The organism is Kineosporia babensis (genome assembly GCF_021129305.1).
GTDB lineage: Bacteria > Actinomycetota > Actinomycetes > Actinomycetales > Kineosporiaceae > Kineosporia > Kineosporia babensis.
On record NZ_JAJOMB010000021.1, the window covers coordinates 56,904 to 113,793 of the forward strand.

General features: G+C 69.8%; 54 protein-coding genes and 1 tRNA gene (2 of these 55 only partly in view). 20 read left to right on the plus strand and 35 right to left on the minus strand.

Going from position 1 to position 56,890, the window contains the following annotated elements; translation table 11 throughout:
- Nucleotides 1-932 carry the 5' portion of a CDP-alcohol phosphatidyltransferase family protein gene (locus LR394_RS30745; protein WP_231448094.1) on the minus strand. The gene continues 877 nt to the left of window position 1, outside the view, so the window shows 932 of its 1,809 coding nt (coding positions 1-932); its start codon is at nucleotides 930-932; its stop codon lies off the left edge, out of view.
- Nucleotides 933-1,331: 399 nt separating this feature from the next.
- Between LR394_RS30745 and LR394_RS30750 the strand changes: the two genes are divergently transcribed.
- Together LR394_RS30750 and LR394_RS30755 are read left to right on the plus strand one after the other, a co-directional pair.
- Entirely contained in the window at nucleotides 1,332-2,759 is a 1,428-nt protein-coding gene (locus tag LR394_RS30750) for a CDP-glycerol glycerophosphotransferase family protein (protein ID WP_231448095.1), read from the plus strand.
- 6 nt (nucleotides 2,760-2,765) lie between these two features.
- A complete protein-coding gene (locus LR394_RS30755; protein ID WP_269330045.1) occupies nucleotides 2,766-3,560 on the plus strand; it encodes a glycerophosphodiester phosphodiesterase in 795 nt (264 codons plus the stop codon).
- On the opposite strand, the gene LR394_RS30760 is transcribed toward LR394_RS30755, so the two are convergent.
- Nucleotides 3,531-3,767, minus strand: a complete 237-nt coding sequence (locus LR394_RS30760) for a hypothetical protein (RefSeq protein ID WP_231448096.1) — start codon at nucleotides 3,765-3,767, stop codon at nucleotides 3,531-3,533. The genes LR394_RS30755 and LR394_RS30760 overlap by 30 nt on opposite strands.
- 41 nt (nucleotides 3,768-3,808) lie before the next feature.
- Nucleotides 3,809-4,693: a mycothiol conjugate amidase Mca gene (gene mca / locus LR394_RS30765; protein WP_231448097.1), complete on the minus strand. Its 885-nt coding sequence runs from the start codon at nucleotides 4,691-4,693 to the stop codon at nucleotides 3,809-3,811.
- Between the two features lie 153 nt (nucleotides 4,694-4,846).
- On the opposite strand from mca, the gene LR394_RS30770 reads away from it, so the two are divergent.
- From LR394_RS30770 to LR394_RS30780, 3 genes are all read left to right on the plus strand, one after another.
- Nucleotides 4,847-5,236, plus strand: coding sequence for a DUF4307 domain-containing protein (locus LR394_RS30770; protein WP_231448098.1), 390 nt, complete (start codon nucleotides 4,847-4,849; stop codon nucleotides 5,234-5,236).
- Nucleotides 5,237-5,406: 170 nt separating this feature from the next.
- Nucleotides 5,407-5,898, plus strand: a complete 492-nt coding sequence (gene greA / locus LR394_RS30775) for a transcription elongation factor GreA (RefSeq protein ID WP_231448099.1) — start codon at nucleotides 5,407-5,409, stop codon at nucleotides 5,896-5,898.
- Nucleotides 5,899-6,014: 116 nt separating this feature from the next.
- Entirely contained in the window at nucleotides 6,015-7,826 is a 1,812-nt protein-coding gene (locus tag LR394_RS30780; protein ID WP_231448100.1) for an N-acetylglutaminylglutamine amidotransferase, read from the plus strand.
- A gap of 9 nt (nucleotides 7,827-7,835) precedes the next feature.
- On the opposite strand, the gene LR394_RS30785 is transcribed toward LR394_RS30780, so the two are convergent.
- From LR394_RS30785 to LR394_RS30795, 3 genes are all read right to left on the minus strand, one after another.
- Nucleotides 7,836-9,062, minus strand: coding sequence for an AI-2E family transporter (locus LR394_RS30785; protein WP_231448101.1), 1,227 nt, complete (start codon nucleotides 9,060-9,062; stop codon nucleotides 7,836-7,838).
- Between the two features lie 71 nt (nucleotides 9,063-9,133).
- Nucleotides 9,134-10,462, minus strand: a complete 1,329-nt coding sequence (locus tag LR394_RS30790) for a glutamate mutase L (protein WP_231448102.1) — start codon at nucleotides 10,460-10,462, stop codon at nucleotides 9,134-9,136.
- A gap of 832 nt (nucleotides 10,463-11,294) precedes the next feature.
- On the minus strand, nucleotides 11,295-12,539 hold the full coding sequence (locus tag LR394_RS30795; protein ID WP_231448103.1) for a cystathionine gamma-synthase: 1,245 nt from the start codon (nucleotides 12,537-12,539) through the stop codon (nucleotides 11,295-11,297).
- Nucleotides 12,540-12,675: 136 nt separating this feature from the next.
- Between LR394_RS30795 and msrA the strand changes: the two genes are divergently transcribed.
- From msrA to LR394_RS30820, 5 genes are all read left to right on the plus strand, one after another.
- A complete protein-coding gene (gene msrA / locus LR394_RS30800) occupies nucleotides 12,676-13,365 on the plus strand; it encodes a peptide-methionine (S)-S-oxide reductase MsrA (RefSeq protein ID WP_407937157.1) in 690 nt (229 codons plus the stop codon).
- Between the two features lie 115 nt (nucleotides 13,366-13,480).
- Entirely contained in the window at nucleotides 13,481-13,711 is a 231-nt protein-coding gene (locus LR394_RS30805) for a DUF433 domain-containing protein (protein ID WP_231448105.1), read from the plus strand.
- On the plus strand, nucleotides 13,708-14,094 hold the full coding sequence (locus tag LR394_RS30810; protein WP_231448106.1) for a DUF5615 family PIN-like protein: 387 nt from the start codon (nucleotides 13,708-13,710) through the stop codon (nucleotides 14,092-14,094). Before LR394_RS30805 ends, LR394_RS30810 begins: the two co-directional genes overlap by 4 nt.
- Before the next feature lie 259 nt (nucleotides 14,095-14,353).
- Nucleotides 14,354-14,521 carry a type II toxin-antitoxin system HicA family toxin gene (locus tag LR394_RS30815; protein ID WP_231448107.1) on the plus strand — a complete coding sequence of 56 codons (168 nt, stop codon included), beginning with the start codon at nucleotides 14,354-14,356 and terminating at the stop codon, nucleotides 14,519-14,521.
- 11 nt (nucleotides 14,522-14,532) lie between these two features.
- Nucleotides 14,533-14,760 carry a type II toxin-antitoxin system HicB family antitoxin gene (locus tag LR394_RS30820; protein WP_231448108.1) on the plus strand — a complete coding sequence of 76 codons (228 nt, stop codon included), beginning with the start codon at nucleotides 14,533-14,535 and terminating at the stop codon, nucleotides 14,758-14,760.
- Between the two features lie 157 nt (nucleotides 14,761-14,917).
- Here LR394_RS30820 and LR394_RS30825 read toward each other — a convergent pair whose 3' ends face one another.
- Nucleotides 14,918-15,286, minus strand: a complete 369-nt coding sequence (locus tag LR394_RS30825) for a type II toxin-antitoxin system death-on-curing family toxin (protein ID WP_231448109.1) — start codon at nucleotides 15,284-15,286, stop codon at nucleotides 14,918-14,920.
- Nucleotides 15,283-15,480: a FitA-like ribbon-helix-helix domain-containing protein gene (locus LR394_RS30830; RefSeq protein ID WP_407937159.1), complete on the minus strand. Its 198-nt coding sequence runs from the start codon at nucleotides 15,478-15,480 to the stop codon at nucleotides 15,283-15,285. The genes LR394_RS30825 and LR394_RS30830 overlap by 4 nt, the downstream gene beginning before the upstream one ends.
- Before the next feature lie 196 nt (nucleotides 15,481-15,676).
- Between LR394_RS30830 and LR394_RS30835 the strand changes: the two genes are divergently transcribed.
- Complete coding sequence (locus LR394_RS30835; protein ID WP_231448111.1) at nucleotides 15,677-15,967, plus strand: hypothetical protein; 291 nt, start codon at nucleotides 15,677-15,679, stop codon at nucleotides 15,965-15,967.
- Between the two features lie 51 nt (nucleotides 15,968-16,018).
- Here LR394_RS30835 and LR394_RS30840 read toward each other — a convergent pair whose 3' ends face one another.
- From LR394_RS30840 to LR394_RS30850, 3 genes are all read right to left on the minus strand, one after another.
- On the minus strand, nucleotides 16,019-16,840 hold the full coding sequence (locus LR394_RS30840) for an undecaprenyl-diphosphate phosphatase (protein WP_231448112.1): 822 nt from the start codon (nucleotides 16,838-16,840) through the stop codon (nucleotides 16,019-16,021).
- Nucleotides 16,841-17,155: 315 nt separating this feature from the next.
- The gene (locus LR394_RS30845) at nucleotides 17,156-17,881 is read right to left on the minus strand and encodes a Clp protease N-terminal domain-containing protein (protein ID WP_231448113.1); all 726 of its coding nucleotides are present in this window, start codon (nucleotides 17,879-17,881) and stop codon (nucleotides 17,156-17,158) included.
- A gap of 49 nt (nucleotides 17,882-17,930) precedes the next feature.
- The gene (locus LR394_RS30850; protein ID WP_231448114.1) at nucleotides 17,931-19,046 is read right to left on the minus strand and encodes a DMT family transporter; all 1,116 of its coding nucleotides are present in this window, start codon (nucleotides 19,044-19,046) and stop codon (nucleotides 17,931-17,933) included.
- 71 nt (nucleotides 19,047-19,117) lie between these two features.
- Between LR394_RS30850 and LR394_RS30855 the strand changes: the two genes are divergently transcribed.
- Nucleotides 19,118-19,606 carry an Lrp/AsnC family transcriptional regulator gene (locus LR394_RS30855; protein WP_231448115.1) on the plus strand — a complete coding sequence of 163 codons (489 nt, stop codon included), beginning with the start codon at nucleotides 19,118-19,120 and terminating at the stop codon, nucleotides 19,604-19,606.
- A gap of 6 nt (nucleotides 19,607-19,612) precedes the next feature.
- On the opposite strand, the gene LR394_RS30860 is transcribed toward LR394_RS30855, so the two are convergent.
- The 3 genes from LR394_RS30860 to LR394_RS30870 all read right to left on the minus strand — a co-directional run bounded on the left by LR394_RS30860 (nucleotide 19,613) and on the right by LR394_RS30870 (nucleotide 21,238).
- The gene (locus LR394_RS30860; protein ID WP_231448116.1) at nucleotides 19,613-20,029 is read right to left on the minus strand and encodes a VOC family protein; all 417 of its coding nucleotides are present in this window, start codon (nucleotides 20,027-20,029) and stop codon (nucleotides 19,613-19,615) included.
- A 63-nt stretch (nucleotides 20,030-20,092) separates the two neighbouring features.
- Nucleotides 20,093-20,941 carry an AraC family transcriptional regulator gene (locus LR394_RS30865; protein ID WP_231448117.1) on the minus strand — a complete coding sequence of 283 codons (849 nt, stop codon included), beginning with the start codon at nucleotides 20,939-20,941 and terminating at the stop codon, nucleotides 20,093-20,095.
- 153 nt (nucleotides 20,942-21,094) lie between these two features.
- Nucleotides 21,095-21,238 carry a hypothetical protein gene (locus tag LR394_RS30870; RefSeq protein WP_231448118.1) on the minus strand — a complete coding sequence of 48 codons (144 nt, stop codon included), beginning with the start codon at nucleotides 21,236-21,238 and terminating at the stop codon, nucleotides 21,095-21,097.
- 59 nt (nucleotides 21,239-21,297) lie between these two features.
- Here LR394_RS30870 and yczR point away from each other — a divergent pair, with 59 nt between their 5' ends.
- The 6 genes from yczR to LR394_RS30900 all read left to right on the plus strand — a co-directional run bounded on the left by yczR (nucleotide 21,298) and on the right by LR394_RS30900 (nucleotide 28,484).
- A complete protein-coding gene (gene yczR, locus LR394_RS30875; protein ID WP_456238333.1) occupies nucleotides 21,298-22,821 on the plus strand; it encodes a MocR-like transcription factor YczR in 1,524 nt (507 codons plus the stop codon).
- A gap of 506 nt (nucleotides 22,822-23,327) precedes the next feature.
- Nucleotides 23,328-23,987, plus strand: coding sequence for a GNAT family N-acetyltransferase (locus tag LR394_RS30880; protein ID WP_231448120.1), 660 nt, complete (start codon nucleotides 23,328-23,330; stop codon nucleotides 23,985-23,987).
- 22 nt (nucleotides 23,988-24,009) lie between these two features.
- The gene (locus tag LR394_RS30885; protein ID WP_231448121.1) at nucleotides 24,010-24,282 is read left to right on the plus strand and encodes a DUF2277 domain-containing protein; all 273 of its coding nucleotides are present in this window, start codon (nucleotides 24,010-24,012) and stop codon (nucleotides 24,280-24,282) included.
- A gap of 227 nt (nucleotides 24,283-24,509) precedes the next feature.
- On the plus strand, nucleotides 24,510-25,958 hold the full coding sequence (locus LR394_RS30890) for a magnesium chelatase (RefSeq protein ID WP_231448122.1): 1,449 nt from the start codon (nucleotides 24,510-24,512) through the stop codon (nucleotides 25,956-25,958).
- Entirely contained in the window at nucleotides 25,955-27,979 is a 2,025-nt protein-coding gene (locus LR394_RS30895) for a vWA domain-containing protein (RefSeq protein WP_231448123.1), read from the plus strand. The genes LR394_RS30890 and LR394_RS30895 overlap by 4 nt, the downstream gene beginning before the upstream one ends.
- A 106-nt stretch (nucleotides 27,980-28,085) precedes the next feature.
- Nucleotides 28,086-28,484: a response regulator transcription factor gene (locus LR394_RS30900; protein ID WP_231448124.1), complete on the plus strand. Its 399-nt coding sequence runs from the start codon at nucleotides 28,086-28,088 to the stop codon at nucleotides 28,482-28,484.
- A 57-nt stretch (nucleotides 28,485-28,541) separates the two neighbouring features.
- On the opposite strand, the gene LR394_RS30905 is transcribed toward LR394_RS30900, so the two are convergent.
- From LR394_RS30905 to LR394_RS30950, 10 genes are all read right to left on the minus strand, one after another.
- A complete protein-coding gene (locus tag LR394_RS30905; protein ID WP_231448125.1) occupies nucleotides 28,542-30,023 on the minus strand; it encodes an ATP-binding response regulator in 1,482 nt (493 codons plus the stop codon).
- A gap of 41 nt (nucleotides 30,024-30,064) precedes the next feature.
- On the minus strand, nucleotides 30,065-30,580 hold the full coding sequence (locus LR394_RS30910; RefSeq protein WP_231448126.1) for a response regulator: 516 nt from the start codon (nucleotides 30,578-30,580) through the stop codon (nucleotides 30,065-30,067).
- The gene (locus tag LR394_RS30915; protein WP_231448127.1) at nucleotides 30,577-32,256 is read right to left on the minus strand and encodes a sensor histidine kinase; all 1,680 of its coding nucleotides are present in this window, start codon (nucleotides 32,254-32,256) and stop codon (nucleotides 30,577-30,579) included. The genes LR394_RS30910 and LR394_RS30915 overlap by 4 nt, the downstream gene beginning before the upstream one ends.
- A gap of 38 nt (nucleotides 32,257-32,294) precedes the next feature.
- Nucleotides 32,295-32,687, minus strand: coding sequence for a response regulator transcription factor (locus LR394_RS30920; RefSeq protein WP_231448128.1), 393 nt, complete (start codon nucleotides 32,685-32,687; stop codon nucleotides 32,295-32,297).
- Between the two features lie 220 nt (nucleotides 32,688-32,907).
- A complete protein-coding gene (locus tag LR394_RS30925) occupies nucleotides 32,908-34,281 on the minus strand; it encodes a cystathionine beta-synthase (RefSeq protein WP_231448129.1) in 1,374 nt (457 codons plus the stop codon).
- 51 nt (nucleotides 34,282-34,332) lie between these two features.
- Nucleotides 34,333-35,412, minus strand: coding sequence for an SGNH/GDSL hydrolase family protein (locus LR394_RS30930; protein WP_231448130.1), 1,080 nt, complete (start codon nucleotides 35,410-35,412; stop codon nucleotides 34,333-34,335).
- A gap of 267 nt (nucleotides 35,413-35,679) precedes the next feature.
- Nucleotides 35,680-36,006: a hypothetical protein gene (locus LR394_RS30935; protein WP_231448131.1), complete on the minus strand. Its 327-nt coding sequence runs from the start codon at nucleotides 36,004-36,006 to the stop codon at nucleotides 35,680-35,682.
- Between the two features lie 74 nt (nucleotides 36,007-36,080).
- A complete protein-coding gene (locus LR394_RS30940) occupies nucleotides 36,081-37,415 on the minus strand; it encodes a glutamine synthetase family protein (RefSeq protein ID WP_231448132.1) in 1,335 nt (444 codons plus the stop codon).
- A 30-nt stretch (nucleotides 37,416-37,445) separates the two neighbouring features.
- A complete protein-coding gene (gene cysC / locus LR394_RS30945) occupies nucleotides 37,446-38,711 on the minus strand; it encodes an adenylyl-sulfate kinase (RefSeq protein ID WP_231448133.1) in 1,266 nt (421 codons plus the stop codon).
- Between the two features lie 279 nt (nucleotides 38,712-38,990).
- Nucleotides 38,991-39,791: a Bax inhibitor-1/YccA family protein gene (locus LR394_RS30950; protein ID WP_231448134.1), complete on the minus strand. Its 801-nt coding sequence runs from the start codon at nucleotides 39,789-39,791 to the stop codon at nucleotides 38,991-38,993.
- Nucleotides 39,792-40,275: 484 nt separating this feature from the next.
- Here LR394_RS30950 and LR394_RS30955 point away from each other — a divergent pair, with 484 nt between their 5' ends.
- Entirely contained in the window at nucleotides 40,276-42,798 is a 2,523-nt protein-coding gene (locus LR394_RS30955) for an EAL domain-containing protein (protein WP_231448135.1), read from the plus strand.
- 21 nt (nucleotides 42,799-42,819) lie between these two features.
- Here LR394_RS30955 and LR394_RS30960 read toward each other — a convergent pair whose 3' ends face one another.
- Together LR394_RS30960 and LR394_RS30965 are read right to left on the minus strand one after the other, a co-directional pair.
- Nucleotides 42,820-44,580, minus strand: a complete 1,761-nt coding sequence (locus LR394_RS30960) for a ParB N-terminal domain-containing protein (RefSeq protein WP_231448136.1) — start codon at nucleotides 44,578-44,580, stop codon at nucleotides 42,820-42,822.
- Between the two features lie 74 nt (nucleotides 44,581-44,654).
- Nucleotides 44,655-44,730 (minus strand) — tRNA-Leu (locus LR394_RS30965).
- Nucleotides 44,731-44,817: 87 nt separating this feature from the next.
- Between LR394_RS30965 and fdhD the strand changes: the two genes are divergently transcribed.
- The gene (fdhD, locus tag LR394_RS30970; RefSeq protein WP_231448137.1) at nucleotides 44,818-45,681 is read left to right on the plus strand and encodes a formate dehydrogenase accessory sulfurtransferase FdhD; all 864 of its coding nucleotides are present in this window, start codon (nucleotides 44,818-44,820) and stop codon (nucleotides 45,679-45,681) included.
- Here fdhD and LR394_RS30975 read toward each other — a convergent pair.
- From LR394_RS30975 to mfd, 9 genes are all read right to left on the minus strand, one after another.
- Entirely contained in the window at nucleotides 45,678-46,610 is a 933-nt protein-coding gene (locus LR394_RS30975; protein WP_231448138.1) for a Ppx/GppA phosphatase family protein, read from the minus strand. The two genes, fdhD and LR394_RS30975, sit on opposite strands and share 4 nt — an antisense overlap.
- A complete protein-coding gene (locus tag LR394_RS30980) occupies nucleotides 46,607-47,137 on the minus strand; it encodes a DUF501 domain-containing protein (RefSeq protein ID WP_231448139.1) in 531 nt (176 codons plus the stop codon). Before LR394_RS30980 ends, LR394_RS30975 begins: the two co-directional genes overlap by 4 nt.
- A complete protein-coding gene (locus LR394_RS42220; RefSeq protein ID WP_269330050.1) occupies nucleotides 47,134-47,997 on the minus strand; it encodes an FtsB family cell division protein in 864 nt (287 codons plus the stop codon). The genes LR394_RS30980 and LR394_RS42220 overlap by 4 nt, the downstream gene beginning before the upstream one ends.
- The gene (gene eno, locus LR394_RS30990; protein ID WP_231448140.1) at nucleotides 47,994-49,277 is read right to left on the minus strand and encodes a phosphopyruvate hydratase; all 1,284 of its coding nucleotides are present in this window, start codon (nucleotides 49,275-49,277) and stop codon (nucleotides 47,994-47,996) included. Before eno ends, LR394_RS42220 begins: the two co-directional genes overlap by 4 nt.
- Nucleotides 49,278-49,438: 161 nt before the next feature.
- A complete protein-coding gene (locus tag LR394_RS30995) occupies nucleotides 49,439-51,100 on the minus strand; it encodes a DUF885 domain-containing protein (RefSeq protein ID WP_231448141.1) in 1,662 nt (553 codons plus the stop codon).
- Between the two features lie 50 nt (nucleotides 51,101-51,150).
- Entirely contained in the window at nucleotides 51,151-51,984 is an 834-nt protein-coding gene (locus LR394_RS31000) for a phosphoribosylaminoimidazolesuccinocarboxamide synthase (protein WP_231448142.1), read from the minus strand.
- A 45-nt stretch (nucleotides 51,985-52,029) separates the two neighbouring features.
- On the minus strand, nucleotides 52,030-53,358 hold the full coding sequence (locus LR394_RS43320; protein WP_231448143.1) for a MazG family protein: 1,329 nt from the start codon (nucleotides 53,356-53,358) through the stop codon (nucleotides 52,030-52,032).
- On the minus strand, nucleotides 53,358-54,020 hold the full coding sequence (locus tag LR394_RS31010; protein WP_231448144.1) for a SurA N-terminal domain-containing protein: 663 nt from the start codon (nucleotides 54,018-54,020) through the stop codon (nucleotides 53,358-53,360). The genes LR394_RS43320 and LR394_RS31010 overlap by 1 nt, the downstream gene beginning before the upstream one ends.
- Nucleotides 54,021-54,623: 603 nt before the next feature.
- On the minus strand, nucleotides 54,624-56,890 hold the 3' portion of the coding sequence (gene mfd / locus LR394_RS31015; RefSeq protein WP_269330051.1) for a transcription-repair coupling factor. The gene runs 1,327 nt beyond the window's last position; the window shows 2,267 of its 3,594 coding nt (coding positions 1,328-3,594); its start codon lies off the right edge, out of view; the stop codon is at nucleotides 54,624-54,626.

Sequence of the window (56,890 nt, forward strand, 5' to 3'; positions counted from 1 at the left end):
CGGGAGAACCGGCGGCGGTAGCGGGCCAGTTCGCCGTCGACGCAGTCGATCACCACGCACAGCTGCAGCAGCACGGCGCCGATCACCGCGGGCAGCCGGTCGCCGGTGGCGATCAGCGCGGCGGCGGCCAGGCCGATCACGAACGAGATGGCGGTGACCTGGTTGGGGGTCAGGCCCAGGCGCTCGGCCACTCCGGTCAGCCGCCAGGAGAGCTTGCGCAGCACGAAGGTGGAGAAGAAACCGTCGCCGCCGCGGGCCGCCTCCCGTAGCCGGACCCGGCGCTCGGGCAGCTCGATCAGCGCCAGCTCGGCGGTCGCGGACTCGCCCGGACCGCTGGGCCGGGCCCAGACGTAACCACCGATCGGCACCGGCTTGACCGTCACTCCGGCGGCGGGCAGCCGGCGGACGAGTTCCAGCAGCAGGCTCTCGGGCGCGCCGGGGTCGAGTTCGTGCACCACACCGGCCGCGGCCGGACGGTCGGCGGCGTCGATCCGGAGCACCTCGAGGAAGGTGTCGTCCGGACCGGCCAGCGCGGCCGTGCGCAGTCGGGGGTCGTCCAGCACGGCACCCAGAACTGTGCCGTTCGTCACCAGATCGACCGGGATCAGCGCCAGGGCCCGGCGTGGCACCGAGTTGGAACCGATGCCGTGCGAACCGTCCTCGACCGGCGCCGGCTGCCCCGGATCGGGCTGCCCGGCCACCGCCCGGGCCAGTGCCGAGGTGCCGCCGAGGCTGCTCACCGTGACGATGTGCTCGTCGGCGACGACGATGCCCTGCTCGGCCAGGACCACCCGAAGGGCCTCCGGCCGCGGGGCCGCCTCGCCGTGAAGGTCGAGGAAGACCACGTCCAGGCCGGATTCGCTGATCAGCGTCCCGGCCACCTCGAGGCCGGCCGCGCCGGTCCGGGCCGCCGCGGGTTCGCGATCACGCATGGTGACGGCACTGCCGGTACGGTGCCGCACCGCTTCCGCCGATCGACCCTGCCCATTCACCCTCTGGAGTCCGTTCTCTCGGTCTCGAGTCGACCGACATTAGCACTGTGTTCACGTACCGGTCGCCTGTCCGCTGAGTCACGTTCCCCGCACAGATGGTTTCCAAACCTGACACACGGTCAGATCGCCCCTGCTCCACCCGGTGGATGGTCACGCACGGCCACCATCAGGCGGGGACTGGGCCTGTAACAATCTGAACGAGCAAGAACGATCAGGCAAACGCCCAGAACTTCCGGATGATGTCCGGCTTGCCCGGCCCGCATATGCTTCCGGCCGGTCCTTCACTTCGTCCGACCGATTCCGAAAGGCTCCAGACCCCCGATGGCGCTGCCGAAGTCCGTGTCCAACTTTCTCCGCTCGCCCAACCCGGCCACGTTCGGGGCGCTGACGAACACCATCAGCAACAAGCGGCGATCGATGCGTCGCGGCGGCAAGACCCGGGGGCCGCGGCTGAACCGGGTGCCCGAGGGCCCGGCGCCGGCCGCCGAGGTGGTGGTCTACTTCGCCGAGGACCGGCGCAAGATGTACCAGCTGGACCAGTGGCTGCCGGTGTTCGAGGAGCTGCACCGCCGGCACCCGGTGGTGCTGGTGCTGCGCTCCAAGGCCTCGTTCAACAACCTGAGCGAGCGCACCCCGCTGCCCACCGTCTACACCCGCCGGCTGGCCGACGTGCTGGAGCTGTACGACGAGCTGGACCCGAAGGTGGCGATCTACGTCAACAACGGCGTGGCCAACTTCCAGTCGCTCGCCGTCGCCTCGATCCTGCACGTGCACGTCAACCACGGTGAGAGCGACAAGGTCAGCATGGTCTCGAACCAGGCCAAGGCCTACGACCGGGTGTTCGTGGCAGGTGAGGCGGCCGAGCGCCGGCACGCCGCCGCGCTGATCAACTTCGATCAGGACCGGCTGGTCCGCACCGGGCGGCCGCAGCTGGACCTGAAGTTCGAGCCGGTGCTGCCGCCCTCCGAGCGGCGCACGGTGATCTACGCCCCCACCTGGGAGGGCGAGAACGACTTCAACAACTACACCTCGGTCGACCTGTACGGCGTGCCGATCGTGCAGCAACTGCTGGCCACCGAGGGCGTGCGGGTGGTCTACCGGCCGCACCCGCGGGTCGCCAGCAGCACCACGATCGAGGTGGTGGGCGCGCACCGGGAGATCCTCGGCCTGATCGAGCAGGCCGCCGAGGCGGATCCGCAGGCCGGTCACGCGACCGCGATGGAGGGCTCGATCCTGGCGCTCTTCCAGGAGTGCGACGCCATGGTCACCGACGTCTCCAGCGTCGGCCTGGACTTCCTGTACCTGCGCAACGATGCCCCGCTGTTCATCACCGACCGGCGCGACAACCCGGCCCAGCTGGCCGTGGACGCCCCGATCAGCGGCGCGTCCGACGTCATTGACTCGAACACCATCGGTGGGTTCGGCAGCGTGCTGTCCGCCCGCCTGGCCGACGACTCGCGGATGGCCGAGCGGATCGCGATGCGCCGCTTCTACTTCGGCGACATCGCGCCGGGCGAGAGCACGCAGCGCTTCCTGGACGCGGTCAGCGAGGTCGCGGCGACCCGGGACAAGATGATCGCCAAGCTCCCGCACCGCCAGACGCACGCCTCGGCGGCCGCGGCGGCGAGTGGGGACGCGGTCGGGGACGTGTCGCCCCAGGAGGCGGCGGCCTCCGATTTCGGTCAGGAAGGCGCAGAACCAGTGGACGCGTCGCTCGCCTCGGCTCCCGCGGTGGAGCAGTTGGGGGACGTGGCCGCCGGCCGCTGAATCAGCATGTCCGAGCAGAACTCATCCGCAGCTCAGCGTGGCCCGTTCGGCCCCGGGCTGACGATCGCCTCGCACCGGGGTTTCGGCAAGAACGTGGCGGGCTGGCCGGAGAATTCGCTGCCGGCCTTCCGCGAGGCGGTGCGCCACGGGGTGCCCTGGCTCGAGGTGGACGTGCGGCGCACCCGCGACGGCGGGCTGTTCGTCCACCACTGGCCGAGCGTGAGCCCGGACGACGGCCGGTTCGTGTCGGACCTGAGCACGGACGAGGCGCACAAGGCCGGGCTGCTGGCGCTGCCGGACCTGCTGGAGGTGGTCCCGGCCGGCGTCGGGCTGATCTTCGACGTGAAGACGGCTCTGGAGGACGCGCTGCTGCCGCCCTCCCAGGACACCACCGCCCTGCTGCTGCCGACTCTGGAAGCCGAGCGCACGCGTCCGTTGCTCGTGACCTCGTTCGACCCGGCCTCGTTGCTGTTCGTGGGCCGGGAGATGCCGGGGGTGGCGCGCGGGCTGATCACCTGGATCTCGTTCCCGATCCGCAAGGCCGTACCGGCGGCCGCCCGGCTGGGGGTGGAGGTGCTGTCGGCGCACTGGAAGTCGTTCGGCCCCAACGGCACCGACTCCGCCCCGCACCACCGCCCGGCCGGTTACGCGATCGACATCGCGCACCGGGCCGGACTGCAGGTGCTGGCCTGGTCACCGGCGCTGGAACCGGCCGCGGAACTGGCCGCGGCCGGGGTGGACGCCCTGGTGGTGGACGACGTCCCGGGGGCGCTAGCTCTGGCCCGGCGCCTGAACGCCTGAGTCCTTCGGCTGCTCCCGCTCGAGCTGGTCGGCGTTGAACTTCACCGTGCGCATGTGCTTGGTCATGCTGCGGATCAGCAGCACGGTGACCACCGCGAGCAGGAACACCGTCATGAACCCGAGGAAACCGGGCGAGACGATGTCCGGGTCGGGCACCCGCACCGCATCCGGCTTGTTCGAGGCGAGGCTCACCACGGCGGAGATCACTGCATCACACCCAGTTCGTCAGACTCTGGCCGCGGTCGGCTTCAGACCCGGGCCCGGTCGCGGATGCCGGCGAACAGGTCGTCCTCCGGCAGTTCCGACTGCACCAGACTACGCGCCAGCTCGAAGTCGTCGGTCGGCCACACCTGGGCCTGCATGTCGTTCGGGATCGCGAAGAACCAGCCGTCCGGGTCGATCTGGGTGGCGTGCGAGCGCAGCGCCTCGTCCCGGCGGTCCATCCAGCCGACGATGTTGACCCGGGTGGTGATCTCCCGCTCGGGCGGGCGGGTGCCGTCCTCGCGGGCCTTCAGCCACTCCCCGATCGGCGACTCCTTGCCGGCCGCGAGCAGGGCTTCGTGGAACGCGGTCATCCGGCCGCGGGAGAAGCCCACGTCGTAGTACAGCTTCAGCGGGGTCCAGGGCTCGCCGCTGTCCGGGTAGCGGGTGGGGTCGCCGGCCGACTCGAACGCCTCGACCGAGACCTTGTGGGTCATGATGTGGTCGGGGTGCGGGTAGCCACCCAGCTCGTTGTACGTGGTCATCACGTGCGGGCGGAACTCGCGCACCAGGCGCACCAGCGGCGCCGAGGCGATCTCGAGCGGCTGGGCCGCAAAGCAGCCCTCGGGCAGCGGCGGCAGCGGGTCGCCCTCGGGCAGGCCGGAGTCGACGAAGCCGAGCCAGTGGTGCTTCACCCCGAGCGCCGCGGCGGCGTTGGCCATCTCCTTGCGGCGGAGTTCGGGCAGGTCACGCTCCACCTCGGGGTCGCCCTGCAGCTTGGGGTTCAGCACGTCGCCGCGCTCGCCACCGGTGCAGCTGACGACCAGGACGTCCACGCCCTCGTCCACGTAACGGGCGAGCGTGGCGGCGCCCTTGCTGGACTCGTCGTCGGGATGCGCGTGCACCGCCATGAGCCTGAGCTGCTCGGCCATGCCGGGGTCCTCCTGAGATCAGAATTCGGGCGGGAGACCGGGCTCAGGCGCCCCAGTGGCAGGCCCATCCCGGTCTGAGTGGACAATCATGTCGGACGCCCGGGCATTCCCGGACCACCGCCCGATGCCATCTGACAGCCAGAGGACCTGCGCGTGAGCGACACCCATCTGCACGAGCGCTACGGCAAGCCGCGCACGGTGAACCGCCGGCTGGTGATCGCCGTCCTGGTGGTGCTGGCGGCCGTGGTGCTGGCGTTCACCTACTGGGTGACCGTGATCGACCGGGACAAGGTCACCTGGCAGGACCACAGCTTCGACGTGCGCTCGGCCTCCGAGGTGGTGGTCACCTTCGACCTGCAGCTGCACGCCGGGGCCGAGCGCGCGGTCTGCACCGTGCACGCCCTGAACTCGCTGAACACCGAGGTGGGCCGGCAGGACGTGGAGGTCGAGGGCGACGCCGACGGCCGGGTCCGGATGACCGTGACGATTCCCACCAGCGAAGAGGCCACCACCGGCCTGGTGAGTGGCTGCCTCGCCGCCTGACCGGCAACGTTACCGGTGGGGTGGATGAGCCGGGCGGAACCGTTCACCGGTGCCCGGCGTTGCACCCTGCACCTGCAATCCGGGCTTTCTTGTTAAGCTCAAGGTTTCGTCCCGGACGCCGTTGCCGCATAAAAGAGCGGCCTCAATGCGACCAGAAATGGAGATGCCCCGTGAGCGAGACCGGTGCTGCCGTCGCATGGCTGACCCAAGACGCCTATGACCGGTTGAAGAAAGAGTTCGAGTACCTCTCGGGCGAGGGCCGGGTCGACATCGCCAAGAAGATCGAGGCCGCCCGCGCCGAGGGCGACCTGAAGGAGAACGGCGGCTACCACGCGGCCAAGGACGAGCAGGGCAAGCAGGAGGCCCGCATCCGTCAGCTGCGTCAGCTGCTGGAGACCGCGCAGGTCGGCGAGGCGCTGGCCGACGACGGCACGGTCGCCTCGGGCAGCGTGGTCACCATCGACCTGGCCGGCGAGGAGATGACCTTCCTGCTCGGCAGCCGCGAGGTGGCCGGCGACACGGAGCTCGAGGTCTACAGCGAGAAGAGCCCGCTCGGCGCGGCGATCGCAGGCCACAAGGTGGGCGACACCACGGCGTACACCGCCCCCAACGGCCGCGAGCTCAAGGTGAAGATTCTCGAGGCGAAGCCTTTCTCGGGCTGATATTTCGTCGCTCGGCCGGTCGCCCTTTCCGGGCGGCCGGCCGTTCGCTTTTGCGGCCTTACCCCGATATCGCCGGATCAAAACCCCCGGATCGGAAAACTGGGATGATCTGAATCATGTGCGGGCTGGCCGGGGAAGTGCGCTTCGACTCGGCGCGCGCCGACATCCGCACGGTCGACGCAATGACTGCGGCCCTGGCCGACCGGGGCCCGGACGATGCCGGTCTGTGGTCGCACGGGCGAGTGGCGCTCGGCCATCGCCGGCTGCGGCTGATCGACCTGTCCGACGCCAGTGCCCAGCCGATGAGCACCCCGGAAGCCGGGCTGACCGGCGTCCTCAATGGGTGCATCTACAACTACCGCGAGCTGCGCACCGAACTGGCCGCCGCCGGGCACCGGTTCTTCTCCGACGGGGACACCGAGGTGGCGCTCCGGGCGTACGCGCACTGGGGCCCGCAGTTCGCCGAGCACCTGATCGGCACGTTCGCCGTAGCCATCACCGAAAGGGACTCCGGGCGCCTGGTTCTCGCCCGCGACCGGCTCGGCGTCAAACCGCTTTACCTGGCCGCATCGCCCGGGGTGCTGCGGTTCGCCAGCACTTTGCCGGCATTGCTGGCGGCCGACGGGGTAGACACTTCGATCGACCCGGTGGCTCTGGCGCACTACCTGAGCTTTCACAGCGTGGTGCCGGCGCCCCGCACCATCCTCGCCGGAGTCCGCAAGCTACCCCCGGCCACCGTGCGTGTGGTCGAGCCGGATGGCCGCAGTACCGATCACGTCTACTGGCGGCCGGATTTCAGCCGTAAGCCCGAACACGCGGCGTGGACCGAGAAGGACTGGCAGGAACAGCTGCTGGCCTCACTGCGGACCGCCGTGAAGCGTAGGTCGATCGCCGATGTCGAGGTGGGCGTGCTGCTTTCCGGCGGGCTGGACTCCAGCCTGGTGGTGGCGCTGCTGGCCAGCGAGCACGGGCCGGGGCTCAAGACGTTCTCGATCGGCTTCGACAGCAGCGACGAGCAACTGGGCGACGAGTTCCGGTACTCGGACCTGGTGGCGCAGATGTACGGCACCGATCACCAGCGCATCCGGGTCGGTGAGGAAGATCTGGTGCAGCCGATCGAGGCCTGCCTGGCGGCCATGCCCGAGCCGATGGTCAGCCACGACTGCGTGGCCTTCTACCTGCTCAGCCAGGTGGTCTCGGCGCACTGTCCAGTGGTGCAGACCGGGCAGGGGGCCGACGAGGTGCTCGGCGGTTATCACTGGTACCAGTCGTTGGCCCAGGTCAGCCGGGGTGCGGCGCTGCCTGCCTACGACCGGGCGTTCCTGGATCGCTCGGCTTCGGAACTGCGCGCGGCGATCTCGCCGGACCTGGAGCTGCCTGACCCGGCCGATCAGTTGCTGCGCGGGCTGGATCCGGCCCGGGCCTGGCTGACCGAGCACTTCAACCGGCCCGGGGCGCAGAGCGCGGTGGACGCGGCGATGCGGATGGACACCACGGTGATGCTGGTGGACGACCCGGTGAAGCGGGTGGATGCGATGACGATGGCGCACGGTCTGGAGGCGCGCATGCCTTTTCTGGACCACGAGTTCGTGGAACTGGCGGCGGCCTGCCCGGTGCCCTTCAAGCTGGCGCGCGGGGGTAAGGGGGTGCTCAAGCAGGCTGCCCGGGGATTGCTGCCGCGGTCGGTGCTTCAGCGGCCTAAGGGGTATTTCCCGGTGCCGGCGCTGTTTCGGTTGCAGGGGAAGCTGGTTGAACGGGTCAGGGACACGCTGGAGTCGCCGGAGGCGCGCCGGCGTGGGGTGTTCCGGCCGGAGTACGTGGCTGGGCTGTTGCGTGACCCGAACGCTGCGCACACTCCGCTGAACGGCAACAAGCTCTGGCAGCTGGCCACCCTGGAGATGTGGCTGCAGGCCCGCGGCATCTCCTGAGTGCTGCCTCTACTCCCCGCGCACCGCTTCCTGAGGCTGTTCTTCCTCCTCGTCGGTGTCGTCCCAGGTCTCCGGATCCTCGTCGTCCCGGGTCTGATCGGCCAGGGGACCTACTTGCTCCTCGCTCGGTTTCTCGTGCTGCTCCTCCGGATCCCGCCCGGCCAGGTACTCGCCGATCACGTTGACCACGGCCACGAACGGCACCGCGAACAGGGCCCCGACAATGCCGGCCAGCAGCACCCCGGCCGCGATCGCCAGGATCACCGCCAGGGGGTGCACCCGCACCGCCCGGCCCAGCAGGAACGGCTGCAGGGCGTGCGCCTCCAACTGCTGCACGCCGACCACGATGGCCAGCATGATCACCGCGTCGACGATCCCGCCCGCGACCAGGGCGACGAGTACGGCGGCGATGCCGGAGAACAGCGCACCCACGATCGGCACGAAGGCGCCCAGGAAGACCAGCATGCCCAGAGGGAAGGCCAGCGGGACGCCGAGAATGGCCGCCCCGATCCAGACCCCCACGCCGTCGACGATCGCCACGATGACGGTGGCCCGGACGTAGGCGGTGAGTGTGGCCCAGGCCCGTACCCCCGACCCGCGCACCTTCTCCCGGCTGCCCGCAGGGAACAGGCTGACCACCCAGGACCACATCCGGTCCCCGCCGGAGAGGAAGAAGTACAGCGCGAAGAGGGTGATGAACATGCCGGTGAGCACGTGCCCGGCGGTGCTGGTGACCTCCAGCGCCCCAGAGACGACATCGCTGCCGCCGTTGCCCCGGATGTTGTCCTGCAGCACGTCGACGTACTGGTCGAGCTGGTCGCTGGTCAGGTTCAGCGGCGAGCGGGCCAGCTGTTCCTGCAGTTCGCTGAGGCCCTCGGCAGCGTCGTCGCGCAGGCCGTCGAACCCGCTGACCGCCTGCTGCCCGATCAGCGCCATCAGGCCGGCCACGAACGCGATCGTGAAGAAGACGGTGAGCAGGGCGGAGGCGGAGTTCGGCAGGCCGATCTTGTTCTCGTCCCGGGCCATCGCCCGCTGAATCGGCTTGAGCAGCGCGGAGAGCATCAGCGCCACCAGCAGGGGTACGAAGATCACCTTGTACTCGGCGAAGATCCGCCAGATCAGGTAGACCGTGCCCGCGATGAGCAGGATCCGCCAGGCCCAGGCGGCGCTCACCCGCAGGCCGTGCGGCAGTTCGGCGGGGCGCACGCGGGTGGGGTCGTCCTGCTCGATGCTCACCCATCCCATACTGCCTGCTGCGCCAAGATCGGCGCGGCGACGTTCGCCCTGTGTCGTTACGGGTTCATCTCCTAGGCACTCAGCCCCGAGGCGGCCAGGCGGTGCGCTGCTTCGGGGCTGATCCGGTCGCGCAGAAGCCCTGCCGCGAAAAGGGTGTAGCCCACGTCGACGCTGATGGTTGCGGCTTCGGGAACGGCCCACCCGCCGCTGTGGTCGGTCCGGAGCTGATTGAGGACGGCGTCTCGGCCCACCTGGTCTGCGTGACGAAGAACTCCCCCGCTGCCCACCAGAACACCAACTTCACGCAACGGACGCGGGGCGGCACCTGGGTAGGTCGGGCGGCCGTGGCGGCGAACGGCGATCAGAACAGCCAACTCGGCCAGACGCTGGTCCAGATGTCTTACCCCCGGCACGGGGCTGCTCGCGTACTCCCTGAGCTGCCCTTCCGCTTCTGCCTCGATCAGCCCCTCCGCAAGCGCCGCCTCAACCACACCCGTAGCCCCGGACCTCACCCCCAGATCTCCTTCGACCGTGCGCGCCGACAGCCAGTCCCCCGCCGCCCGTTTCCTGGGCTCTTCGTCCTCCTGGTCAGACGCCGGCAGAACGGAATACACATCCGTCGTGGCCCCACCGACGTCTACCATCAGCAGCCCTCGGCCGCCCGCGAGCACCTCCACCCCACTGAGCACCGCATCTGGCGTCGGCGCGAGGACCAACTGGCGGAAGGAACGTCCATTGATCTGCGAGCCCTTCTGCGACAGGCCTTTACCCCCGATGACATGCTCCAGGAACGCTTGACGAATCGCCTCCCGCGCGGGGACGGGATCGAGCTTGCCGATCTGAGGCAGCACGTTGCCGGTGACCGTGACCTTGCGCCCCCGCCGACGTAGCTCGTGCGCGGCAGCCTCGGCCGCATCCGCGTTGCAGGCGAGCACTACGGGGACGGGCAGCCGCGCGATACCGATGCGACGGGCGTTGCCGACGACTACGTCTGCGTTGCCGCCATCGGTGCCGCCGGTGAGAACGATCAGGTCAGGACGGGACTCGCGCAGCAACTCGACGCCCTCGGCAGTCAACGCCCCGCTGCTCAGGTGCACCACCCGTCCCCCGGCCGAAAGCGCCACCCGCTGACCAGCTTCCGCCGTTACCAGCCGCTCGTGGCCGACCACCGCCAGACGTAGGCCGCCACCTGCGCTGGAGCAGGCCCGGATCTCGGCGTTTTTGGCTGCCGTGTTGATACTTTCGGCCAGCTCGGCCTGGGTGGCGGCGATGGCGGTCATGACGTCGGGCCGGGTGGTGGGGTGCTGGGTCGCGCCGAGTACCTGACCTTCGGCCGGATCGACGAGCAAGTTCTTGGTGAACGTTGAGCCGACATCCACGCAGAGAACCAGTTCCGGCATCGCGTCCTCCTGAGCGCCCGCTGTCCTTAAACAACCATTCTCGCTGCCGGATCTACCTGCGCCTGTCTACGGCAACCTTTGCTCTCCGCCACCCGGCATCAGCTGCCCGGCGCTCAAATTGCCCTACCCCAGGCGCACTCTCAGCTAGCTCGCCACTCTCGCGGGATCACCTGCACCGAGCCATCTCTCGAGCGCCATCGTCCCGCTTCCCTCGCCCGTGCCCTCGTCCCACTTCCCTCGCCCCGCTTCCCTCGCCCATGCCCTCGCCCTGCCGGATGTCGACTCGATACCCAGCCGCCCCGTCCTCAATCCCCTCCGACCGAAATGCACCCCTCCGCGCCGCACCGAGCAATCGTCGGGAAGACAAAACGACGCCATAGCGTGTTTTGTCTTCCCGATGACGCCACAGCTCGCGTGAGCCCTGGATACAGGGGCGGCCCACTCCGCCCAGCCACTCCACCCGGCCACTCCACCCGGCCACTCCACCTGCCCGCCCCATCCGGCCGCTCCATCCGACCGCTACGCCCAGCCACTCCACCCAGCCCACTCCGCCTGCCCGCTCTATCCGGCCGCTACGCCCAGCCATTCCGCCCAGCCATTCCGCCCGGCCATTCCGCCCGGCCACTCCACCCGGCCACTCCACCCCGCCCGCTCCACCCAGCCCACTCCGCCCGGCCGCTCCACCCAGCCACACCACCCGCCCGCTCCACCCAGCTATTCCGCCCGCCCGCTCCGCCCGGCCACTCCAACCGGGCGGCAAAAGCAGACAGCGTGTGAACCCGCCGCGGTACATCCGCGCCAGATCCACACGCTGTCCAAGAACGTGCCGTTGTCAGCCCAGGGCCTGCTCCAGATCGGCCACCAGGTCCGACGCGTCTTCCAGACCTGCCGAGATCCGCACCAGATCGTCCGGCACCTCGAGCGCCGACCCGGCCACCGACGCGTGAGTCATCTGACCCGGGTGCTCGATCAGCGACTCGACGCCGCCCAGCGACTCGGCCAGCGTGAACACCTGCGTGCGCCGGCAGACCTCGAGCGCGGCCTCCTTGCCCCCGGCGACCTGGAACGACACCATGCCCCCGAAGCGCCGCATCTGCTCGACCGCGGCCTTGTGGCCGGGGTGGTCGTCGAGCGAGGGGTAGAGCACCCGGCTGACCTTCGGGTGCTGCCGCAGCATCTCGACGATCTTCTCGGCATTGTCGCAGTGCCGTTCCATCCGCACCGCAAGGGTTTTCAGGCCGCGCTGGACCAGCCAGGAGTCGAACGGGCCGGAAACCGCGCCCATCGAGTTCTGGTTGAAACCGACTCGCTCGACGGCGCTTTCGCCCAGGTCGGCAATGCCGTCCATCCACGGGGCGAAGGCACTGTGCGAGACCACTGCGGCGCCCCCGACGACATCGGAGTGGCCCCCGGCATACTTGGTGGTGGAGTGCACCACGATGTCGGCACCCAGACTGAGCGGCTGCTGCAGGTAGGGCGTGGCGAACGTGTTGTCGACGACCAGCAGCGCCCCGGCCGCGTGTGCCACCTCGGCCAGACCGGCGATGTCGGCGACCGACAACAGCGGGTTGGTCGGCGTCTCGACCCAGACGAGGCGGGTCTGACCAGGCCGGATGGCCGCCCGCACCGCGTCGATGTCGACCAGCGAGGCCGGCGTGTGCCCGACGCCCCAGGGCTGAGCCACCCGGGCCACCAGACGGTAGGTGCCGCCGTAGGCGTCGTCCGGAATGACCATGTGGTCGCCCGGGCGCAGCAGCGAGCGCAGCACCGCATCCTCGGCCGCCAGCCCGGAGGCGAACGCGAAGCCGCGGGCCGAACCGTCCGGAGCCTCCAGCGCAGCCAGACACTCCTCGAGAGCCGTTCGGGTCGGGTTACCCGAACGCGAGTACTCGTACCCCACCCCGAGGCCCTGACGCAGGCCGCCCACGCCGTCCTGCGCATAGGTGGAGGTCTGGTAGATCGGGGTGACGACGGCCCCGGTGGCCGGGTCCGGCTCGGACCCCACGTGGATGGCCCGGGTCGAGAACCCGGCGGTTGACCAGCGGGGATCCCCAGGCTTGCGGTTCGGCTCGTTCACAGGTCCCAAGCTACTACCGAGCACCGACAGTTCTGGTCCGGCTCGGGCCCGGCGGCGGGAACGGATCGGGGCCACACTTGGTTGTGCAAGGCGGGAGCGGACCGATCGTTCCGCCCTACAGGACGAGGAGGACCGGATGATGTTCGGCAGCAGGCTGAAGAGCACGATGGTCGAGCGGGACAAGGCGCTGCCGGGCCGGGACAGCCGGCCGTTCACCGTGCCGGCCCGCCACGCCGTTCTCGACACCCCGCTCGAGGGCCCCTGGCCCGAGGGCACCCAGGTGGTCTACCTGGCCATGGGCTGCTTCTGGGGCGCTGAGAAGACGTTCTGGCAGACCCCCGGCGTGGTCACCACCGCGGTCGGCTACCAGGGCGGCTACACCCCCAACCCGACGTACGAAGAGACCTGCAGCAGCCTCACCGGCCACACCGAGGCCGTGCTGGTCGCCTACGACCCGGCCAAGCTGAGCCTCGACGAACTGCTGCGCACGTTCTGGGAGTCGCACGACCCGACCCAGGGCTACCGCCAGGGCAACGACCTGGGCACGCAGTACCGCTCGGCGTTCTACTGGACCACCGACGAGCAGCGCGACGCCTACCTGGCCAGTAAGACCGCCTACCAGGCCGCGCTCGACAAGGCCGGCTTCGGCGCCATCACCACGGAGTCGCGCCCGGCCGAGGACGCGGGCACGTTCTGGTACGCCGAGGACTACCACCAGCAGTACTTGAAGAAGAACCCGGCCGGCTACTGCCCCGACCACGGTACCGGCGTCGCCTGCCCGATCGGCGTAGGCGTGCTCTACGGCACCGGAGTCAAGGCCGAGTAAGTCCGGCGAGAGGTGCTGCATCCCCGCCGGGTGCGGCACCTCAGCGTCGCCCGCCGTTGAGGACGATCTGCTAGCAGAACCTGTCGGCCAGGACGATCGAGCGTAGTCTGAGGGCATGATCGTGGGACGCATCACCGTCGACCCCGGACGTATGCGGGGCCTGCCCTGTATACGGGACACCCGTGTGACCGTCACTGCCGTCCTCGGGCAACTGGCTGCCGGCCAAGGATTCGACCAGATCCTTGACGACTATCCCTACCTTGAGCAGGAAGATCTGCTCGCCGCCCTGGAATACGCGACCCTTCTCACCCAGGAGCGAGAGATCCCACTGGCCCGACCCGCATGAACCTGCTGGTTGACGCCAACCTCTCCCCTCGCCTGGCCGAAGGCCTGGTCAAGGAGGGGTTTGAGGCCAGCCATGTCATGGATCACGGCTTGCTGACTGCCTCAGACCACACGATCATGGCCTTCGCCGCCGAAGTGGGCGCCACGATCGTGTCTGCAGACTCGGACTTCGCAACGATGCTTGCCCTGTCCGGCGCCGACACACCATCCCTGGTCCTGTTTCGCTCGGCCGATGCCCTGACTGCCGCCCAGCAGTGCAGCCTGCTGGTGCAGAACCTGAAGGCCGTGGCAACCGAGATCGAGTCCGGCGCCGTCATTTCCATCAGCAAGGACCATCTGAGAGTCCGCAGCCTCCCCATCAGCAAGCGGACCAAGCGAAGCTGACCGGCAGAGAATTGCCCTATGAAGGGCAGGACTACCACCAGCAGTACTTGAAGAAGAACCCAGCCGGCTACTGCCCCGACCACGGCACCGGCGTCGCCTGCCCGATCGGGGTGGGCGTGCTGTATGGGACGGGTGTGAAGGCGGACTAGTCAGCCGACTGGCAACAAGAGGTGCTACGAGCACGGAGTCCGCGTTCCAGGATCGGATTCGGTCATTACCTCCACCTATGGTCGGTTTCATGCCGATCAAGGTGGGGGACATGGTCAAGCTGCTGGAAGCGGACGGCTGGCAACTCAAGCGCACGACCGGCTCGCACCGACACTTCCACCACCCACAGAAACCAGGCCTGGTCACCGTGGCCGGCCGACCGAGCGCCACGTTGAAACCGAAGACCGAAGCGAGCATCCTGAAGCAGGCCGGACTGTGAGAGGAGCACCTGTGAAGGGCTACGTGGTTGTGTTCGAGGGCGACCGGGAGTCAGGTTTCTCCGCCTACAGTCCCGACCTTCCGGGGGTGGTAGCTGCTGGTGACACCAGGGAAGAGACCGAGTCACTAATGCGAGAGGCCATGTCGGAGCATCTGGCGGTGCTGCGCGACATGGGCCTACCAGTTCCAGAGCCCACGCCCGCTGCTGAGGCCACGGTTCTGAACGTGTCGGCGGCCTAGCTCAGCGGCATATGTGTGCGGTGCGCGAGGACTACCGCCAGCAGTACCTGAAGAAGAACCCGGCCGGCCGCTGCCCCGACCACGGGCCAGGTGTCAAGGCTGAGTGACGCGCCCAGCCGTGTCCGCTTCAAAGCGGGCACGGCTGGGGATCAGGCGGCTACGAACTCTTGAGCCGACCGGCGATCACAGCCAGATCATCGAGTTCACCGGCAGCGATGGCCATCACCAGGTCGAAGGCGTCATCGTCGGCCGGCGAGAGCTCCTCACCGTTCTTGGCACAGAAGACGTAGGTCCCCAGCCACGCCAGCCGCTTGTTGCCATCGACCAGTGGATGGTTGGACACCAGCGAGTGCAGGAGCGCTGCCGCCTTGGTCAGCAGGTCCGGATAGGCCTCCTGACCGAACATCCCGGCCCGGGGCCGGTTCACCGCAGCATCCAGCAGACCGAGGTCCCGCACCTGGACCGGGCCACCGACGGCGTACCGGGAGATCAACAGGGCCTGCTCAACGCTCAGGTAGCGGATCATTCGCCGAGACGGCGCAGCAGATCGGCGAACTTCGTGGCACCCGCAGCGGCAAGCTCTTCGGTCTGCGCGTCGTCGTCGGCCCGGAGCAGGTATTCGCTGATGGCGGCCTGGGCCACCTGCTGCATACTCCGGCCCTCGCGCTCGGCCCGGCGCCGAAGGGCCTCGGACTGCGCATCATCAAGACGCAGGGTCATCGCCATGGCCAACATGATACCAATGTGATACCGCCAAGCCCAGGGCTATGGCAGCGGATCGCACCCAATGAAAATCCCGAGCCGGGAAGCGATTTGGGCCGGGTCGTCAAGCCTGCTACCGCCCACCACTTCTCCATTGCGGCCCAAGATGCAGCCCAAGGCACCACATGTCAGCTTTGACCACATGTTGTCGCGCATGCCCCGAGCCCGCGTCGAGTTCACCCGTCTCGGCGCCTGGCTGGTCGGCATCGCCACGCTGGTCATCCTGGTCGGCGGGGTGGTCACGGTCGGCTCGCTGTGGAACACCACGCAGGACGATCTTCCCGGCCGCATCTTCATCATCGTCTGGCTGGTGCTCTTCGTCGCCTTCGGCCTGAACAATCTTCGGGTCTGCTGGCGCCGCAGTTCCACCACCGTCATGCCACCCGGATTCCGGATGGACGTACGCACCCCTCTGGTCACCGTCACCCCGATCGACAAGCCCTAGAAACGCCGGAAGGGCCGCCCGGTTCCGGGCGGCCCTTCCACGAAACACCGATCAGGTTGCGGAGATCACCCCGGCGCTCAGCGCACCGAGCAGCACCAGGCCGAGGATGATCCGGTAGACGACGAAGACGTAGACGCTGTGACGCTCCACGAACTTCATCAGCCAGGCGATGATCACGTAGCCGACCACGAAGGCGACCAGGGTGGCGACCACCATCTGCGGCACCCCCGGGCCGTCCCCGGCGGTCACGTCCGGCAGGGTGAACAGGCCGGAGGCCACCACTGCGGGGATCGCCAGCAGGAACGAGAAACGCACGGCCACCGCGCGCTTGAGGCCGATCGCCAGGCCGGCGGTGATCGTGCCGCCCGAGCGCGAGACGCCCGGGATCAGCGCCATCGCCTGGGCGAAGCCGAGGATGATGCCGTCCTTCATGGTCAGCCGGTCGAAGTCGCGCTCCTGCTTGCCGAACTTCTCGGCCAGGCCCAGGAAGATGCCGAAGACCACCAGCATGGTCGAGACCAGCCAGAGGTTACGGGCGGGCTCCTTGATCATGTCCTCGAAGAGCAGGCCGAGCACACCGATCGGGATGGTGCCGAGGATGACCATCCAGGCCATCTTGTACTCCTGGGTCTGGCGCAGGTGCGGGGCGACGAAGCCCTCGAGCCAGGTGACGAAGAGTTTCCAGATGTCCTTGGCGAAGTAGATCAGCACGGCCGCCTCGGTACCGAGCTGGGTGACGGCGGTGAAAGCCGCGCCCGCGTCCCGGTCGAAGAACACCTCGGACACGATCCTCAGGTGTCCCGACGACGATACGGGGAGGAACTCGGTCAGGCCCTGCACCAGACCGAGGACGATCACCTCTATCCAGCTCACGGTGCTGTGTACCCCTTCGTTCCGGCACACGACGCACCGTTGCGGTACGAGGGCGCCTACGCGAGACCCCCGGCGGCGTCGCCAGGGATTGCTGTCCTGTCGCGCACCGCGTGAGCGCAGAGGGATCCCCGCGGGGACGGTGGCCAGCCGACCATACACGCCCGGACCGATCGTCAGGCAAACTCGCCGAATGCCCCGAAAATGCCCGTGAGACGGCAACCGTCACGCACAACCCCCGATTCGGCACTCCCCTCCCGGAGCCGGATCGCCGCCGGATCGTGACCAGGTTCTAATCTTGGCGCCCGGATCGTGAGATCACTGCCCGGGCTGGAGCTCTTCCAGGGCCTGGGCCACGCCGGTCTCGGCATCGGCGAGCGTGACCCCCAGCGAACCGAGCAGCCCCTGCCCGTTCTCGAACTCCAGCAGGGCCAGCAGGATGTGCTCGGTACCGACGTAGTTGTGGCCGTAGCGAAGCGCAGTGCGCATGGTCAGCTCGAGCACCTTCTTGGCCGCTGCGTCGTACGGCACCAGATCCGGCGCGCCCTCCACCCGGGCCGGCAGGACGGCCTGGGCCGCCTCGGTCAGCCGCTCGACCGTGATGCCCTGGCCTGCCAGCACCTTCAGGGCCAGCGTGTCGGGTACCGCGGCCAGTCCCAGGAGCAGGTGGGCGGGCACCATCACGTCGTTGCCGGCCTTCTGCGCCGCGGTGTGGGCCTGCAGGATCACGGTGCGGGCCCGGGGCGTGAACCGGTTGAAACCTTCGTTCGGGTCCATCGCCGCGGAGTCCCCCTTGGCCACGAACCGTTTCTGGGCGGCCTGCTTGCTCACCCCGATGCTGTTGCCGATGTCGGTCCAGGACGCTCCGGACCGGCGGGCCTGGTCGACGAAGTGCCCGATCAGATGATCGGCCACCTCGCCCAGGTAGTCACCGACCAGAACCGCGTTGGACAACTGCTCCAGCGGGTTGTCGTGGACCTTCTTGATGCCCTGGATCAGATCGTCCAGGCGCACACTCTGGGTTGCCGAACTGGAATCCGTCATGCGTCAACCTTAGGTTGACGATTTGTTGTGCGTCAACCGCTGGTTGACGTCAGGCGGCCCGGGTGAACATCGGCTGACCGTCGCGCTCGAGCACCTCGTCCGCCAGCCCCAGTGCGTCCGGGAACAGGTGCAGTCCCGGGGCAGGCCGAGCCACCTGACGCGGAGGCAGAGCCGTCGAACCACTACGAGCACCAGCAACGGACGTCCGTGGGCCCGACACCCGGTAGCCCGCCGGTTGCGCAGTGGCCGGGGAAACCGCGACCGGGACCCGGCTCGTCCGGGACTGGTAGACCGTGCCGATGTAGATGCCCACCAACAGCGCCAGCCCACCGGCGACCTGCCCGCCGCCCAGCGGCTCGCCCAGGACAACGATGGCAATGGTGGTAGCAACAAGCGTCTCGAGGTTCAGGAAGACTCCGGCGATGTGCGGCTCGACCCCGGTCTGCCCGTAGGCGAAAAGGGTGAAGGGCAGCACGGTCCCGAACACGCCCAGCGCCAGTGCGGCCAGCAGGGCGCCGGTGTCCAGCCCACCCACCCCGGGCGTCGGCACGGACTCGGTCAGCAGGGCGAAGGGCAGCACGGCCACCGCCGAGGCCAGGAACTGCGCCGTGCTCACCGCGACCACGTCCTGCCCGGGCAGCAGCCGGGCCTGGAGGATGGTGAAAACCGCGCCGATCAGCACCGAACCCAGCACGATCAGGTCTCCGGTCAGGGTCGCGTCGCCGCCTCCGGCGCCGGCCACCACCACGATGCCGATCAGCGACAGGGCGAAACCGACCCAGGCGATCGGGCCGACCCGGGCACCGTTGAAGATCACCGCGAGCACCGCCACGATCACCGGGACCGAGCCGAGCAGCAGCGCCGCATGGGTGACGCTGGTGCGCTCCAGGCCGATGTTCTGCAGCAGCACGCAGGCGCCGTACCCGAAGGCGCCGTAGGCCCACAGCGCCGGGCGCACCTTGCTCAGCCGGGGCCGGACCACGGCCACGATCACCAGGCCGGCCACGGCGAAGCGGAACACCGTGAGCCAGGCCGGGCCGAAGCCGGCGAACGCGGCCTTGCTCAGCGGGACCGTGGTGCCCCAGGTGATACCGGCGATCGTCAGCGCGGCGAGGGCTGAGGTGCGGCGGTCGGAGAGGAGGGAGCGCAGACGAGCGGGGAACATGGTTGACATCGTCCGCTGCACACATAGATAAATCGGGCACTCGCCGAAGTTGCCAACTATTGTTTGGCGCCATGGCGGTTGAGCTTGACGAAATTGACGTAAAACTGCTCACGCAGCTGCAGCAGGACGCCGATCGGACGAATCTCGAGCTGGCCGAACTGGTCGGCCTCTCCCCCGCCGCCACCCTGCACCGGGTGCGGCGGCTGAAGGAGAGCGGCGCCATCCGGATCATCAGCGCCCGGGTGGATGCAGCCGCGGTCGGCTTCCCGCTGACCGTGTTCATGTCGGTCACCACGCCCAACCCGCGGGCCACCGAACGGTTCGAGCGCGAGGTGCGCGAGCTGCCCCAGGTGATCGCGGCCGACACGGTGGCCGGCGAGATGGACTACTGGCTCACCGTGGTGGCGCGGGACGTGGAGGATCTGGAGCACACGCTGACCCGGATCGCCACGCACGGCGGCGGGCGGGTGGTCACGTACCTGCGCCTGAAGCAGCTGAAACCGCCCACGCCCCTGCCGCTTCTGCCGAGCACGGCGGCCCGGCAGAGGCGCAGGGCGTGAACCCGGTCAGCGGGACTTACGGGGTTCGCCCGGATAGGTACCGAAGTACCAGGTGTTGCCCTCCGGGTCCTGGGCGGCGAAATCGGTCGAGCCGTAGTCGGTCTGCTTCAGCTCGACGGTGATCTTGGCGCCGGCCGAGCGGGCCCGCTCGATCAGCTGCTCGATCCCCTCCGGCACCACCACATAACAGCTGAAGCTGCCGATCGGGGTGATCGGCTTGTTGTCGTCGCGGGCCGAGCCGAGCATCACCCCACCACCGGGCGGCCAGCTCAGCTCGGCATGGTGCACCACGTCGCCGTCGCCGTACACGGCCGTCTCCTCGAAGCCGAAAGCCTTGACCAGGAAGGCGATCAGGCCGCGGGCGTCGCGGGCGGTGAAGGTGGGCCAGACGGCAGGCGGTGGGGCAGTTGGCGTTTCGGTCATGATTCCTCCCGAGTCGAAAGCCCTCCCGACGGGCGGGCACGCGTTCACTGTGCCGCAGACCACTCAGCCGGTCTTGAAGGTTTCGGAAAGCTCCGGGACCCAGCCGTTACCCAGTTCCTCGGCCAGCCAGCGACGCGGCGAGAGCCCGGCCATCTCGGCGAACTCCCGGCTCAGGTGGGCCTGGTCGGCATACCCGCAGTCGGCCGCCAGCCGGGCCAGACCGGCCTGCGGGCCGTTCAGCCGATGCACCAGCAGGCGCCGGGCCGCGTCGAACCGGGCCACTTTGCCGGCGGCCTTCGGGCTGAGGCCGATCTCGGTGGTGAACCGGTAGGCCAGGTTGCGGGTGCTCCAGCCGACTTCGGTGGCCAGCTCGGCCACTCCGATGCTGCCTCGCGCGGTCAGCAGCAGGTTCCAGGCGTGCACCACTTCGCGCGGTGGACCCTTGAACGCCAACCGACCCGTGAAGAACCGGTCCAGGACGGCAAAGCGCTCAACCCACGACACCGCCGCCTGCAGGCGCTCGTGCACCTCTACCCCGTCCCGACCGAGCAGTGTGTGCAGGGTCAGGTTCTCCCCGGCGAGCGCTCCGCCTGGCAGGCCAAGCAGAGCCCGGCAACCCAGTGGCGAGAGCGCTACCTGTATGCCGGATTGAGCCCCCTGATGCACGATCACCGCTGGGGAGCGATGCAGGCCTCCGATGTAGGTGTCATAGCTACCCCCGGGATGGCCGTCGGGCAGGGCCGCGGCCACCATCGGCTCGTCGAGCGTGAAGATCAGCGTGAGCCAGGGCGAGGGCAGCCCGCGATGCCGGCCGGGCGCTACGCCACGCTGCCGGTAGCCGCTGTACCAGGCGATATACGGACGTAGGGCGGCCGCGGGAGCTTGGTGCAGGTACTCGTCAACAACCTCCACATCTACATCCTGGAGCCGAACCGCGTCGGTGCGCACACCTGGGGGCACCTCCCGGCCCCCTGGGACTGGGGGACCGCAAGCAAAAAAGTCGCGAGCCCCCGGGTGGGGACTCGCGACGGGGCGAGTAAGGGCGGCGCCGGCTCAAGGCGCCCCTCAGCCGCAGTTCATCCCGCGGCCCTCGTGCAGTGGGTGAGTGGGGACGAAGCGGTCCGGGTCGAGCTCTCGGGAGTCCTGGCCCAGCCAGGGGGCGAGGGCGATGGTCGCGGTCAGCAGCAGAAGCACAATGAAGAAGGCCATACGTCCATTGTCGCCTCCGTGGCCTTGCATCACATAGCCAATCTCTACAGACTGGCCCCATGCCTCCCGCTAAGAAGCAGCCAATTCAGCAACGTGGCCGAGTCAGTGCTCGTGAGCTGATGCCAATGCTGACCGACTGGCGGGTCTCCAACGAGGGCGTCCCGGGCTATCGGGCGCTCGCCGACCGGCTGCGTCTGCTGGTCCTGGACGGGCGTCTGCCGGTGGACACCGTGCTGCCCTCCGAGCGCACCCTCGCCGAAGCCCTGCAGACCAGCCGCACCACCACCACTTCGGCCTACCGTCTGCTGCGCGAGTCCGGGTTCGCCGAGGGCAGTCAGGGGGCCGGTACCTGGACCACGCTGCCGCGCGACAGCAAGCTGGAGTCGCCGATCTGGCCCGAGCACCTCAGCGGCGAGGCCGAGCCGTCCGGCCCCAACGGCGACTTCTCCTCCGCCGCGCTGGAAGCCCCCGCCGAGCTCTACCCCGCCTACCAGGCCGCCCTGGCCGAGCTACCTCGCTTCCTGCCCGGCAACGGCTACGTCACCGCTGGCCTCCCCCTGCTGCGCGAGCGCATCGCCCAGCAGTACACGGAGTCCGGGCTGCCCACCACCCCGGAGCAGATCCTGGTCACCAACGGCGCGCTGCAGGCGCTGCACCTGGTGCTGGACGTGGTGATGGAACGCGGTGACCGAGTACTGGTCGAACACCCCACCTATCCCGCCGCCGCCCAGACGATCCGCGACTCCGGAGGCCGCTGCGTCCCCCTGCCGATCGAGGACGGCTGGGACATCGCGCGGATGAGCACGCTGCTGCGCCAGACCGGGGCCCATCTGGCCTACCTGATGATCGATTTCCACAACCCCACCGGCCGCCTGATGGAGGAGTCCGAGCGGCGGGACCTGGGCGCGATGATCGCCGACACCGGCTGCCGGATCATCGTGGACGAGACCATGCGCAACCTCGACCTGCGCACCACGCTGCCCGCCGCCCGTGCCGGCAAACCCGCTCCGGCGCCGCTGCCGATGCCACGCCCGCTGGCCGCCTTCGCCCCGGCGGAGCACGTCATCACCCTGGGGTCGGCCTCCAAGACGTTCTGGGGCGGTCTGCGGATCGGCTGGATCCGGGCGTCGCAGCCGCTGATCCGCCGGCTCGCGCTGGCCCGCGGCAACGAGGACCTGGGCGGCCCCCTGCTGGAGCAACTGGCTACCGCGCACCTGCTGGAGAACCTGACCCCGATCCGACTGCACCGCCAGCAGTTGCTGGCCGAGCGGGCGGTCGCGCTGCACGACGCCCTGCGAGAACAGCTGCCGCAGTGGAAGGTTCCGATGCCGCAGGGAGGTCTTTCGCTGTGGTGTCAGCTGCCGGAGCCACGTAGCTCGCACGTGGCCGCGGCGGCCCGGGCAATGGGGATCTGGCTGACCCCGGGGCCGCGGTTCGGTCTGGACGGAGCGTTCGAGTCGCGGATCCGGCTGCCGTTCGCCCGGCCGGCTCAGGACCTGCTGCCGATGACCGAGGTGCTGGCCCAGGCCTGGCATTCGCGGGGCCGGGCGCATGCCTTCGACGACGACATGACCACGGTGTAATTCCCTTCCCGGTGGGGGCACAACTTTCCGCAATCCCTGGAGTCGCCCGCACCAGCGCCCGACCGGCAGACCCACCCCCATCGCTGCGATGCACCCGCGCAGCCCCTACCCAGTGCTATGGCACAAGGCCCGGCCACGACTGCTCGCGATGTGTCAAGGTGGTCCATCCGGTACCAGGTGTACACCTCATCGGAGTGTCCCAGCCCAGCCGCTCACGGTCCGGGACTGGTCCCCCCTTGCCCAGTGCGGTGACCACAAATCTTGACCGGGTCAACTCCGCCCCCACAGTAGGCATGGACTTCAAAAACACACTAGGGCCTGTCCTGTGGATCCTGGCCGTAGCGAGGAGGTGCCCGGGGCGTCGGCTGGGCGTGGCCGGTGGGGCCCCTCGCAATGGTTTTGCGTGGGGCCACGCCGGACGCGTCCAGACGGCGTCCCGGGTGCCCCGCAGTAGGCAAAGATCCACAGGACAGGCCCTAATACGGATGCTTCGAGAAGGAGTAACGGTGAGCAGCTACACCCCGCCCGTGGACGAGCGGCCCGACGACACCCCCTGGCCGGCGTTGAAGTGGCCGATTGCCGACGCGGTGGTCCTGTCCGGCGGTTCGGTCACGTTGACGAAGTTCACGGCTGCGGATGCGCACGAGCTCTTCGCCGCGCTGGACCACGAGGCGGTCTGGGCGCACGTTCCGGGCCGGCCCGCCAGCGCCGAGCAGTTCGGCGCCTCGATCGCTGAGCGGGTGACCGAACGGGGCGATACGGCCTGGGTGGTCAGGCTCAGCGAAGCGGTGGGTGGGCTGGCTGCCGGAGCGGTGGTGGGCACGACCTCGTACCTCGACGTGGTGGTGGGAGCAGCCCGGCTGGAGATCGGCTGGACCATGTACACGCCGGCGGTGTGGGGCGGGCGGGTCAATCCCAGCGCCAAGTTCCTGCTGCTGCGGCACGCCTTCGAGGAGCTGGGCGCGGGCCGGGTGCAGCTGAAGACCGACATCCGTAATCACCGTTCGCAGCGCGCGATCGCCCGGCTGGGGGCCCGGCCCGAAGGGGTGTTGCGGCGCTATCAGCCCCGGGCGGACGGCACCATGCGGGACAGCGTGCTGTTCTCGGTGATCGCCGAGGAGTGGCCCGCGGTGAGTTCCGGGCTCCAGGAACGTCTTAACCCGTAAAGCCCTACGGCAGGAGCAGAGCATGTGCCGCAACATCCGTACCCTGGCCAACTTCGAGCCGCCGGCCACGCACGACGAGGTCGGCGCGGCGGCGCTGCAGTACGTGCGCAAGATCGCCGGCACCACCGCGCCCTCGAAGGCCAACGAGGAGGCGTTCGCCCGGGCGGTCGCGGCGATCACCCAGATCACCGACGAGCTGCTGGCGGAGCTGGTCACCACCGCGCCGCCGAAGAACCGCGAGGTGGAGGCGGCCAAGGCACGGGCGCGGAACGAGGCCAGGTTCGGGCCCCGCTGACAAATCGGGGACGAGGTGCGCACCGGCCGCTGAAAGCGGCGGTGAGAGCGCAGCGGCTCGGTCGAAAACCAGCCACCCACGCCCGCGGAACGGCTCGAGCGTGCGGCGCGCACTCGTCCCCAATTGGTGCTCGTGGGCTTTTATTCCCGATCACGCTCCCGGCGAAAAGCAGTTTAAGAGCCCGTCGCGACGTGCCAGGCCCCCGTTCGCCGACGTAACGTCGGGGCGTGACGATCTCCCCGGATCCATCCACCACCCCTTGGCCCGAGAACCTGCCCACCACGCTGGGCGCCTTACGGGCCTCCGGTCATCTGCACCGCACGGTCAAGCAGGAGATCTCGGCGAACCTGCTCGAGCTGATGCGGGCGGGCAAGCCGCGCTTCCCCGGCGTGGTCGGCTTCGACGACTCGGTGCTGCCCGACCTGGAGCGCTCGCTGCTGGCCGGCCACGACCTGGTGCTGCTGGGCGAGCGCGGGCAGGGCAAGACCCGGCTGATCCGCACCATCGTCGGCCTGCTCGACGAGTGGACCCCGGTGATCTCCGGCGCCGAGCTGAACGAGCACCCGTACGACCCGATCACCCCGGCCTCGATCCGCCGGGCGGCCGAACTCGGCGACGAACTGCCGGTGGCCTGGGTGCACCGCGAGTCCCGCTACGCCGAGAAGCTGGCCACCCCCGACACCAGCGTGGGCGATCTGATCGGCGACGTGGACCCGATGAAGGTGGCCGAGGGCCGCACCCTGGGTGACCCGGAGACCATCCATTTCGGCCTGGTGCCGCGGATGCACCGCGGGATCATGGCAGTCAACGAGCTGCCCGACCTGGCCGAGCGGATCCAGGTGGCGCTGCTGAACGTGCTGGAGGAGCGCGACGTGCAGGTGCGCGGCTACGTGCTGCGCCTCGACCTGGACCTGTTGCTGCTGGCCAGCGCCAACCCGGAGGACTACACCAACCGCGGCCGGATCATCACCCCGCTCAAGGACCGCTTCGGCGCCGAGATCCGCACCCACTACCCGGTCGACCTCGAGCTGGAGATGGCGCTGGTCCGGCAGGAGGCGCAGCTGGTCGCGGTGCTGCCCGAGCACCTGCTGGAGGTGCTGGCCCGGTTCACCCGGGCGGTCCGCGAGTCCAACGCGGTGGACCAGCGTTCCGGTGTCTCGGCCCGGTTCTCGATCGCGGCGGCCGAGACCGTGGCGGCCTCGGCGCTGCGCCGGGCCACGCTGAACGGTGAGACGGATCCGGACGGGGCACCGCCGGTGGCCCGGGTCGGTGACATCGAGACGATCACCGGGACGCTGCGCGGCAAGGTCGAGTTCGAGGCCGACGGTGAGGGCCGCGAGGTCGAGCTGCTGGATCACCTGCTGCGCCGCTCGGTGGCCGAGACCTGGCGCAACCGGCTCGGCGGAGTGGACCTGACCGGCTTCGTGGCGGCCGTGGCCGAGGGCGAAGGCATTTCGACCGGTGAGAACGTGCCCTCGGCCGATCTGCTGGCCCAGCTGGGTACCGTGCCCGGCCTTTCGGTGGTGCTGGAACGCCTCGGTTTCGACGAGGTGCCCGGTCCGGCCGATGCCGCCTCAGCCATCGAATTCACGCTTGAGGGGCTGCATCTCACCCGTCGCCTGGCCAAGGACTTCCTGGACGACGGTCGCACCGTGTACGGGGGCGACGGGGAGTGAGCCCACGCCGGCGCGATCCTCGTTACCGGTACGGTCCGTGGCGCGGCGGGCCGGATCCGCTCACCCCTCCCTACGACGTGCGCCGGGCGCTGGACGCGGTCGGCGACCGGGTCCTGAGCGGCGAGAACGTTCGCGACGCCCTGCGTGACCTGCTGCGCCGCGGCCTGCCCGACGAGAACGGGCGGCGCACCGGGCTGGACACGCTACGGGCGCGGGCCGAGCGGATGCGGCGGGAGACCTCGCGGCGCGGTCGGCTGGACGGTGCGGTCACCCGGGCCCGGGCTCAGCTGGACCAGGCCCTGGCGGCGGAGAAGGACGAGCTCTCGTTGCGGGACGGCGACGACGCCCGGTTCGCCGAGGCCCAGCTGGATGCCCTGCCGCGGTCCACCAGCGCTGCGGTGCAGGAGTTGTCGGAGTACCGCTGGGCCTCGAAGGAGGCCGAGCAGATCTACCGGCAGATCCTCGACGGGCTGCGCAGCGATGTGATCGACCAGCAGTTCAACGGCATGCGCAACGCCCTGCAGGGCCTGGGGCCGGACGCTGATCCCCAGCAGCGAGCCGCAGCGATGGCGGCCATGAACGAGATGCTGGACGACCTGAACTCGTTGCTGGAGAAGCATTCCCGGGGCGAGGACACGCCCGAGGACTTCCAGCAGTTCATGGACAAGCACGGCCAGATATTCCCGGACGACCCGCAGAACGTCGAAGAGCTGATCGATTCGCTGGCCCGGCAGGCCGCGGCGGCGGACCGGCTGATGAACTCGCTGAGCCAGCAGCAGCGCGAGGAACTGCAGGGGCTGATGCAGCAGGCGCTCGGCGATGCCGGCCTGCAGGGCAAGATGAATCAGCTCACCGACAACCTGCGGGCGCTGCGGCCCGGCGAGAGCTGGGGTCAGGGGCGCGGCGAGGGCCGGCGGATGAAGGGGAAGGGCGAGCTGGGCTACGGCGAGGCGGCCGGGGCGCTGCAGGAGCTGGCCGATCTGGACGACCTGATCGACCAGCTGTCGCAGGACCATCCGGGCGCCACGCTGGACGACATCGACGTGGAGACGGTCGAGCGTTCGCTCGGGGCGGGCGCCGCGGCGGATGTTCAGGCCCTGCAGGAGCTGGAACGCGAGCTGGAGCGGCAGGGCTGGCTGACCCGGGCCGACGGCGCACTCACCCTCTCGCCCAAGGCTTTACGGCGACTCGGGCAGAGTGCGCTGCGGCAGGTTTTCGCGCACCTGGGTTCGGGCCGGCGGGGCGAGCACGACATTAGGGACGCGGGGGCGGCCGGGGAGGCCACCGGCGCCTCCCGGCGTTGGGAGTTCGGCGACGAACAACCTTTGGACGTGGTGCGCTCGTTGGGCAATGCGGTGCGCCGTCAGGTCGGGTCGGGTTCTCCCGGTGGGCGGATCTCGCTGCTGGCCGAGGATTTCGAGGTGGTCGAGACTGAGCGGCGGGCCAGTGCGGCGGTGGCGCTGTGCGTGGACCTGTCGTTCTCGATGATCTCGGAGGGCCGGTGGGGCCCGATGAAGGAGACCGCGCTGGCGCTGGCCCACCTGGTCGCCACCCGGTTCCCGCAGGATGCGCTGCAGATCGTCGGCTTCGGGCGCTACGCGGCCAAGCTCACGGTGGAACAGCTGGCCGGGGTGGAGCCGGACTACGTGCAGGGCACCAACCTGCAGCACGCCTTGTCGATCGCCGGACGGCACCTGCGCCGGCATCCGGACGCCGAGCCGGTGGTGCTGGTGGTCACCGACGGCGAGCCGACCGCGCACCTCGATCCGGAGGACGGCAGCGCCTACTTCGACTACCCGCCCTCCCCGAGGACGATCAGCCTGACCGTGGCCGAGGTGGATGCGCTGACCCGTTACGGTGCGGCGATCAACGTGTTCATGCTGGGCGAGAACCCCGGGCTGCAGCGGTTCATGGACGCGATCGCCCGGCGTAACGGCGGACGGGTGTTCACCCCTGGGCTGGACAACCTGGGCGAGTACGTGGTCAGTGACTATCTGAAGTCCCGCAAGGGCCGCCGGTAGGCCGAAGGGACCAACTCGCGCCGCCCGTCCCCAGTTGTGCTCATAAGACTGAGCCCGGCCGCCGACGGGACGGATACCCACAACCACAGCCGCGAGGGGATGCCCCATGGCCGAGATCCTCGTCATCGACGACGACCCCGACATCCGGGATCTGCTGTACATCGCGCTGAGCGATGCCGGGCACGCGGTTCGCCTCGCGCCCGACGGGGACGCCGGGCTGCGGGCCGCCAGCGGCCTGGCGCCCGATCTGGTGGTGCTGGACTGGATGCTGCCGGAACACAGCGGCCTGGATGTCTGCCGGGCGATGCGCGCCGACCAGGCGCTGTCGCAGGTGCGGGTGCTGATGCTCTCGGCCCGCGGCACCGAGTCGGACATCGTGTACGGGCAGCAGGCCGGGGCGGACGGCTACATCGTCAAGCCGTTCAGCCCGAAAGCCCTGGTCTGGCGGGTGGAGTCGATGCTCTCGCAGGAGCACAAGGTGATCGACGCTACGCCCGACTTCTGAACCGACGAAAAAGGGCTCCCCGGGTGAGATCTACCCGGGGAGCCCTTTCTCGTTGCGCTACAGCCGTACCGCGAGACCGGCGGGATTCATCGCCGGGAGGGTGACGATGAAGGTCGCGCCCTCGTCGGCAGCGCTCTCCACCCCGATCGTGCCGTGGTGCCCTTCCACGATCTGCCGGACCACGGCCAGCCCCAGCCCGGTGCCCTGGATCGCCTGGTGCCGGGCCTGCTCGGTGCGGAAGAAGCGGGTGAACAGCTGGTCCTGTTCCTCCACCGGGATGCCGATGCCGCTGTCCTTCACCCGGATCTCCACCGCCGGCCGGGAGATGTCCGGCACCGACGCGGCGATCGTCACCAGTCCGCCCGCGGTGGAGAACTTCACCGCGTTCGAGAGCAGGTTCAGCAGAACTCGTTCCAGCTGCGAGCGGTTGCCGATCAGGTGGGGCAGGGCGGGCATGAGCTGCAACTGCAGTTCGACGCCCTGGGACTCCATGGCCGGGGTCAGCACTCCCACCGCCGTGTTGACCAGTTCGGCCACGTCGACCTGCTCGTCCATCCGGGCGGCGATGTTGGAGTCCACCCGGGAGAGCGTGAGCAGGTCCTCGACCAGGGTCAGCAGCCGCCGGGAGTTGCGGTCGATCACCTCGATCATCTTGGTGTGCACCGGGTCGGCGTCCCCGGCCAGCAGCATCTCCGCGTAGCCGGTGATGCTGGTCAGCGGGGTGCGCAACTCGTGGCTCACGGTGGCGACGAACTCGCCCTTCATCCGGTCGAGTTCGCGCAGTTCCTCCTCGACCTGCTTCTGCCGGGTGATGTCGACGTAGATCGCGCCGATCGCGAACCGCCGGCCGGAGCCGTCCACCACCGGGTAGCGCACGGTCAGGAAGGTCCGGTCCTCACCGTCGACCGACCAGATCTCCTCGCCCTCGACCTTGTCCGCGCCGTCCAGGCAGGCCTGTTCCACCGAGGTCAGCTTGCGGCGGTCGAGCACGGCCGGGCGGCCGCCGTTGCCGGTCGGGCGCAGCCGGTCGAACTCGGTGTTGGTCAGCAGCGTGCGGCCGGTCGCGTCGCGCACGCAGATCGCGGCCGGGGCGTGATCGACCACGCCGCGCAGGATCTCGGCGGTCTCCCGGCTCTGCTGCTCGATCACCCGGGCCTGGGCCGAGAGCCGGCGTTTGGCCAGGGCGTGCTCGATCGCCGGGGCCAGCCGGACCAGCCGGTCCTTGAGCAGGTAGTCCGAGGCTCCCAGCCGCAGCGAGTTCACGCAGGTGTCCTCGTCCATCACGCCGCTGACCACGATCAGCGGGATGTCCTGCTGCTGCTCCTGGAGCATCCGCAGGGCGTCCGGAGCGGTCATCGCGGGCAGGGAGTAGTCGCACAGAACGATGTCCGGCTGCTCGGCGAGCCCGGCGACGAACTCCTCCGGGGTCTCGGCCCGGGTCCAGATAGGCTGGTAACCGGCGCGTTTCAGCTCCAGAAGGAGCAGCTCGGCGTCGTCGGGGCGGTCCTCGACGAGCAGCAGCCGCAGTGGCGATGGCATGATTTCTCCCGTGGTGTGATGCCGGTCCCGCTCTTTCGCATTCACCGGCCCCCACCGGCGAGTGCGACCCTCCGGTCGCGGGGTGGATGGTTGTGGACCAGCCAGTACCGGCCGATGTCGAGGACCGTCTCGAAGTACGGCTCGATCTCGACCGGCTTGACGATGTAGCTGTTCGCTCCCAGCGCGTAACAGGTTTCCAGGTCGCCGTCCTCGGCCGAGGACGTCATCATCACCGCCGGTACCTCGGTCAGCACCGGGTGAGCGCGGATCTCGCGCAGCACGTCGATCCCCGAGAGCATCGGCATCTTGATGTCCAGCAGAACCGCCCGGGGCAGGTCGTGCACGTCCCGCCCGGCCCAGGGCCCGCGGCACAGCAGCAGGTCCAGGGCCTCCACCCCGTCGCGGGCCGACTCCACCCGGCCCGGAAAGCGCCCCCGCCGCAACGCGTGCAGGGCCAGTTCCCGGTCGTGCGGGCTGTCCTCCACCAGCAGCAGCCAGGGCTGCAGTTCGCCGATCGGCCCGTCGTTGACGCCGGCCGCCGAAGCTACCCCACTCATCGCAGATCACCCCCCGGTGACGGCAGTGTGAAACCCATCGTCGCGCCCACACCGATCTCCCCCACCGCCGACAACTGCCCGCCGTGGCGCTGCACGATCCGCTGCGAAAGGGCCAGGCCGATCCCGGTCCCGGTGAACTCGTCGTTGTGGTGCAGCCGCTGGAACACCTGACCGATCTTGGCCACGTACCGCATGTCGAACCCGGCCCCGTTGTCCTTGACCAGGTACATCACCGTGTCCGGAACCGGCAGCGGGTCGGGCCGGCTGTGGTCCTGCAACGCCGCCTCGTCCTGTTCGGCCACCTCGGCCCGCACCTGTACCCGGGCCTGCTCCCGCTGCCCGGTGTACTTGATCGCGTTGTCCAGCAGGTTCATCCACACCTGCTGGATCAGCCGCCGGTCCCCGTAGGCCGGCGGCAGCGGCGCCAGCACGAACTCGATCCGGCGGCCTTCCCGGGCCGGGGCCAGAGCGTCCCAGCACTCCTGGGCCAGCGCCGCCATGTCGATCTTCTGCGACTGCATCTGCTGGCGCTGCATCCGGGAGAAGGACAGCAGGGCGTCGATCAGATTGCCCATGTGCTCGGCATTGTCGGTGATCTTGGTGAGGTACTTGGTGGCTTCCTCGGGCATCTGCCCGGCGTAGTCCTCGGCCATGATCCGGGCGAAACCGCTCATCGCCCGCAACGGCGCCCGCAGGTCGTGCGAGACGCTGTACGAGAACGCCTCGAGCTCGGCGTTCACCGCGGCCAGGTCGGCGTTCTTCTGCTCCAGCTGCACGGTGCGCTCGGCCACCCGCTCCTCCAGCAGCTCGGTCAGCTCCTGGCTGGCCTGCTGCAGCGCCCGCTGCTCGGAGACGTCGTGGGTGACCTTCACGTACCCCTGCAGGCGGCCCTGGTCGTCCCGCATCGCCGAGATCGAGGCGTGCGCCCAGAACACCGAACCGTCGCGGCGCACCCGCTTGCCCTCGATGTGGATCCGGCCCATCGAGGCCGCGTCGGCCAGGATCTGGGCCGGCAGCCCGGCGGCCTGGTCGGCCGCGTCGAAGAACCTGGAATAGGGCATCCCGATGGCCTCTTCGGCCGAGTACCCCTGCAGCTGTTCGGCCGCCGCGCTCCAGCTGTGCACCTTGCCGCAGCCGTCGAGCATGATGATCGCGTAGTCGGCGGCGCCCGCCAGCAGCTGCCCCAGCCGGTCCAGCTCGTTGCGGCTGCGCTCGGCCACCTGCCAGCTGTCGGTGATGTCGTTCCAGATCATCAGCGCGCCGCGGCTGCCGTCGTCCAGTTCGATCGGCTGGCCGGACAGCAGCATCCGGCGGGGTTCGGACCGGCCCGGGTAGAGCACGCTCACGGTCACCCGGGACAACGTGGTCCCGGCCAGAACCTTTTCCAGCGAGGTGATCTCCACCGCCGACTCGAACGCCGGGCGGCCCTCGCGGACCGGCCGGACCTCCTGGGCGAAACGCCGCACCTTGTCACCGACCGCGATGCCGAGTTCCTCGAGCAGCCCGAGCGCGGCCGGATTGGCGTGCCGCACCACCCGTTCCCGGTCGACCACCATCATCGAGGCCTCGGAATTACGCCACAGCAGGTCGATCAGCGAATGCCCGCCGCTGACCGGTGGCACGAAAGCGGCCGCGGTCGACGGCGCGCTCGGCGCCGCCGGCAAAGTGCTTCTCACACCGCACCCCCGAGCTTCTCAGTCCTGCTTCTGCGGCCTCACCAGGCGTGCTCGGTGACGGAAGGAATCGGGCGGCCGGTGATCGCCTCGTCCACCGCGTCCAGAAGGGCGTGCGCAGCAAAGGGTTTGGTCAGGTAGGCGGCGCCCAGCTCGTGCCCGCGCAGGATGTCGCGCTCCCGGGCCGAGGCGGAGACGAAGATCGCCGGGATGTCGAGCTTGTTGCGGCGCAGCCGGGTGAGCAGGTCGAAACCGTCCATGCCGGGCAGGCCTACGTCGAGCACGTAGGCGTCCGGGGCCCCGAACTGGTCCACCGAGTCCAGCGCCAGGTCCGCATCGGGCATCGCGATGACGCGGTGGCCGACCATCACCAGCCGCATCGAGATCAGATCACGGACGTCCGGGTCGTCCTCGACCACCAGAAGTCGGGCCACGGTGCCTCCTCGTTCGCGGGGGGGTGTTTCCGGGGAAGTCGCTTGCCCTGATCCATCGGCGCGCAGCCGGTGGATCCTTCACTTCCCGGCCCCCGAGACACTCGGATGCCCTATCCAGGTGACGCCCATCTGACGCAGCGTGGCGCCGCACCCGTCCGCTGCTGCGAACGGGCGTCACCGGAACCGGCCGGGTGACTCACCCGGCCGGGTCAACCGTCGCTCAGCCGGCGTAAACCCCCAGCAGGTCCAGCCGGGTCAGGACACCGGCGGGTTTGCCGTCGGCCACCACCATCACGGCATCGACCTGTTCCAGCGCCTTCCTGACCACCTCGACCGGTTCTCCTGCTCCGACCAGGGGAAGCGGGCCGGACATGTGCCGTTCCACCGGATCGGCGAGGTTCGCCCGGCCGGTGAAGACCGCCTCCAGCAGGTCGCGCTCGCTGACCGAGCCGGCCACCTCGCCGGCCATCACCGGCGGCTCGGCCTTGACCACCGGCATCTGCGAGACGCTGTACTCGCGCAGGATGCTGATCGCGTCGCGGACCGTCTCGGTGGGGTGGGTGTGCACCAGGTCGGGCAGGTCACCGGCCTTGGCCCGGAGCACGTCGCCCACGGTCAGGCCGCCGTCCTGGCTGAGGAAACCGTACGAGGCCATCCACTGGTCGTTGAAGATCTTGCCCAGATACCCACGGCCGCCGTCGGGCAGCAGGACGACCACAACGTCCTGTGCTGTGAGGTTCTGGGCCGCCCGCAGGGCCGCCACCACGGCCATCCCGCAGGAACCGCCGACCAGCAGGCCCTCCTCCCGGGCGAGCCGACGGGTCATCGCGAAGGAGTCGGCGTCGGAGACCGCGATGATCTCGTCCGGCACCGAGGGGTCGTAGGCGGACGGCCAGAAGTCCTCGCCCACCCCCTCGACCAAGTAAGGACGTCCCGTGCCCCCGGAGTACACGGAGCCCTCGGGATCGGCTCCGATCACCTTCACGCGTCCTTCGGACGCCTGCTTCAGGTAGCGGCCGGTGCCGGTGATCGTGCCACCGGTGCCCACTCCGGTGACGAAGTGGGTGACCCGGCCCTCGGTGTCGTTCCAGATCTCCGGGCCGGTGCTGGCGAAGTGGCTGGCCGGGCCCTCGGGGTTGGCGTACTGATTGGGTTTCCAGGCCCCCTCGATCTCCCGCACCAGGCGGTCGGAGACGGAGTAGTACGAGTCCGGGTGCTCGGGCGCGACCGCGGTCGGGCAGACCACCACCTCGGCGCCGTAGGCCTTGAGGACGTTGCGCTTGTCCTCGCTGACCTTGTCCGGGCAGACGAAGACACACTTGTAGCCCCGGCGCTGGGCCACCAACGCCAGGCCGACCCCGGTGTTGCCGGAGGTGGGCTCGACGATCGTGCCGCCCGGGCGCAGTTCCCCGCTCTTCTCGGCGGCCTCGATCATCCGTAGCGCGATCCGGTCCTTCACCGAACCGCCGGGGTTGAGGTACTCCACCTTGGCCAGGACCAGCGGGGGAACGTGCTCGGCAATCCGGCCCAGCTTCACCAGCGGGGTGTTGCCCATCAGCTCAATGATCGACTCGGCGTACTTCACCTTGCCCATCCAACACCCGTAGCGGCTCCGGTGCGGGTAACTGTGGCCTTTCGTGATGGGTCAGGACGAGGCTGGGGTGCCGCCGGGTTCCACCGAGTCGCTCTGACCGAGCTTGTCGTCCTGCTTGAGCCGGTCGTCCTGGTCGAGCTTGTTGTCCTGCTCGAGCTTGGGGGCGCGGCGACGGCGGAAGGCGGCCCAGCGGCCTCGGGGGCCACGCTCGGCGCCGGAGACCTCGATGCCGGACACCTCGGTACCACCGCTCTCGGCCGCCCGGACCGCGGCGTGCGCCACATCGTCGATACCTTCACCGCGGCGGTAGTCAGGCACCCGGTCGCGCTCGCCGGGCATGAAGCCGAGGGCGGCCGCGACACTGGGCAGGATGGCTTCGCCCACCCGCGCGTAGCCGGTGGCCGAGGGGTGGAACCGGTCCAGGGAGAACATCTCGATCCGGTGCGCGATGAACTCGTCGGCCAGCAGGTCGGCCAGGGACACCGACGCGCCGCCCGCCTCGACCACGGCAATGGTCTGGGCGGCGGCCAGCTGACGACTCAGGCGCTGCGCGAGATACCGCAGGGGACGCGGGATTTCCTGGATCGTGCCGAGGTCGGGGCAGGTGCCCACGACGACCTCGACCCCGGCCTCGCGCAGCCGGCGCACCGAAGCCTCCAAGGCCCGCACCGACACCTGCGGCTTGACCCGGTGCGTCACGTCGTTCGCGCCGACCATGATCACCACGACGTCCGGCCGGGGTCCTTCGTCCAGGGCCCGCGCAGTCTGACCCTCGAGTTCCCACGACTGCCCGCCGACCCGTCCGTACATCCGCACTTCGACCGGGCGCTTGGCGATCGACGCCAGACCGGCCGCGATCACCGCACCCGGAGTCTGCTCCCCGTGGTCGGCGCCGAGGCCCACCGAGGTGGAGTCGCCGAGCATGATCAGCTGGATCGGCTCACCGGGGAAGGCGCCGTAACGGCCTTCACCACCGGGGCCGGCATTACCGAAAGGCTGGCCGATGACCTTGCGCGCAATCCGGACCTCGGTGAGCAGCAGACCGTAGGCCGCCGCGCCGAGGGCGCCGATGCCCCCACCCCCGAAGGCCGCCGCCGCAGCGATCTTCCGCGCTCTTCTGGCTCGGCTCACGTGCGCTCCCTTCGCTCGCGGGATACGAGTACCCCATCCGCAGTTGAACAGCGCGGGCAGAATTCGGCAACACCGTAACCACGGGTCGGGAAGCACTTCTGGTTCGCCCCCGGTTCCTCGGCGGACGAGGCGGTGGCGTAACCGCTGCCAGCAGTCGTTGCAGCGGGAAGACTTTGGGATTCTGTTCCCGATCGAGGTCACGAATTGGTTGAGTTCTCGCCCTGATTCGGGTAGCGACTCACGTGACGAAGATCCAATAGCGCGCGGTCAGACCAGATCGTGCACGGCCCGGACGGCGGCGACGGCCTCCGAACGGAACAGATCGGTACGTTCTCCACCGCGCAGCAGGTCGTGTCCGAGCACCATCGCCTGGTCGGCCAGGGCGTAGGCGGACAGGACGGGCACCGGGCGGCGGGGCTCACCGTCGGCGTCGGCGGTCAGATCGGCGATCTTCTGCAGGCCGGCCCGGACCTGGCCGAGCAGGTCAGCGGCTTCGGGTCCCTGCCGAGCGCCGAGCCGGGGGCCGACCACCCGCAACCGGTCGGCGAGGCGTTCCAGGCGCTTGGTGGCTTCGTCGTGGGTGGGGCTGAGCACCTGGTGATGTTAGCCCGCGCCTGACGCTGCCCCCTGACATCCCAAAGCCCGGGCGGACGTCTCCAGTTCTGTTCTTACTGCATCTCGAAGCCGCGCCGACGCTCCCAGTCCGTCACCGACGACTCAAACGCATCCAGTTCGGCGTCGGCGGAACGCAGGACGGTGGCCACAACGTCCTCACCGAAGGCATTGCGAGCCAGATCCGAACCGGCGAAGGTCTCGCGAGCGGCGCCCAGCGAAGCCGGCACCCGGGCCAGACCTGGCGCTCGGGAGTCACCGATCAGCGGTTGCTCCAGCGGAAGCCCGGCGCGGATGCCGTAGAGCCCGCCCGCCAGCATTCCAGCCAAAGCCAGGTAGGGGTTCACGTCTGCCCCAGGCACCCGGTTCTGCACCCGCAAAGTCTCTCCGCGGCCAGCTACCCGCAGCGCGCTGGCCGGGCCGCCCTCCCCCCAGGTGATCGCGGTGGGGGCGGACGAGTCGCGGCGGAAGCGCTTGTAGGAGTTGACGGTGGGGGCGTAGAGCAGAGTGAAGTCGCGCAACGTGGCCAGAACCCCGGCGACGAAGCTCCGGAACACCGCGCTGCGTCCGTCGGAGAAGTCCTGGTTGGCCGTGTCGTTGAACACGAATGAGCCGTCCAGGCCGCGCAGGCTCATCGAGAGCCGGGCGCCGTTGCCGGGCCGGTCGTCGTAGCGGGCCATGAAGGTCAGCGCCTTGTCGTGGCGGTGGGCCAGCTCGGTCGCTGCGGTGCGGAAGACGACCTGGTTGTCGGCGGCACGGATCAGGTCGTCGGGCGCAAAGGACATGTCGTGTTGCCCCGGCACGCCCGTTCCGTAGGACGACTGCACCGTCAGGCCGGCGTTGTAGGCCGTCTGTCTCAGGTCGCGCAGCAGATCCTCGTCTACGTTCGTACTGCCGATACCCCCGGTCTGAGCGCCTCCTGGCAGGCCGGTCCATCCCCGCTCCGCGGCGGCCGCGTAGGTAGCGTCGAACACGCTGAACTGGAGGGCGATCGATCCGGCAGGCACAACGCCCAGGTCCGCGGCCTCCTTGACCTGCGCCGCCAGCACCTGGCGCGGAGCCGTTCGCACCGGCAGCCCGTCGGCGCGGAACAGGTTGCCCTGCACCATCACCGACCCTGCGAGCCAAGGAGCCGGACGTAACGTGCCCGGGTCGGGGCGTAGTACGAGAGCGCCCGAGGGGGCCGAGAGTGCGGCCGCGCTCGGGTCGGCCCGTCCTGGTTCGAGGTTGAGTCCGTTGGCCAGGACCTGGCTGGAGAAGTGCCGCGCGTGCACTCGCTCGCCCTGCAGCCGTCCGCCCGGATCGGTCCAGACCACCAGCACGGTGTCGACGTGTCCCGAGGTGACGAGACGCTCGAGCTCTTCCAGTTCCAGGGGCGGGCCGACGGCCATGGACGGTTTCCCTTCCTCGGACGGTGCGGGCTACTCGTTCGTGCGGCTCGGCTCCGGTGCGCTCAGGTATCCGCGTTCGGTGAGCAGGCTCCAGACCTGCTCGACCGCCGCGTCGATCGCGATACCGGTGGTGTCGATGCGCAGTTCCGGGTCGGCCGGGATCTCGTAGGGCGAGGAGATCCCGGTGAAGTCGGGGATCTGACCGGCCCGGGCCTTGGCGTACAGGCCCTTGCGATCACGGCGTTCGCATTCCTCGAGCGGGGTGGAGATGTGCACCAGGACGAAGTCGCCGACCTGTTCCACCCCGGCGCGGACCTCGGCCCGGACGCTGTCGAAGGGTGCGATGGGCGCGCAGATGGCCAGACCGCCGTGCCGGGTCACCTCGGCGGCGACGAAGCCGATCCGGCGGATGTTGAGGTCACGGTCGGCCCGGCTGAAGGTGAGGCCGGCCGAGAGCATGCGGCGCACCTCGTCTCCGTCGAGCAAGGAGACGGTGCGAGTGGTGTGGTCGAGCAGACGCTCAGCCAGGGCCTTGGCCACCGTGGACTTACCGGAGCCGGACAGGCCGGTGAAGAAGACGGTGAGGCCCCGGCGGTGCGGCGGGGGCACTGCGCGAGCGTGTTCACGGGCAAAGGCTGGGTGAAGTTCGCCCTGCTCGGCTGCAGATAGCGGGGGCAGGACCTCGGTAGCTCCGTAGCCGCGGGCGACTGCGGTCAGCAGTGCTGCGTCGTCGGTGTTGGCCAGCCAAGGAACGGCCACCGGCACGGCCTGTTCATGCGCTTCGCCCTGCTCAGCAGCGAGATCGCGGACTGCGCGCCAGAGCCCGTCCGGCGGCAGCGGCAGGCTGCGACCCGCGCCGATCACTGCCAACCAGAGGACGACGCGACTGGCTTCGGCTGCCTGCGCCCGGATCTGCGCCACCTGGGCTGCGGTCAGAGCCACCGTGACCGGCACAGCCAGCACTTCCTCCGTTGCCCCCTCCCGGACCAGCGCGGGGGTGCGACGCTCGGCCCGGACCGGCCCCTGGGTGAACGGCTTCAGCGGCGTGAACTGGGGCAACGGCAGATTCTGGTGGACCTCCCAGGCCAGACCCGCGACCGGTGTGCCCTCGGCATCCTCCAGGGCGATCGTCTCGCCCGCGTCCAGCCGTTTCGCGATCTCCGGTGGCACCTCCACGATGCCCGGCGCGACCGGCAGCGCGCCGCTCAGCACCAGTTCGGCGATCTCCAGCAGCCCCTGAGGCGGGTGCCAGTTCTGGGGCGGAACGGACTGGGGCGAGGTGGTGGGATCGGGCACGTTGTCAGCCTATGGGAGCCCCGAAGATTCCGTCAGGGCAGACCGGACAAGGGGACGTTTGTGCAGACCGGGTGCGGTCGGGGCCCGTAGAACCGGCACCGGCACCGGCACCGGCACCGGCACCGGCACCGGCACAAAGATCGCCCCTGCCTGGAGGAGCCAGGCAGGGGCGATCTGCTCGTGCTGAACTGCTCGGCCGACTACCGCGGGCCGGTGGGCCCGGGCGAGTCGGCGGCGCGGTGCCGTTGGATCAGCACCGTTGGATCAGGTGCGGTCGGATCAGTCGTCGCCGCGCAGGATCGCGAGGAGGCGCAGGATCTCGATGTACAGCCAGACCAGCGTGACCGTGAGGCCGAACGCGGCGGTCCAGGCCTGCTCCTGGGGCAGGCCGTTGCGGATGCCCTGCTCGACGAAGTCGAAGTCGAGCACCAGGAAGAACGAGGCCAGGCCGACGCCGAAGGCGGCGATCAGCCAGCCCAGCGGGCTGTTGTAGGCGCTGTTGCCGCTGACCAGCGAGACGATCAGGTTGATCAGGCCGAACGCCAGGTAGCCGGCACCGGCGATCATCAGGATCTTGGTGAACTTGGGGGTGGCCCGGACCACGCCGGTCTTGTACAGCACCAGCATGGCGACGAACGCGCCGAGCGTGCCCAGGATGGCCTGGGTGACGATGCCGTCGTACATGGTGTTGAAGAGCAGGCTGATGCCACCGACGAACAGACCCTCGGCCGCCGCGTAGGCCAGCATCGCGCCCGGGCGGACCTTCTTGCTGAACGAGATCCAGAGGCTCAGGCCGAGGCCGACGATCATGCCGCCGAAGACGATCGGGAGGATGATCGGGTCGCGCGGATCGACCAGGGCGAACACCGCGATGGCGGTGGCCAGCAGCACGGCGAACAGCGACGCGGTCCGCATGATCACGTCGTCGATGGTCATCCGGGCGGTGTTGCGCGACGTCACCGACGGCGCGTCGTACATGCCCTGAAGATCGTCCGAGCTCGGGGTACGAGTGTCGAACGTCGCGTAACCCCCACGGGCGAACTGATCACTGCGCCCGAAGACAGGGTTCTTGCTTTCCATCGGTCCTCCGACCGTTGTTCGTTGTCTCCTTCTGCCCGTAGTTGGCCACGTCCGGGCACGGCCGACTGTGCGACCGTTGTGAATCTAATGTTCCGGCGGCCGGGGAAGTTCCCGACGCGAAGATCTTTCTGAAGAAGTTATCTGCGAACCCGCTGTGCCCCTCCCGGCCACCCGCGGGCGCCTGCGATCAGCCCGGATCCGCCCGGACGCGTCCGGGCGGTCACGGTCCGTTTCTCCCGGATCACGCGCCGATGCCGGTGATGCTGGGCAATGCTCCAGTTGCCCCTGTGCGGATTGTGTCGCCATCGCCCCGACCCCGTTACTCTTCAGACCACGTGATTGCACCGTGAGATGTCGGTTTAGGACGTCGCCGGGCCGGGCGGACCGGTGGCGGCGAAGGCGGGAGCTTGGGCGACATGAGGGTTGACCGGACGGGTCTGCCCGACGGGCGTCTCCGGGCACCCCGGCCCTGGTGTGTTCCTACGTGCTGAAGCCCGACCGCCTGGAACCCGCCGGCCTGGCCACCGACGAGGACGTACCCCGGGCCACCGGGCCCGCGAGCCTGCTGAACGGGGCCCGCGCCGCCGGCGCCGGCAACCTTGTCCTGCTCGCCGCGCTGGCCCTGCTGACCGTTCTGATCGGGGTGCACGCCCTGCTGCCGGACGAAGAGGCCGGTCCTTTCGGGGTGCTGATCGGGGTCGGCGCCGTGGCGGTCGGCCTGCTCGGCGTGCTGCTGCACCAGCCGGCCCGGCGCCGCGGCTGGACTCTGCTGCTGGCCGGGACCTTCCTGTGGGTGCTGGGTGACCTGATCCGCACCCTGGAGCCGAGCGTCAGCACGGGTCAGCACCTCGGCGCCTCCGACCTGATCTCGCTGGCCGCCTACCCCCTGCTCGGCCTGGGCACGCTGGACTTCTCCCGGGCCCGGGGTGGCCGCCAGGACCACGGCGCCGTGCTGGACGCGCTGATCGTCACCACCAGTACCGGGGTGGTGCTGGGCATCTTCGTGATCGCCCCGCTGGCCGACAGCTCGACCCTGCCGCTGATGTCCAAGTCGATCGGCGCCGCCTACCCGCTCGGCGACCTGTTCCTGCTCACCGTGCTGGCCCGGCTCTACGCCGTGCCGGGAGCCCGCACCGTCTCGTACGCGCTGCTGGTGATGGGCGTCGGGCTGACCCTGGCCGCGGACGTCGGCTACGAGGTCTCCACCCTGATCTCCTCCAGCCTGCAGTCCAGCCCGCTGATCGACGCCGGCACGCTGGGCGGCTACCTGCTGATCGCCGCGGCGGCGGGCGTGCCGTCGATGCGGATGCTGGCCGACCCGGACCCCTCGGCCCCGGAGGACCGGCTGAGCCGTTCCCGGCAGGCCGCCCTGGTCCTGGCCCTGCTGCTGCCCAACATCGCGCTGCTGGCCGACGGGTTCAACAGCGACGCCCGGCACTGGCAGGTGATCGCGGTCGGGATGCTGCTGATCTGCATCCTGATCCTGGTCCGGATCCTCTGGCTGATCTCCACCGTGCAGGGCCTGGCGGTGGAGTTGCGCGAGCAGGCCCGGGCCGACGGCCTGACCGGCGCCCCGAACCGGCGCACCTGGGACTGGGAGCTGGCCCGCGCCACCGCGATGGCCCGGGAGCACGGCACCACGTTCTGCGTGGCGATGATCGACCTGGACAAGTTCAAGGTCTTCAACGACACCCGTGGGCACCAGGCCGGTGACCTGCTGCTGCGCGAATCGGTGGCCGCCTGGACCGCACAACTTCGTCCCCCGGCGATGCTGGCCCGGTACGGCGGTGAGGAGTTCGCCCTCCTGGCCCCCGGATTCACTCCCCTGCAACTGGCCACCGTGCTGGAGCGGCTGCGCGAGGTAACCCCGTACGAGCAGACGTTCTCGGCCGGGGTGGCCGAATGGGACCCGCTGACCGACCCCGGCGCCGCCGTCGCCGCGGCCGACGAAGCGCTGTACGCGGCCAAGCGAGCCGGCCGCAACCGGGTGGTGATCGCCGGGGACGAGCCGCCACTGGGCCCGCCGACCGGCAAGATCGAGCTCACCTCGATCAACGTCAAGGCCGACCCGATCCGCCCGAACGACGAGTCCAGCCCGCCACTGGCCTCCCGCCGGGGTCGTCGCCGGGTGCACCGGATGCCGAGCTTCACCATGGTCACCCAGCCGATCGTGGACCTGCGGGACCAGCAGGTCTGCGCGCACGAGGCCCTGGCCCGTTTCGACCTGCCCGGCGGCCAGCCGGACAGCAGCCCGCCCGAGACCGGCGAGGTGTTCCGCCAGGCCTACCGCGAGGGCTTCGGCGACCTGCTGGAACTGGCCGCGATCCAGGCCGCGCTGGACCTGCCGGACCGGCCCGCCGGGCACGTGCTCTACGTCAACGCCTCGGCCCGGGCCCTGATGACCGCCCGGATGCGCACCGGCCTGCCGGACGACCTGTCCGGCGTGGTGATCGAGCTCAGCGAGGACCCGGGCGACGTGGACATGAACGACCTGGTCCGGGTGGTGAACGACCTCCGGGACCGGGGCGCCGGGATCGCCCTGGACGACGTCGGGGCGGGCGCCCTGGAGTTCTCCCGGCTGGCCATGCTGCAGCCGGACATGGTCAAGATCGACCGGACGCTGGTGGTCGGCTGTGCTTCCGACCCGGGCCGCACGGCGGTGCTGCGTGGTCTGGTGACGTACGCCCAGGAGCTGAAGGTCCTGCTCTGTGCCGAGGGTCCGGAGACCGCGGCCGACCTGGGACATCTGGCTGCGCTCGGGGTGACTCACGCGCAGGGCAACATCCTGTCCCCGGCCAAGCCCGGCTGGCACCGCGTGCTCACCCCGATCGCCGGGTTCACCTCAGCCCCGGCGCCGGTCCAGCAGCAGACCCCGTACCCAAGCCACCAGCAAGATCAGGGATACCACCGGGCCCGGCCCGCCGAGACCGCGTGGACGTACCGCCCGTCCGGATACGACGATCCCGACTCGACCAGCCCGATCGTGATCATCGACCCGGAAGCCTGACCGGCGTCCCCAGTTATCCGGTTATCCGGCGGACAACCGGTCCACCCGGATCGGCACGAACGGGATCCCGCGTTCCCGGGAGACGGCGATCCGGTGATTGCCGTCGACGATCTCGCCCTGCCGCAGGACCACCGGGTCCAGCGGGATGTTGCCGTCGAAGGCCTCGCGCACGCTGGCCAGCTTGCTGTCGTTCAGCGCCGGGCCGCGGCCGAGCGCGGGCCGGCCCTCCAGTCCTTCCAGCAGATCGGTGCGGACCAGCACGATCCCGTCGCGCGGGGACAGCAGCGCCAGGTCGTCCCCGGTCTCGATCTTCCGGAAGTCGCCGGTCTCCTGCCCGGCGACCAGGAAGTGGTCGTCGTTGCGGGGGAAGGTGGGCCGCAGGTCGAAGTCGGCCTGCTCACCGGTGGCCCGGTCCTCGAAGATGCCGTCGACGAACGTGACTTCGCGATCAGTACCGGCCACCCGGAAGATCTGCGGCTCGTTCAGGTCGGTGAACTGGGCCTCCAGCCGGGCTCCGCTGGCCTTGTGGATGAAGACCCCGGGCTCGGCCGGCTCGAGCCGGTCCGCCCCGCGCAAGGTGGGAGCGAAGTCGTCGTCATCGAACGGACCGCTCCGTGAGCGATCGCCCCCGGAGGACCCGGAAGCGCCGGAAGGCGACGCCGGCTCCCCGGCCCCGTCACCCCGCCCACGACGTCCCCCGGCCAGTCCGGCCAACCCCGCTGCTCCGGCCAGACCAGCAGCACCGGCCACCGCCCCCGCGTCGAACTCGTCGCCCGCGGCCACCTGATTCACGGTTTCCGCACCGGCTTCCAACCCGGCGTCCCTGCCTGCGTCCTTGAGGACGTCTCGGGTTCCGGGACCGACAGCCCGGGCAGGCACTGCCGAGGAAGCAACATCGGCGAGTGGACCGTCCACTGTTCTGGCAGTTCCCGCGCCGACCCCGGCGGCGACCTCCGCGCCGCCCTTGACCGCTCCCCCACCGGCCCGGAACAACGAGCCCCCGGGGATCAGCGTGGCCAACCCGAGCAGAAACGTCCCTAGTTCGAACTCGCCGTTGGCTATCGCGCCGACCTGTGAGATCAGGAACAGGGCCCCGCTGAGCAGCGCCCCGACCACCGGGAAGAACACCGCGACGACGGCGATCAGCAGGCCGAGCAGGATCTCGACGAAGGGGAACTCTTTGAAGAAGTCCCCGATCTTCTGGAAGATGTTGCGCTCCGGAATCGCCTCCCCCGCAGCCCGGTCCAGGGTCTCGGAGGCTTGCGCCTGAGCGTTCTCGCGCAGCGTGCGGGCCTGCTCGGCCAGGCTCCGGGCCGCACTCAGCTCGGCCTGGCCGGACTCGGTCGCAGCCTCGGTACGCCGCGCGGCGGCCCGGGCATCCTCGGTGGCGTCGGGAGCGAGCGGGGCCGGAGCAGCCTGGTTCGCCGCCGGCGCAGCCGCCTGAGCCCGGTCCACCGCCTGGTCAAACGTGGTCTGGGCATCTTCCAGGCGAGGGATGTACTCCCGGTAGGCCCGGGCCGCCTCCTGGTAGGAGGTGGCGGTCTTGCGCAGCTTGTCGGGCAGGTCCTCGCCGATCATCTCGGCGAGCTTGTCCATCGCCGAGCCCCGGCCGCTCTCCAGCGCCCCACCCTTGCGCAGGATGTTCAGGGCGCTCTCGGCCGCATCCCCGATGTCGGAATAACGCTGCAGGACGCCACGGATCAGCTCCGGATCGCCCGGAGTGGGGTCGGCGGACATCCCGACCAGCTCGAAAGCCTCGGGACTCGCGTGCCTGCGCGCCATGTATCCGCCCTACCCCGGAGAACCAGTTCCCCCGACATACGAGACAGCCGGTGCTCAGGGTTCAGCCAGTGCGGTGGTGCCCCCGACGGGATTCGAACCCGTACTCGAGCGCTTTTAAGGCGCCTGCCTCTGCCGTTGGGCTACGAGGGCCTGTGCACAGGTTATTCGGTCGGCCGGGGGTGCTGCGGGCGGTCCCGCTCACAGCTGAACTCTCAGGGCAGGCTTACGCTGGAGGGTATGGGACATCTCGTCGATCGCCGCCGGGTGGTTCGGGTGCGTGGGGCCGGAAGCCCTCAGGCCTCCTCGACCGCCCGCCCCGACCAGCTCGCGGTGGAGGCGCCGCTGACGCTCAAGGTCGGTGAGCAGACCATCGCCACCACGATGCGCACGCCGGGGCACGACCTCGAACTCGCGCTGGGCTGGCTGGTGGCAGAGGGGGTGGCGCGTTCCTCGAGCGATCTCACCGAACTGACGTCGTGCGATGCCGACACGGTACGCATCGGGCTGGCCGCCGGGGTTCCGGTCCCCCAGGCGCGGCTCGGGGCTACCTCCAGCGCCTGCGGCGTGTGCGGGAGCGATTCGATCGCAGAGGTGCTCGCCCGGCGTCCAGTTGTGGGGCCGGTCACCCTCCCAATCATGGATGCAGACGGTAACCGGACGCTGTCGGTGGAACCTTTGATCGACGCGGGGCTTCTGGTCTCGTTGCCGGACCGGTTGCGCGAGGCGCAGCGGGCTTTCGATCGCACGGGTGGGCTGCACGCGGCGGGGTTGTTCAGCGCGCAGGGCGAACTGCTGTGCGTGCGGGAGGACGTAGGCCGGCACAACGCGGTGGACAAGGTGATCGGCTGGGCGCTGACCCACGGTCTGCTGCCCGCCAAGGAGACGGTGCTGCAGGTCAGCGGGCGGGCCTCGTTCGAGCTCACGCAGAAGGCGACGATGGCCGGGATCCCGCTGCTGTCGGCAGTTTCCGCGCCTTCCACGCTGGCCGTCGACCTGGCCGACGAGGCCGGGCTGACCCTGGCCGGTTTCGTGCGGGGCGACTCGATGAACCTCTACACGCACCCGGATCGGGTACGCGTAGAGGTTCCCGCGCCCGTCTAGGCCAGGCCCCAGGCCATCCCGTCGAGGATGTCGTGCTCGGAGGTGACCTGCTTGGTCACCATGCCGGTGGCCTGCATCCGCTCGGTGATCCGCCGCCAGACCAGGGCCCCGGCGCCGATCACGTCCACCCGGCCCGGGTGCATGTACGGCAGGGCGGCCCGCTGCTCGCGGGGCATCTCCAGCAGCTCGGTGCAGGCGGCCTGAACCTGGTCCAGGGTGAGCGTGGCGCCGTGGATCGCCTTCGGGTCGTACTCGCTCAGGCCGAGGGCGTGCGCCGTCACGGTGGTGATCGTGCCGGCCACGCCGACCAGCGTGCGCGCCTCCTCCAGCACCACCTTCTCGCTGACCTGGGCCAGCGCGGCGTCGATGTCGGCGGTGGCGGCGGCCACCTCCTCGGCGGTCGGCGGGTCGCTGCGCAGGTGCCGCTCGGTCATCCGGACACAGCCGATGTTCACCGAGATCGCGCTCTGCACATGCTGTTCGCCGAGCACGAACTCGGTCGAGCCGCCGCCCAGGTCGACCACCAGGAACGGCGCGTCGTGCCCGTCGGCCAGCCCACCGGTGGCCCCGGTGAACGAGAGCTCGGCCTCTTCCGAGCCGGGGATCACCTCCGGCTCGACCCCGAGCGCCTCACGGATGCCCTGCACGAAGACCTTGCGGTTACGGGCGTCCCGGGTGGCCGAGGTGGCCACGAACCGGATCGCGTGCACCTCGTGCTGGTGGCACAGGTCGGCGTAACGCCGGGCCACCTCGAGCGTGCGGTCCATCGCATCCGGGCTGATCTCCCCGGTCTGGTCCACCCCCTGGCCCAGCCTCACGATCTCCATCCGGCGCTCGACGTCGACCAGAGTGCCGCGGCTGCGGCTCATGTCGGCGATCAGAAGCCGGATCGAGTTGGTGCCGCAGTCGATCGCAGCAACCCTCGTCATCTTTCCTCCACTCCGCAGGGCCCTCTCTCCCACCAGCACGGCAGAGCATCGAGAACCTCGTCCCCCAGCGGATTCACCCCTCGTCCGGCGGCCAGTGCGTGGGCCGCGTAGACGTGCAGGCACTTGACCCGCTCGGGCATGCCCCCGGCACTGACGCCGGCGATCTCGGGCACCTCGGCGAGCTCGGCCCGCCGCTGGAGGTAGTCCTCGTGCGCCCGGCGCTGGGCGGCTGCCAGGTCCGGATCCTCGGCGATCCGGGCCGTCATCTCCTTCATCAGTCCCGAGGCCTCGAGCGTGCCGATGGCACCGGCGGCCTTGGGACAGGTGAGGTAGTACATGGTGGGGAACGGGGTGCCGTCGTCCAGCCGGGGATAGGTCTGGACCACGTCGGGCTGGCCGCAGGGGCAGCGGGCGCCGACGGCGACCACGTTGCGGGCGGGACGCTTGAGCTGACGATGCACGGCCGCCAGGTCCTCGTCGGTGACCGGGGTGGGGCCCGCGTCGCGCTGGGCCTCGGCGGCACTCACGGCACCACCGTGGTGGCCTGGGCTTCGCCTGCGGCCCCAGCGGCCTCGGCGGAGAGCCAGATACTGGAGAACCACGAGCGGTTACCGGTGGGAACGGTCTCTTGCGTACCGGTTTCCGGGGTCTCGGAGTCGGTTCCGGGATCCGTCACGCGGTAACCGGTTTCGCCGGGCATCACATAGCCCAGCCGGGCCCGGGCCTGGGCTCGCACGTATTCGTCGTCCTTCCAGCGTTCTTGCTGCTTCTCCAGCTCGGCCACGTCCTGGGTGGCCTGCGCGACCTCGGCCCGGGTGGCCTCCAGCTCCGAGCGCTGCCCCAGCCACTTCTCGAAGTAGGGCAGGATCAGCAGCGCGAGCATCACCCCGACCGCACCGAGAACCCAGACCGGGCGCCCGCTTCCGACCCCGAAGCCGCGCTTGCGGGTGCCACGCCCGGCCGCCGCGGCGCGGGGCCGGGCCGATCCGGGGCGGGTGCTGGTGGAGCGCAGGCCGCCTGAACGGCTGGCCGTGGTGCGGGTGCGGTTCTTGTGCGGGGAGCGCGAGATCGGGGAGCCGGCGGCCATCGTGCGGGCACGTTGCTTGGCGGCGGCGCGCTTCTTCTTCGCCGCGGCGGACGCGGCGGCGCGCTCTTGAGCGGAGACGCCTTCCGGGCGCCGAGGCGCCTTCTTGGCGGCAGCGGTCTTCTTGGGCGCGGTCTTCTTCAGCGGCTGCGACTGAGCCGCAGCCTTTTTCGGGGCGGCCTTCTTGTACGGCGCCTTACCGGCGGCCTTGGTGCCGTCTCCCCGCGCCCGGGACGCACGAGGGGTGCCCGAGGGATCCGAGGATCCGCCGGAACCGGGCGCGGGGGGACGGCGAGGGCTCATCGGTGAGCGAACCGCGGGAACGCGCCGGCGCCGGCGTACACCGCAGCGTCGTCGAGCTCTTCCTCGATGCGCAGCAGCTGGTTGTACTTGGCCACCCGGTCCGAGCGGGCCGGGGCACCGGTCTTGATCTGGCCGCAGTCGGTGGCGACCGCCAGGTCGGCGATCGTGGTGTCCTCCGTCTCACCGGAACGGTGGCTCATCATGCAGCGGTAGCCGTTGCGGTGGGCCAGCGCGACCGCGTCGAAGGTCTCGGTCAGCGTGCCGATCTGGTTCACCTTGACCAGCAGCGCGTTCGCCGCGCCGGTCTCGATGCCCTGCTGCAGGCGGGCCGGGTTGGTGACGAACAGGTCGTCGCCGACGATCTGCACCTTGGAGCCGACCTCGGTGGTCAGGGCGGTCCAGCCCTCCCAGTCGCTCTCGTCCAGCGGGTCCTCGATCGAGACCAGCGGGTAGTCGCGGACCAGACTCGCGTAGAACTCGACCATCTCGGCCGAGGAGCGCTTGCCGCCCTCGAACGAGTAGACGCCCTCGCTGTGGAACTCGGTGGCGGCCACGTCCAGGGCCAGGCCCAGGTCGGTGCCGAGCACGTAACCGGCCTTGTCGATCGCGGTGGCGATCAGCTCCAGGGCCTCCTTGGTGCCGGCCACGCTCGGGGCGAAGCCGCCCTCGTCGCCCAGACCGGTGGAAAGGCCCTGGGCCTTCAGCACCGACTTCAGCGAGTGGTAGACCTCGGCCCCCATCCGCAGCGCTTCCTTGAAGGACGGCGCGCCGAACGGGGCGATCATGAACTCCTGCACGTCCACACCGCTGTCGGCGTGCGCGCCACCGTTGACGATGTTCATCATCGGAACGGGGAGGATGTGCGCGTTCGGGCCGCCCAGGTAGCGGAACAGCGGCAGCTCGGCCGACTCGGCGGCGGCCTTGGCCACGGCCAGCGAGGCACCCAGGATGGCGTTGGCGCCCAGGGTGCCCTTGTTGTCGGTGCCGTCCAGGTCGAGCATCGCCTGGTCGATCATCCGCTGGTCGCTGGCCTCGAAGCCGAGCAGTGCGGGCTGGATCTGGTCGAGCACGGCGTTGACCGCGTTCTCGACGCCCTTGCCCAGGTAGCGCTTCTTGTCACCGTCGCGGCGCTCGACCGCCTCGAAGGCGCCGGTGGAGGCACCCGAGGGAACTGCGGCGCGGGCGATGGTGCCGTCGTCCAGGGCGACCTCGACCTCGACGGTGGGGTTGCCCCGGGAGTCGAGGATCTCGCGGGCGCCGACGGCCTCAATACTTGCCATGCTTCGTGCTCCTGCTCGTCTCACGGTAGGCCGGACCGATGCGTCCGGCGACATGTCTGACCGTTACGTCTACGGAACGGAGCCTATCGCCAGCCACCCGCGCCGCCCCTCACCCGGGGGCCGGTGTCCGCGGGCCGATGGTCCTGCTGTTCACCAGGTATTCAGTCCAGTTGGAGAAGGGTGCGCAGGTGGCGGGGCGGCGGTGCCCCGTGCGCCAGGATCTCGTCGTTCACCTCACGGCGCGAGCGGTCCGGGTTGGCCGAGCCGAGCCGGGCGGCCAGGTCGCGGATCTCCCGGTGCCCGACGTAGTAGGCGGACAGCTGGGTGGAGGTGAGCAGGGCCCGGCGCCATTTGCCCGCGGCCTCGCCCGGTTCCTGGTGCCCACGCGCGGTCATCAGCTGCAGCGCCTCGTCCTCGGTCATCCCGTGCGCGTGCACCCGGACGTCCAGGATCGCGTTGATGGCGCTGCGCAGGGCCATCTTCAGCGACATCAGCCGCAGCCAGTCGTCGTCCTGGCCGCCCAGGCCGAGCCCGGCCGAGGAGATCAGTTCCTCGGCGTACACGGCCCAGCCCTCGGTGAACGTCTCGCTGCGGATGGCGGTGCGCACCGGGGTTCCGCCGCGGTAGCCGGTGGCGTGGGCCAGTTGCAGCGCATGGCCCGGAATTCCCTCGTGCACGGCCAGATTCCGCAGCATGTGGCCGTTGTACTCGCGCCGCAGACCGGCGTCGTTCAGGCTCGGGGCGACTGCGAAGAAGGTGGGCAGCAGCCCGTCCGCGGCACCCGGCTCGAGCGGGCCGGGCGGGTCGCAGTAGGCCACGATGCCGGCCCGGGCCGGAGGTACCTCGATCACCTGGATCGGCACCGGCAGCAGGGTGACCAGGTCGAGCTCGCGGACCCGGTCGGTGATCAGGGTCAGGGCCTGTTCGCAGAGTGCGCGCACCCCGTCGGCGGCGATCGGGGCGGTGTCGGCGGCCTGGTCCAGCACCTCACGGACCAGCGTGGCGCTCATCGGCCGGCCGCTGATCCGCACCGCCAGCTCGGCGATCTCCTCCTCGATCCCCTGCAGGTCGCTCTCGGCCCTGGTGAGCAGGGCGTCCGGGCTGGTCTCGGTGTCCAGCGTGTACCAGAGCCGGGCGGCATAGTTCAGCTCACCGAGCCGGGCCTCGCCGTCGCTGACCGGCAACTGCGCCTGCAACCAGTGGACGTGTCGCTCCAGGGCTTCCAGCGCGTCCTGGCGGGCCTGGCGCACCGGCCCGGCCAGCGACTCGTCCTGTTCCAGCAAGGGTTCCAGGTCGTCGGTGAGCAACGGCACCGTGCCCCGGGCCCGCTCGATCGCGGTCTGCACATGGATCCGGGGCATGTCGTGCAGCACCGAGCGAGCCTGTTCCAGCCGGGCCGGCACGTGGGTCAGGCGGGCGTTCAGGGCCCGCAGCCGATCCGGCACCGGGCCGTCCCGGGTGATCAGCGGGTAGAGGCCGTCGGCGGGCAGGTGCAGCAGCGGGTCGGTCTCGAACCGGCGCAGCTCGGTCTGTTCCCACAGCGTGCCGCTGACCCGGGTGCGCAGGATCTCCAGGTCCACCCGGTCGTCCGGGGTGAGCGCGGTGTCGTCCACCTCGTCCAGCGCGGACAACGCGTCCACCAGCATCGAGGCCCGGCCGATGGTGGCCTCGACGGTCAGCTCGGTGGTGCGCTCGTCGTAACGGTGCTCGCCCAGCTCGGTGGCCGATTCGGGAGCGGCCTCGAGCAGGGCGTCCAGCACCTTCGTGGCGGCGTCACGGAACCGGGCCGTGACGATCGGGTCCTCACCGTGCTGCTCGCGCATGCACCCCATCGTGCCGCACGAAGTGGCCCGCCAGCCTCTCGAGGGGCGAATTACCAGCGGTTGCCGGTGATCCGCTCGTACACGTCCACGTACAGCGCGCGGGTCTTCTCGACGATCTCCTCGGGAATCTCCGGACCGGGGTACGTCTTGTCCCAGCCGCTGGTCAGCGACCAGTCCCGGACGAACTGCTTGTCCCACGACTTCTGCGGCCCGCCCGGGGTCCAGGTGTCAGCCGGCCAGAACCGCGAGGAGTCGGAGGTGAGCACCTCGTCGCCGAGCACCAGTTCGCCCGCGGCGTCCAGACCGAACTCCAGCTTGGTGTCGGCGATGATCACGCCGCTGCGGGCGGCGATCTCGGCGCCCCGGGTGTAGACGGCCAGGGTGAGCTCACGCAGCCGGTCGCTCAGGTCGGCGCCCTGCTGGGCCACCACCTCGTCGTAGGTCATGAACTCGTCGTGGCCCTCGGAGGCCTTGGTGGTGGGGGTGAACACCGGTTCGGGCAGCTTCGAGCCCTCGACCAGGCCGGCCGGCAGTTGCACCCCGGAGATCGCCTGGTCGCGGCGGTACTCCTCGAGGCCGAGGCCGGCCAGGTAGCCGCGGGCGATGCACTCGACCGGGATCATCGTGAGCTTCTTGCACCGCACGGCCCGGCCGGCCCACTCCTCGGGGACGTCGGTGGCCGAGACGATGTGGTGCGGCACCAGATCTTTCAGCTGGTCGAACCACCAGAGCGAGAGCTGGGTCAGGATCTTGCCCTTGTCCGGCACCGGGGTGGGCAGGACCACGTCGTAGACCGAGACCCGGTCGGAGGCGACCAGGATGATGTCGTCGCCGTCGGCGTAGACGTCACGCACCTTGCCGGAGTGGAGCAACTGCGGGCTCATCGGGAACTGCCTTTCGGTTCTGGCGGTCTTTCGCAGGCGGACAACCTATAGCTCCGGTGGGACCATCCGGCCCAGAGCCGCCCGCAGCGCGGCCTCGGCGTCCTCGTTGCCCGCCCGGGCCAGCACCACCACCCGCAGCAGTGCGGCGGCCAGTTCGTCGCCCTTGGCCGCCTGCTCGATCGCCTCGTCCAGGTCGACCCCGGCGCGGGCCAGCCGGCCGAGCATCTTCTGGGCCTTGGCCAGCGCGGGCAACGTGGCCGGGATGCCCTCGAAGCCCTGCCGGCCGCTCTTCTCCTCGGCCTTCAACGCCTCCCAGGACTGCTCCACCTCGGCCGCCGATCCGGCCGGGGCGTCGGCGAACACGTGCGGGTGCCGCCGGACCAGCTTGGCCACGATCCCCGCGGACACCTCGTCGATCCCGAAGTCCGAGGTCTCCTGCGCCACCCGGGCGTGGAACATCACCTGCAGCAACAGGTCGCCGAGCTCTTCCTGCAGGTGGGCCGGATCTTCCGACTCCACCGCCTCGATCACCTCGTGCGCCTCCTCCAGCAGGTAGGGCAGCAGCGAGGTGTGGGTCTGCTCGGCGTCCCACGGGCAGCCGCCGGGCGAGCGCAGCGTGTCCATCACCGAGACCAGGTCGAGCAGCCGGGCGCCGGGCAGATCGTAGGAGCCGGTGATCACCTCGACCTCGGGCGGCAGGGCGGCGACCGCGCGGCGGGACAGGTGCTCGGCCAGCGCATCGGTCAGGCCGGGATCGCCGTCGTCGCTGCCCCACCACACCAGTTCGCGGCCTCCGGAGGCATCGACCACCAGGCGGCCGGCTCGCTCACCGACCGAGAGCGCGGCCACGTCCTCAGGCACGACGCCGGCCTCGGCGAAGGCATCCAGCCAGGCCGGGTCGGGGTCGGCGGCGAGTACCGCGTCGGCTACCCGAAGTCGTTGCCAGGCGGGAAAACTCAGCAGGCCGGGGGCAGTGCGTGGGGTGGTCAGCAAGAGGACGATGCGGCCGGTTGCGGGGACGGCTGCACCTTCCGGGGTAGCCAGGTTCTCGGACGCCAGAGTTGGCTCAGCTGAGTCCTTCGCCGCCGGAATTGGCGTGGCCGGGCTCTCGGCCGCCCGAGTCGGCATGGCCGGATTCTCGGCCGCCAGACTCGGCACGGTCGAGTCCTCCGCCGCCCGCGTCGGCACAGCCGAGTCCTCCGCCACCCGAGTCGGCACGGCCGAGTTCCCGGTCGCCGAAGTTGGCGCGGCCGGGTCCTCGGCCGCCGGAATTGGCACGGCCGAGTTTTCGAGCGCGGCCGAGTTTTCGAGCGCGGCTGACGGTGCGTCCGGCCGGGCCGGGGTGGCCCCGCCGGACGGTTGTTCCGGAGCCACTACGGCGCGGGGCTCGCGTCGGGAACCGGCGCCTCGGTGCCGGGCTCACCAGCACCAGGCTGATCGGTGCCGGGCTGACCAGCGCCGGGCTGACCGGTGGTCGGGTCCTCAGCCGCAGGCTGGGCGGCCTCCAGCCAGTCCGGCCGGGACTGGGTGATGGTGAAGGTGCTGTAGTCGATGCCGTTGCCGTAGCGCGGGTTGATGTGCACGCCCTGCGACTTCAGCTCCTGCTCGATGTCGGCGTAGGTGGCGGCGATCTGATCGGCTGCGCGGTCGGTCTGCAGCGCGGAGTTGGCCAGGTTGGCCTGCCAGACCTGGACCCCGGCCTCGCTCAGGTCTTCCGAGGCGATGCTGCCGGACGAGGAGATGTCCAGCCGGGCGTCCTGCTCGGAGACGCCACGATTGAGGCCGGCGGCGGCATCGGCCAGATAGGGCTGCAGGATGAGCAGATTCAGGATCTGCGCCTGGGTGACCCCGGCGTCCTGCCCGACCAGCGGCAGGATGTCGGTGTACCCGTTCTGCACGTCGGCCACGGAGATCCGGCGGTCACCGATGACTGCCGCAGCTCCGGCCTGACTGCTGCCGCAGCCGGAGAGAGTCACGGCAAGAACGGCGGCCGTACCGGCCACAAGAGCGCCCACCCGGCGCCGGGTCGCAATCACGCACGCGATGCTATCGCCCGGCTACGACAGAACGGGGTGCCAGGGGTGACCTTCACAACAAATCCCAACAATGGACGCTCGTGGCGCCCCGGCGACGAACGTCGCCGACCAGCGACTCACCTGAGGTGACAGCGACCGGGAACGCGCTGGACATGAAACCGGCCGGACGCCCGCCGCTCCGTACGAGCCGGACGCCGACGGGGTTGGCGCGGGCCAAGGGCCGGGCGCCTGACACGGGCCAGCGCGGCTAGGGCCGAAGCCGGCCGGGGGCGTAAATCGCCGGTTCCGAGATGTGTGTACACCGCGTACCAGGTGACCGATGTGTACACACATCACGAAGGCCCTCGCGGCCGGGCCACGCGCGGTAACCACCGCTACTCCGAGCAATCCGACCTGCTGGCGCACCGATCAAGCTCAGCCGCTGAGGGTAAATGTCCCTGGGGCAACCGCCCACGGGGCATGTCCTCGGAGTGAATGTCCCCGACCACCACACCGGTGACTGGCAAAACCCAGGCCCGCACGGAGTATGTCCCCGGCCAGCGGCCCGAGGTGCCCCAGGCACCCCAGGCCGCACAGCCGTTCATCCAGATCTTGTTCTTGCTTTTACTTGCGGGTGCCCACCGCGGAGGCCGCCCGCACCGACGACAGCAGCACCGACTCGATGAACTCGCGAGCCCAGTTCAGCACCGCGACGTCGCGCAACGGCCGCCCACCGATCCGGGCCGTGGTCGGCCCCGGAACCAGAACCGTCTTCGTGGCCGGCTTGTCCTGGGTGCCGGGGTAGAGCCGGTGCAGGCGCATCCGGGCGGAGTCGGGCAGGTCGATCGGGCCGAAGCGGATCGCCTTGCCCATTGTGGCGATCTCGCTGAGGTTGGCCTGACGGGCCAGGATCCGCAGCCGGGCGACCTCGAGCAGGTTGGTGACCACTTCCGGAAGCGGGCCGTAGCGGTCGATCAGCTCGGCCTTGACCGCGTCCAGGGCCTCGTCGGAGGAGACCTCGGCGAGCTTACGGTAGGCCTCCAGGCGCAGCCGCTCGTCGGGCAGGTAGGCGGTGGGCAGGTGGGCATCGACCGGAAGGTCGATCTTGACCTCCTGGTACTCCTGCTCGTTCTCGCCGCGGAACTCCGCCACGGCCTCGCCGACCAGCCGGATGTACAGGTCGAACCCGACGCCTGCGATGTGCCCGGACTGCTCGCCGCCGAGCAGGTTTCCGGCGCCGCGGATCTCCAGGTCCTTCATCGCCACCCGCATCCCGGCGCCCAGGTCGGTGTTCGCCGCAATCGTCTGCAGGCGGTCCAGAGCGGTTTCGGTGAGCGGCTTCTCGCTGGGGTACAGGAAGTACGCGTAGGCCCGTTCGCGACCCCGGCCGACCCGCCCACGCAGCTGGTGCAGCTGCGAAAGACCCATCATGTCAGCGCGTTCCAGGATCAGCGTGTTGGCGTTGGAGATGTCCAGGCCGGTCTCGATGATCGTGGTGCAGACCAGGACGTCGAAGCGCTTCTCCCAGAAGTCGACCATCACCTGCTCGAGCTGGTGCTCGCCCATCTTGCCGTGGGCGGTGGCGATCCGGGCCTCCGGAACCAGCTCGTGCAGCCGGGCGGCGGTGCGGTCGATCGACTCCACCCGGTTGTGGATGAAGAAGACCTGGCCCTCGCGCAGCAGTTCCCGGCGGATCGCGGCGGAGATCTGCCGCTCGTCGTAGCCACCCACGAAAGTCAGCACCGGGTGCCGCTCTTCGGGCGGGGTGGCGAGCGTGGACATCTCGCGGATCCCGGTGACCGCGAGCTCGAGGGTACGCGGGATCGGGGTGGCGCTCATCGCCAGCACGTCGACGTTGGTGCGCAGCTGCTTCAGCCGCTCCTTGTGCTCGACGCCGAAGCGCTGTTCCTCGTCGATCACCACCAGACCGAGGTCCTTGAACTTGATCTCGCTGGTCAGCAGCCGGTGGGTACCGATCACCACGTCGACCGAGCCGTCGGTGATGCCCTCCTTGACGGCGCGGGCGTCGGCCTCGGTGGAGAAGCGGGACAGGCCCTTGACGTTGACCGGGAAGTTGACGTAGCGCTCGACGAAGGTGTCCAGGTGCTGCTGGACCAGTAGCGTGGTCGGCACCAGCACGGCCACCTGCTTGCCGTCCTGCACCGCCTTGAACGCCGCGCGGACCGCGATCTCGGTCTTGCCGTAGCCGACGTCGCCACAGATCAGCCGGTCCATCGGGACCGTCTTCTCCATGTCCTGCTTGACCTCTTCGATGGTCACCAGCTGGTCGGGCGTCTCCACGTAGGCGAACGCGTCCTCCAGCTCGCGCTGCCAGGGGGTGTCCGGGGCGAAGGCGTGCCCGGAGGTGGCCATCCGGGCGCTGTAGAGCTGGATCAGCTCGCCGGCGATCTGCTTGACCGCCTTGCGAGCGCGGCCCTTGGTCTTGGCCCAGTCCGAGCCGCCGAGCTTGTTCAGGCTGGGCTGCTCACCGCCCACGTACCGGGTGACCTGGTCGAGCGCGTCGGTCGGCACGAAGAGACGGTCGCCGGGCTGACCGCGCTTGCTCGGCGCGTACTCGATCACCAGGTACTCGCGGGTGGCCCCGGCCACGGTGCGCTGCACCAGCTCGACGAACTTGCCCACGCCGTGCTGCTCGTGCACCACGTTGTCGCCGGTGCTCAGCTGCATCGGGTCGACCACGTTCTTGCGGCGCGCCGGCATCCGGCGCATGTCCTTGGTGGTCGAGCCCGGGGCGCTGCCGCCGGTCAGATCGGTCTCGGTGAGGACGGCGAGCTTGAGTTCGGAAGCGATCAGGCCCTGGTTGAGGCGGCCGGTTCCTACTGCCACAACTGAGGACGCCGGTGGCTGGGAAAGATCGTCGGTCGCGGTTG

Coding starts and splice junctions, on each gene's coding strand:
- LR394_RS30755 (WP_269330045.1), top strand. CDS start 2,766: ATGTCCGAGCAGAACTCATCCGCAGCTCAGCGTGGCCCGTTCGGCCCC.
- mca (WP_231448097.1), bottom strand. CDS start 4,693: ATGGCCGAGCAGCTCAGGCTCATGGCGGTGCACGCGCATCCCGACGAC.
- LR394_RS30780 (WP_231448100.1), top strand. CDS start 6,015: ATGTGCGGGCTGGCCGGGGAAGTGCGCTTCGACTCGGCGCGCGCCGAC.
- LR394_RS30790 (WP_231448102.1), bottom strand. CDS start 10,462: ATGCCGGAACTGGTTCTCTGCGTGGATGTCGGCTCAACGTTCACCAAG.
- msrA (WP_407937157.1), top strand. CDS start 12,676: ATGATGTTCGGCAGCAGGCTGAAGAGCACGATGGTCGAGCGGGACAAG.
- LR394_RS30805 (WP_231448105.1), top strand. CDS start 13,481: ATGATCGTGGGACGCATCACCGTCGACCCCGGACGTATGCGGGGCCTG.
- LR394_RS30810 (WP_231448106.1), top strand. CDS start 13,708: ATGAACCTGCTGGTTGACGCCAACCTCTCCCCTCGCCTGGCCGAAGGC.
- LR394_RS30815 (WP_231448107.1), top strand. CDS start 14,354: ATGGTCAAGCTGCTGGAAGCGGACGGCTGGCAACTCAAGCGCACGACC.
- LR394_RS30825 (WP_231448109.1), bottom strand. CDS start 15,286: ATGATCCGCTACCTGAGCGTTGAGCAGGCCCTGTTGATCTCCCGGTAC.
- LR394_RS30830 (WP_407937159.1), bottom strand. CDS start 15,480: ATGACCCTGCGTCTTGATGATGCGCAGTCCGAGGCCCTTCGGCGCCGG.
- LR394_RS30835 (WP_231448111.1), top strand. CDS start 15,677: ATGCCCCGAGCCCGCGTCGAGTTCACCCGTCTCGGCGCCTGGCTGGTC.
- LR394_RS30845 (WP_231448113.1), bottom strand. CDS start 17,881: ATGACGGATTCCAGTTCGGCAACCCAGAGTGTGCGCCTGGACGATCTG.
- LR394_RS30850 (WP_231448114.1), bottom strand. CDS start 19,046: ATGTTCCCCGCTCGTCTGCGCTCCCTCCTCTCCGACCGCCGCACCTCA.
- LR394_RS30855 (WP_231448115.1), top strand. CDS start 19,118: ATGGCGGTTGAGCTTGACGAAATTGACGTAAAACTGCTCACGCAGCTG.
- LR394_RS30860 (WP_231448116.1), bottom strand. CDS start 20,029: ATGACCGAAACGCCAACTGCCCCACCGCCTGCCGTCTGGCCCACCTTC.
- LR394_RS30870 (WP_231448118.1), bottom strand. CDS start 21,238: ATGGCCTTCTTCATTGTGCTTCTGCTGCTGACCGCGACCATCGCCCTC.
- yczR (WP_456238333.1), top strand. CDS start 21,298: ATGCCTCCCGCTAAGAAGCAGCCAATTCAGCAACGTGGCCGAGTCAGT.
- LR394_RS30885 (WP_231448121.1), top strand. CDS start 24,010: ATGTGCCGCAACATCCGTACCCTGGCCAACTTCGAGCCGCCGGCCACG.
- LR394_RS30900 (WP_231448124.1), top strand. CDS start 28,086: ATGGCCGAGATCCTCGTCATCGACGACGACCCCGACATCCGGGATCTG.
- LR394_RS30905 (WP_231448125.1), bottom strand. CDS start 30,023: ATGCCATCGCCACTGCGGCTGCTGCTCGTCGAGGACCGCCCCGACGAC.
- LR394_RS30910 (WP_231448126.1), bottom strand. CDS start 30,580: ATGAGTGGGGTAGCTTCGGCGGCCGGCGTCAACGACGGGCCGATCGGC.
- LR394_RS30925 (WP_231448129.1), bottom strand. CDS start 34,281: ATGGGCAAGGTGAAGTACGCCGAGTCGATCATTGAGCTGATGGGCAAC.
- LR394_RS30940 (WP_231448132.1), bottom strand. CDS start 37,415: ATGGCCGTCGGCCCGCCCCTGGAACTGGAAGAGCTCGAGCGTCTCGTC.
- LR394_RS30950 (WP_231448134.1), bottom strand. CDS start 39,791: ATGGAAAGCAAGAACCCTGTCTTCGGGCGCAGTGATCAGTTCGCCCGT.
- LR394_RS30960 (WP_231448136.1), bottom strand. CDS start 44,580: ATGGCGCGCAGGCACGCGAGTCCCGAGGCTTTCGAGCTGGTCGGGATG.
- fdhD (WP_231448137.1), top strand. CDS start 44,818: ATGGGACATCTCGTCGATCGCCGCCGGGTGGTTCGGGTGCGTGGGGCC.
- LR394_RS30975 (WP_231448138.1), bottom strand. CDS start 46,610: ATGACGAGGGTTGCTGCGATCGACTGCGGCACCAACTCGATCCGGCTT.
- LR394_RS42220 (WP_269330050.1), bottom strand. CDS start 47,997: ATGAGCCCTCGCCGTCCCCCCGCGCCCGGTTCCGGCGGATCCTCGGAT.
- eno (WP_231448140.1), bottom strand. CDS start 49,277: ATGGCAAGTATTGAGGCCGTCGGCGCCCGCGAGATCCTCGACTCCCGG.
- LR394_RS30995 (WP_231448141.1), bottom strand. CDS start 51,100: ATGCGCGAGCAGCACGGTGAGGACCCGATCGTCACGGCCCGGTTCCGT.
- LR394_RS31000 (WP_231448142.1), bottom strand. CDS start 51,984: ATGAGCCCGCAGTTGCTCCACTCCGGCAAGGTGCGTGACGTCTACGCC.